Below are 56,913 nucleotides of genomic sequence, written 5' to 3' on the forward strand. Positions count from 1 at the left end.
TTCGGCGGCTCGCTCGGCGTCGTGATCGTCAGCGTCGGGCTGTCGTTCGGCGTGACGATCGCCCGCGTCGCCCGCGGCGAGATCCGCCGCATCGCCCGGAGCGACTACGTCACCGCGGCACGGGCCTCGGGCGTGGGCGGCGGCGGGGTCCTGTTCCGCCACCTGGTGCCGAACGCGGCCCCGCTGTTCACCGTGCAGCTCTCGCTCGCGATGGCCACCGCGGTCCTCGCCGAGGCCGGCCTGTCCTACCTGGGCTACGGCGCCGGATCCGGCACGGCGTCGTGGGGCAGCCTGCTGTCCGACCTGCAGACCTACATCGGCGTGCACCCGTGGAGCGCCACCTGGCCGGGGGCTGCGATCGCGCTGGTCGTCGCGGCGCTCTCGTTGCTCGGCGACGCGGTGCGCGACGCCACCGACCCGCGCCTGACCACGAACGACCGCGCAGCGGGCGACGGCCGCCGGCCGGACGGGGCCACGACCACCCCGGGGGTGACGGCATGACGGACCGCAGCCAAACCGACCGCCCCGACCGCACCGGCAGCGGCAGCAGCGCAGCCGGCCACACGTCCGCCGCAGCCGGCGGCCTCGAGGTGGTGGGGCTATCCGTCCGCATCACGGGGCGGACGATCCTCGACGACGTGACGTTCACCGTGCCTCCCGGCCAGCGCCTGGGCGTGATCGGCGCCTCTGGATCCGGCAAGTCCATGACCTCGCTCGCACTGATGGGCCTGGAGCCCGCCGGCGCGACCGTCACCGGCAGCATCCGCCTGGACGGCACCGAACTGGTCGGTCTCCCCGAGCGCGAGCGTGCGAAGCACCGCGGATCGGGCATCGGCATGGTGTTCCAGGAGCCCGGCACCGCCCTCGACCCGCTGCGCCGCGTCGGCGCGCAGATCGCGGAGCCCCTGCGGCTGCACCGCGGACTCGACCGTCGGGCGGCACGCGCCGCGGCGGCCACCCTGGCGGCGGACGTCGGGCTGCCGGACCCGGACTCGCTGCTGCGGCAGTACCCGCACCAGCTGTCCGGCGGGCAGCGACAGCGGATCTGCATCGCGATGGCGATGGCCGGGCAGCCCGCCTACCTGGTCGCCGACGAGCCGACCACGGCGCTCGACGTCACGACCGAGGCACGGATCCTCGAGCTCTTCGAAGGGCTGTCGGCCGGCATGGTCTTCGTCACGCACGACCTCGCCGTGCTCGCGCGGATCGCCGACACCGCCGTCGTGCTCGACGGTGGGCGGGTCGTCGAGCAGGGGACGGTCGCGCAGCTGCTCGCCGCGCCGCAGCACCCCGCCACCGTCGCGCTCGTCGATGCCGCGCGCGCCACCACCCGTCGTGCAGGGGGAGCCTGGTGACCGCCGTCCTCGACGGGGTCGGGCTGCACCGCACCTACCGACTCCCCCGCCGCGGGCCCTTCGAGCCCGGCCCGGTCCGCACCGCCGTCGACGGCGTCGACCTGACGGTCGCCCCCGGCCAGCGGCTCGGGATCGTCGGCGAATCCGGATCCGGCAAGTCCACCCTGGTGCGGCTGCTCGCCGGCCTGGAGGCGCCTTCCGCCGGTTCCGTGACCGCCTCCGGCCGTCCGGTGGTGGCGTCCGGGTCCGCAGCCGCGATGCGCTGGTTCCGTCGCGAGACCGGGGTGGTGTTCCAGGACCCGTACGCGTCGCTCGACCCGCGGATGCGCGTCGGCGCGATCGTCGCCGAACCGCTGCGGGCGCTCCGGATCGACGGGGACCACCGGGCGCTGGTGCGCGACGTGCTGGAGCGGGTCGACCTGCCCGCGGACGTCGTCGACCGGTACCCGCACGAGTTCTCCGGCGGGCAGCGGCAACGGATCGCGATCGCCCGGGCCGTGGTGCACGGACCGCGGATCCTGTTCGGGGACGAGCCGATGAGCGCCCTCGACGTGGTGGTCCGGGCGCGGGTGATCGACCTGTTCCGCTCGCTCGCCGACGACCTCGGGCTGACCCTGGTGCTGGTGTCGCACGACATCGGTGTGGTGCAGCGGCTGTGCGACACCGTGGCCGTGATGTCGGCGGGGCGCGTGGTGGAGCACGGGCCGGTGTCGTTGCTCGATGCGCCGGTGCACCCGGTGACGCGGGCGTTGGTTGCGGCGGCGCCGACGCTGCCGTAGGGGCGCGGGGTGGCGGGGCGGGGGGCTCCGACTCGGAACGACTACCTCGACGTCGCACGACATCGGGAGTGTCGTCCCGCGTCGTCCACAACAGTTGCACGCGCGCGCCTGCGACTTGATCGACGTCGTAGGACGACGATGGTGTCGTTCCGCATCGGCCCGCACAGGCGGTCAGGCGGTCAGGCGGTCAGGCGGTCCAGGCAGCCGGGTGCCGGCGCTGCCACCGCAGCCGACGCTCGAGCTGGGCCCCGATCGCGAGCAGGACGCGCTCGCCCCCGGGTCGCCCGATCAACTGGACGCCCATCGGCAGGCCGCCGCCGTCCGGGTGGTCCTCGGCGGTGACCCCGACGGGCAGGGTGATCGCCGGCAGCCCCGCCACGTTCGCCATTGACGTCCACGGCGAGTACGCGCACTGGCGGCGGAAGTCCTCGTCCGGGTCGTCGCCGTACCAGCCGATCGGCCGCGGGGTCAGGGCGAGCGTCGGCGTCAGGACGGCGTCGAACCGGTCGAACGCTCCGATGAGCGTCGCCGAGAAGGCGTCGAGGGTGGTCATCGCGTCGAGCACCTGCGTGCCGGTGAGCCGCTGGCCGCGTGACACGAGCCACGACACCAGCGGCGTGAGTGCGGACAGGTCGATGCCGGGGACCATCGGCAGCCGTGCCGCAGAGCTCTCCCACGCCACCCGGAACGCGTCGGCGTAGGGAACGCGGGGCATCGAGACGTCCTCGACGCCGTGTCCGACCTCGCCGAGCGCCCGCACCGTGGTCTCGACGGCGGCACGCGCCGCGGGGTCGACCACGACGTCGACGGTGTCGTCCCACGGGGAGCCGTCGAGCAGTCCGACGACGAACCGACCCTCGCCGCGGACGGCCGCCGCGGTGAACGGCCCCGCATCCACGTCCGGGGTGACCAGGGCGTACGGCGAGGGTTCCGGCAGCCCGGTCGGGGCCACGAGCGCATCGAGCAGCATGCCCGCGTCCGCGACGGACCGGGTCAGCGGCCCGGCGACGGACAGCCCGCCGACACCGGAGCGGCCGGGCATCGACGGCACGCGGCCGCGACTCGGCTTCAGGCCGACGAGTCCGGTCGCAGCGGCGGGGATCCGGACCGATCCCCCGCCGTCGGACCCGATCGCCGCGGGCAACAGACCGGCCGCGACGGCGACCGCAGCCCCGCTGGACGACCCACCCGGCGCGCGGGTCGTGTCGTACGGGTTCCGCGTCACGCCGAACCGGGTCTCCGACGACGAGGACATGCCGAACTCGGGCGACGCGGTCTTGCCGAGACTCACCGTGCCGGCGGCGTCGAGCGCTGCGACGAGCGGGTGGTCGGCTCCGGCAGGGCGCACCGGCAGGCTCGCGGTGCCGCTGCGCGTGGGGACCCCGGCGCGGTCGTAGAGGTCCTTGTCGGCGGACGGGAGGCCCCACAACGGTCTCGACGTCGGCACCAGGTGTCCGAGACGGTCGGCTCTCGTGCGCGCTGCGTCCGCCGTGACCGTCACGAACGCGCCGAGACCGGGGTCGAGCCGCTCGATGCGGGCGAGGTAGTGCTCGGTCACCTCGAGCGCGGTCGCCTCCCCCCGGCGGATCCAGTCCCAGAGTTCCTGCGCGGCGAGGTGGTGGAGTTCGAACACGGTTCCGAGCCTACGGGTGGCGCCGCCGGGTCAGCCGCCGCAGAAGGTGTTCCACGCCACGTGCATCGCCTTCCGCTGCAGGGAGTCGAGGCCCGGGGAGAGGCGGTCCCGTTCCGCGTCGATGAGGTGCGAGCAGTGCGTGACGGTCGGCGTGGACTGCACGGAGCCGAGTGCCGTGACCATCGCCGAGTCGATCTCGTCCAGTTGCGGGCGGATCGTGCTGAGGTCCGGCGCCGTCGTCGGTGCGGTCCAGGGGTTGTGCGTCCACTGGTTGAGGCGTCCGCGCTGCACGACCTTGCTGGCCGCGATCTGGGCGCGCAGCATCCGTGTGACGAACGCGGGGTCGATGCCGCGTTGGTCGGCGAGCGCGACCGCTGCGTCCACCACGGCCTGCTCGCGGGCCGGGTCGGCGACGGGCTTGCCGCTGAGCCACTTGGACTGCGCGACGGGGTCGGCGAGTTCGAGCCGCCGGCGCACCAGGTCTCCGACGGTGTCGAGCTGCGCGGCCGTGTGCGCGGCGGGCACAGGGTCGTGCGAGCGGATCATCGTGGAACCTGTCGATTCGGAGGAGCTGGGCGCTGGGTCGGCGTGGGCGGCCGGTGCCACCACGGCGCTGCACGACAGCAGTGCCGCGGCGGCGAGCAGGACGGAAAGAGTGCGGTGGCGGGTCGTGTTCACTGCGGGTGGTCCTTCCTGAACCGAGAACGGAGATGCTGGGTCATGCGTCGGAGGACGGGTACGACGACCTCGTCGTAGAACGGGTACACGTCGAGGTGGTCCTGGTCGTGGTCGCAGGAGCACTCGACTTCGACGGCCTCCTCGAAGTTCGGGAAGACGTACCGCACCCGGTGTGGCACGCTCATGCCGTCAGGGTGACGCCGGGGTCGCGTCCGGAGACCACGACCGCATCGATCTCGACGGTGCCGTCACCGGTGCCGGCAGTGCGCCCCTGGATCTGGTCGAACGCCCAGTTGTCGGGCAGCGGCTGCAGGGTGTTCCCGGTCCATCCGGTCGACATCCCGGCGACGTACGAGCAGTGGGCCAGACCGGCGTGGCTGACCGTCGCGCAGACCAGACGCGATCCGTAGACACCCGCCTTGTACTCGTCGCCGCGGTCGGCCAGCCCCTGGGCCACGCCGCGGAAGTACGGGATGAGGAGCGATGCCGCCTGGTCGGCGGTCGCGTCGAAGTCGGCGGCGAAGTAGATCGTGGTCTGCTTCGGCAGTCCCAGACGGCGCGCGGCGTCGTGGGCGCGGTGCGCGTCGGCGATGCCCTGCTGGCGGGTGAACCACGACGCCGCGAAGCCGCCCTCCTCGAAGATCGGCCACAGCCCGATGCCGGCGGACCGCATCGTGTCGAGCTCCGATCGGGTCAGCGCCTTGTCGAGTGCGCCGGGGGTCTGGTGGTTCGTCAGGTACCGACCGACGATCGTGACGCCGGCGTCGCGTACGGCAGCCGCCCGCGCTGCGTCGAGTCGCTTCGCGGTGTCGGCGCCGGTCGTCGGGCGGTCCGCGTCACCGCAGCTCGCGATCAGTGCGGCCCAGGTCCCGAAGTCGCAGACCCCGGTCCGCTCCGACCGGGGGAACGCCTGGAACTGCTGGAAAGCGCGCACCGCCGCGGCATCGGCGGCCGAGAACACGGCGTCGAGGACGACCCGCCGCCGGTTCAGGACGAGCAGTCCCGTGACCAGTTCCACCCACGGACCGGTCGCGCCCTGCCCGACGACACTCGCCTGGGCCGCTCGGAGCGCTCCGGCCGATGCCGGCCCCCAGCTGCCGTCGACCGTGGCGGCGCCGGAGGCGATCTGCACGGCGCGGACGGCGGCGCGACCCGTGCTCGCGTCGACGAGGCCGCTCGTGCTGCCGTAGGCACCTGCGTCGGTCTCGGCGTAGGTGCGGTTCAGGGACTGCTGGACCGCACGGACGGCCGGATCTCCCCCGGCAGCGAGCGCGATCGGGTCCACCGTCAGGAGCGCCCCGAAGAGCTGCGGAGACAGCGTCGGGCCGGCCGGCGCGGCACCGAGCCCGGTCCGGAGCGCCTGGACGGCCCGCAGGGTCTGGTCGTCCCACTTCCCGGTCAGCGCGACGGCGTCGAACCCCTTGCACAGCAACCCGGCCTGGGCGAGCCGACACCAGGTCGCTGCGTCCGCTCCGTGTTCGGCGCCGACGGCACCGTGCCGGTGCAGTCCCTGTCGCGTCGCCGCGCCGACCGCGGGGACGACCGGGGTGATGCCGAGCAGCGACTGCACGGCCTGGACGACCCCGTTGACCGTGCCCGCTCCGGTGACTCCGTCCTCGTCGACGTGCACCCAACCGTCCAGGTGCCCGAAGGTCGTGTTGAGCCACCGTTGCACGCCGAGCACACCCGTTGCGGCGTCGGGTCCCGGCTGCCCGGACGGGTCGGTGGCGGTCGGCGTCCCTGCCTCTGCAGGTGCTGCGAGCGTGGTGGCGAGGAGCGGACCGATGGCGGCGATGCCGAGGACCGCTGCCCGGCGCGAGATCTGCACGAGTGTTCCCTTCGAGGAGCCGACGAGGATGAGAGCACGGTGCCCGGCGAAGTTGCGGGTCGACCTGGATTCCTCAGACGATCGTCTGATAAACCCCTCAGTGGCGTCCTATGCTGGGTGTCGAGGCGCCCGCGGAGTCCGGCGCGGACGAACACGGGAGCACATGAACGAGCGAGACACGGCGATCCCCGTCACCCGGCAGGCAATCGTCGAGGCGGCTGGCGAGCAGTTCGGCAAGGACGGCTACGAGGGATCGTCCTTCAGTCGGATCGCCGAGGCGATGGGACGACCGAAGTCCGCGATCGGCTACCACCTGTTCCCGTCGAAGCTCGCGCTCGCCACGGCGGTCATCGAGCACCAGCAGCACCGGTGGAACCGCATCGACGACGCCATCCCGTTCCCGGCCGGCATCGACCACCTCGTCGCCCTGCTCCTGACCGCCGGGCTGGACGCACGGGCCTGCCCCGTGGCGCACGGTGCGATCCGGTTGCTCCGCGAGTTCGCCCAGAGCGGCGCCGCTCGCCCCCGGGGCTTCGACTGGGGGCAGATGGTGCTCCGGCACCTCCGGGCAGCGGCGGACGCGGGCGAGATCGATGCCGGACGCGTCTCGGCCGCGTCGGCGAGCATGGCGTTGAACGCCACCTTCGGTCTCGTCGACGGCACACGAACGGTGCCGGACGACCAGCTCGAGACCCAGCTGAAGGCACTGTGGGCACCGCTGCTGACGTCGTTCGGCCTGCGCGACGCCACGGAGCGCATCGCCGGCATCGGCCCGCAGGAGGTGCCGCCCGTCCACGACCGGGGCGCCGAGGAACCGCAGCAGCGTCCGGACCCGACGACGGTCCGCACCTGGGCAACGGCGAACGGGTACGAGGTCGCAGAACGCGGCCGGATCAGCCGCACGGTGCTCGACGCGTACACCGCGGCGAACTGACCGGATCCGGAGCCGGTCAGACGCCCAGGTGGGTGGCGAGCACGTCGCGGACACTCGTCCACTCGTGGGGCCCGTAGCGATCGTCGTTGACGTGGTGGAGCTCGGCCTCGCCGCTGAACATGCTCACGAAGTACTGCATGCCCTGCCACGCCGGGAACGGCTCGGCGTCGCCCTGCTTCGACAGGCGGCGGCCGACACCGGCCATCGCCGACAGGGTGCCGGTGGTGCCCGCCCACTGCAGCCGGAAGCGCTTGCCGGTCAGTCGTGACATCGTGTCGGCGATCGACCGTGCCGTGACGCGGTCACCGGCGACCTCGACCACGCGGGGTGCGTCCGCGTCGAGTGCGACGAGCGCCGTCACGCGCGCGACGTCGTCCTTCGTGGTGAAGTCGAGCACCTGGTCGGCCGACGACCAGTAGAGCACCCGCTGGCGGTCGAACAGGATCAGCGGCGCCTGGCCGGTCAGCATGTCCGTGAACGCGCCGTTCAGCACCGAGGTCGCACGGATCGGTGCGGCGTCGAGCGTGGCGGCGAACTCGCGCCGGAGCTCGAAGTTGCGGTTCGAGCCGGGGCTGATCGAGCGGTAGTCGGCGGCGTAGTCCGAGGGGATGAACCGCGGGACGCCGGCCTCGACGGCTGCGGTGAGCAGGGCGCGCTGGGCGTCGACGATCACGGCGCGGGTGCCGCTGACCGCGGAGACGACGACGTCGACCCCGGCGAGCGCCGCGACCAGGGCGGGTGCGTCCGTGTAGGCCGCGGTGACGACGTCGACGCGGTCCTCGTCGGCGAAACGACGGTGTGCTGTGCTCGGCGTCTCGGTGCTCGGGCGGGTGAGGACGCGGACGCGGGTGTCGTGCTGCAGGAGCTCGCGGACGATGCGTCCGCCGAGGTCTCCGGTGGCGCCGGCGACGAGGACGGTGGTGGTCATGGCGGCCACGGTACGGGTGCGAGGAGTGTGCGGGCACAGGTGCGCGGGCGCCGGTGCGGCGGCACCAATGAGACGGCAACGGTGCGGTGGCGACGGATCCGCTGGCCCTATCCTGCGGTGGTGGACACGACTCTCCCCTCCGGCACGACGAAGCGCCGGATCGAACTCCGACTCGCCCGCCCCCTGCTCACCTGGTTCGCCCGTCCGACCGTCACGATCGACGGGGTCGGCCACCCGGCGCAGTGGGGCACCGGCACGTGGGCGGTCGCCGACGACGGTGACACCGTGGTGGGCGTGTACCTGTACAACCGCGCGTGGCGCTTCGGTTCGGCCACGGCGACCGTCGGCGACGCCGAGGTGCTCGAGTACCGGGCGGGCGTGTTGCCGCTCGGCGCCGGCCGGCTCGCGGTTCCCCGCAGCTGACCCTCGCGCGCACGGTGCGGCTTCCGTGATCCGGTGCGTGCTTGCGCACACCGTGCCCACCTGCTGCACCGCACCGAGCGTGCACCCCCTCACCAACGCACGAAACGCGCACCGTGCGGCGACGGCGGGTCGGTCGCCCGCCGCGTGGGACGATGGGCGCATGACCGCCACGCTCGTCGCCAAGGGCCTGTCCGGCGGGTACGCCGCACGCACGCTGTTCGACTCCCTCGACCTCACGGTGGCACCGGGCGACGTGATCGGCGTCGTCGGCGTGAACGGCGCCGGCAAGTCCACCCTGCTCCGGCTGCTGGCCGGCGTCGACGAGCCCCTCGCCGGCACGGTGTCACTGGCACCGACCGACGCGTTCGTCGGGTGGCTCCCCCAGGAGCACGAGCGGATCGCAGGCGAGACCGTCGCCGCGTACATCGCCCGCCGGACCGGCTCGGCCGAAGCGACCGAGGCCATGGACGCCGCGGCCGCCGCACTCGGTGCCCCGGACTCCGGCGACGCCGCGGCCGATCGCTACTCGACGGCACTCGACCGGTGGCTCGCCGCCGGCGCCGCCGACCTGGACGACCGCATCCCCGCCGTGCTGGCCGACCTCGGGCTCGAGGTCGGCGCCGACGACGACGGCGTCGGACCGGACTCGCTCATGACCGCGTTGTCCGGCGGGCAGGCCGCTCGGGTCGGGCTCGCCGCACTCTTGCTCTCGCGGTTCGACATCGTCCTGCTCGACGAGCCCACCAACGACCTCGACCTGGACGGGCTGGACCGACTCGAGGGGTTCGTCCGGGGCCTGCGCGGCGGGGTCGTGCTCGTCAGCCACGACCGGGAGTTCCTCGCACGCTCGGTGACGAGCGTGCTCGAGCTCGACCTGGCGCAGTCGTCGAACCGGCTGTTCGGCGGCGGCTACGACTCGTTCCTCGAGGAGCGCGAGATCGCCCGTCAGCACAAGCGCGACGCGTACGACGACTACGCCTCCACCAAGGCCGACCTGGTCTCCCGTGCCCGGACGCAGCGCGAGTGGTCGAGCCAGGGCGTGCGCAACGCGATGAAGAAGGCTCCGGACAACGACAAGATCCGGCGCAAGGCCGCTTCGGAGTCGAGCGAGAAGCAGGCGCAGAAGGTCCGGCAGATGGAGTCCCGCATCGCGCGGCTCGACGAGGTCGAGGAGCCCCGCAAGGAGTGGCAGCTCGAGTTCACGATCGGCAGCGCGCCCCGGTCGTCGGCGGTCGTGGCCACCCTGTCCGACGCCACCTTCTCGCAGGGCGACTTCACGCTCGGCCCGGTGTCGCTGCAGGTCGACGGCGGTGACCGCATCGGCATCACCGGGCCGAACGGCGCCGGCAAGTCGACGCTGCTCCGGGCACTGCTCGGCAAGCAGGCGCCGACGACGGGCACGGCGTCGCTCGGGTCGAGCGTCGCCGTCGGTGAGGTCGACCAGGCCCGCGCGGCCTTCACCGGCGACCAGTCCCTCGCCGCGGCGTTCGAGGCGATCGTCCCCGAGTACACGACCGCCGACGTCCGGACGCTGCTCGCGAAGTTCGGGCTGAAGGCGGACCACGTCGGACGACCCGCGTCGGCGCTCTCCCCCGGCGAACGCACCCGAGCGGGCCTCGCGCTGCTGCAGGCCCGCGGGGTGAACGTGCTCGTGCTCGACGAGCCGACGAACCACCTCGACCTGGTGGCGATCGAGCAGTTGGAACAGGCGCTCGAGTCCTACGACGGGACCCTGTTGCTCGTCACGCACGACCGGCGCATGCTGGAGACCGTTCGCCTCGACCGGCAGTGGCACGTCGACGCCGGCCGGGTCACCGAGCGCTGACCGACACCGCGAGCACAGGGGGATGTCGATGCGACGCAGGGCCTGGATCGCCGTGGTCGGGGGTGCGGCGGCGCTCGCCGTGGCGGCAGCCGTCGTCGTGGGGGTGACCGCCGATCGTCCGGACGCCGACCCGACACGCGCTGCTCGGGCCGCTCCGACCGCGACGCCGACGCCGACCCCCACCCCGACGCTCGCGGCCGTCCCCCGGGCGCCGTCGGCCGCCACCCTCGCCGCACTGCCGTTGGCGTTCCACGACGGCGTCGTCCCCGAACTGCTCGACGGCGGGGACGTCCGCCCCACGGACACCTGGCAGATCGCCACCCCGCGGCACGACCTCGTGGCCCTGTACGCCAGCCCGTCGAGCCGTGCCCGCCCGGTGGCGACGCTGTCCCACCGGGTGTCGACGATCGACCTGCCCGCCGCCACCGCGGTCTGGGGCCGGTCGCCGGGCGTCGACGGCGGCATGCTCCTCGTGTCCACCCCGGCACGGAACCGCACGCCGGGTGACGGCGGCGATCCGGACGCGCCGAGCGCCACGTTCGCCTGGGCCCGGGCCGCGGACTTCACCGTCGCCGACACCGACCGGATGATCCGCGTCGACGTCGCCGCGAGCACGGTGTCGGTCGTCACCCGGAGCGGCCAGGTCACCGCGACCGAGGGGGCCCGGCTCGGCACTCCCGAGGACCCAACGCCATCGGACACCGCCACCTACGTCGAGGCGGCGTACGTCGACACCCGCGTGACCTACACGCAGGGCAACCCGATCATCCTGACCGGCGCGCACTCGTCGCGGATCCCGTCGTACGGCGGCAACGCGGCACTGACGGCGCTGCACTACTACCCCGACCCGACCGGCAGCTCGCACGGCTGCGTCCGGATCTCCGCGGAGATGACCCGCACCCTGGCCGCGCTGCCGGTCGGCACCCCCATCCGGTTCAGCTGAGGAGCGACGACGTGCCCGACCTGCAACTCGCCCTGAACGGCGACACCACCCACCCGGCGATGCCGCGCACACCGGACGAGATCGCCCGCGACGCGGCAGCCTGCGTGGCGGCGGGCGCGACGTTGCTCCACCTGCACGCGTTCGACGACGACGGCGTCGAGTCGCTCGCCGCCGGACCGGTCGGGCGGATGCTCCGTGCCGTGCGGGCCGCGTGCCCGGGGATCCCGCTCAACGTGACGACGTTCGCGGCGATCGTGCCCGACCCGCGCGAGCGTCTGGCGCTCGTGTCCTCGTGGACGGAACTGCCCGACCTGATCGCGGCGAACCAAGGCGAGGACGGGATCGACGAGGTCACCGCCGTGCTCGCTCGTCGCGGCGTCGGGGTCGAGGCGTGCGTGCTGAGCACCGACGACGCCGAGCGGTTCGTCCGGAAGGGCGGCCACGACCGGTTCGTCCGTCTCGTCGTCGAGCCACTCGTGGACGACGTCGACGACGCGCTCGCGCTCGATGCCGAGATGGAGTCGGTCATCGCCGCCGCCGGGGTCCGGCTCCCCCAGCTGCACCACGGCATCGGTGCGGCCTCGTGGCAGGTGAGCCGCCGGGCCCTCGCGCGTGGCCACGCGATCCGCACCGGGCTCGAGGACACGAGCGTGCTCGAGGACGGCACGACGGTGACGTCGAACGCGCAGCTCGCCGCCGCTGCAGCGCAACTGGTGTCCGAAGCCAGCCGCGCCGGCACCGGATCCGACTCGACTCCGGCAGCAGCTGGCTAGCGGCCGCCGAGCCCGAGCCGCTCGACGACCTCGGCACTCTCCTCCTCCGGAGTCCGGTCGGCCGCGATCGTCAGGTGCGCCTCGTCGTCCTGCGGCGGCTCGAGCGTCGCGAGCTGGGACTGCAACAGCGACGTCGGCATGAAGTGCCCGGACCGCTGCGACATGCGCTGTTCGATCAGCGCACCGTCACCGGCGACGTGCACGAACACCACCCCGGGGGCCCGCAGCACGTCGCGGTAGGACCGCTTCAGCGCCGAGCAGGTCACGACACCGTGTGTGCCGGCGTCGAGGTGCCCGCGGATCCAGCCGGCGACGACGTCGAGCCACGGCCAGCGGTCCTCGTCGGTCAGTGGCGTGCCGGCGTGCATCTTGTCGACGTTCGCCTGCGGGTGCATGGCGTCGCCCTCGGCGAACTCCCACCCGAGCTGCTCGGCGACCATCGCGGCGACGGTCGACTTGCCCGAACCGGAGACCCCCATGACCACCAGGACACGCGCATCCAGAGCGGAGTCGCCGCTCATCGGATGAACACCCCGGCCAGCAGCACGCCGAGCAGACCGAGCACCGAGATGAGGCACTCGAGCACCGTCCACGTCTTGAACGTCTGCCCCACGGTGGTGCCCAGGTAGCCCTTCACCAGCCAGAACCCGGCGTCGTTCACGTGCGACAGGAACACCGAGCCCGCACCGATCGCCAGCACGAGCAGCGACGTCACCGGCGTGGACAGGTCCGCGGCGATCGGGGCCATGATGCCCGCGGCGGTGACGGTGGCGACCGTGGCGGAACCGGTGGCGACGCGCACCAGGGCCGACACGACCCAGGCGACGAGCAGCACCGAGACGCCGGAGTCCTTCACGGCGTCGGCGATCACGCCGCCGATGCCCGTGTCGATGAGCACCTGCTTGAACCCACCGCCGGCACCGACGATGAGCAGGACCCCGGCGACCGGGGGCAGGGCGCTCTCGAGCGACTTCGCCACGGCGGAGCGGTCCATGCCGCCGCCGATCGCGAAGAAGACCATCGCGTAGATCGCAGCGATGCCGATCGCGATCATCGGCGACCCGAGGAAGTCGAGCAGGCTCACCCACGAGCCGGCCGCGTCCGGCATCGTCGCCTCGCGGATGGCCTGGGCGAGCATGAGGACGACGGGCAGCAGGATGCCGACGAGCGCGACGGTGAAGGACGGGCTGCGGGGCTCGCTGATGACGCGCGTGAAGTCGCTCTTCCCGTTGGGGAGGGACGCGGTGTCCTGCGTGGCGGAGCCGCGCCGTGCCTCCCGTCCGCCCGAAGCGGGGTCCTGCGGACCGGACGCCGACCCGGAGTCCGACCCACGCGACCCGAACAGGTCGGGGGCGGGGATGTCGACCCAGCGGGCGGCGAACTGCGCGAAGACCGGACCGGCCAGGATGACGACCGGGATCGCCAGCACGATGCCGAAGGCGAGCGTGGTGCCGAGGTTCGCGCCGACGGTCGAGATGGCGACGAGCGGGCCGGGGTGTGGCGGGACGAAGGCGTGCATCGTCGACAGGCCGACCAGGGCGGGCACGGCGATCTTCATGATCGGCACGGAACTGCGCTTGGCGACGAGCACGATGATCGGGATGAGGAGCACGAGGCCGACCTCGAAGAACATCGGCAGACCGATCAGTGCCCCGATCAGGGCCATCGTCCACGGCAGTGCCGCCTTCGACGACCTGCGGACGAGGGTGTCCACCACGCGGTCGGCGGCACCCGAGTCGACGAGCATCTTGCCGAACATCGAGCCGAGACCGACCAGGATGCCGACGCTCGTCATCGTCGCGCCGAAGCCGTTGCCGAAGCTCACGACCGCCTTGTCCGGCGCGAGCCCCGCACCGATCCCGACGCCGAGGGCACCGATCACGAGCGCGATGAACGGGTGGACCTTGAGCCAGGTGATGAGCGCGATGATCACGACGATGCCGACCAGGGCCGCGATGATCAGCTGCGGGATCGGACCGGACGGGTCGACTGTCTCGGTGCCACTGCCCTCGGCCGCGAGGACCGCGACGGGGTGGGCGAGCGCGTGGACTGGAGCGTGAGGCATCGGTGCCCCTTCCTGGAGCCGCTGCCGCGCGGCTCCGTCGCCTTGGTGTCGAGGACGGCTGGCGCTGCACGAGCCGATCCTCAATAATCTGATTAATCAGACTATACGACGATCTGCCGCGCGCCATCCGCTCTCCGTCGCAGTCTGCCGTTTCGATGGGACCGACGTCACGCCGACTGCGCGACCCGTACTGCATGGAGGAACGATGCCCCCGGCCCGAGGACTCCACGCCCACGTGCTCGACACCCTCGGGCAGCGCATCGTCGACGGCGCGATCGACCCCGGCACGGTCGTCCGACCGGAGGCCGTGGCCCAGGAGTTCGGTGTGTCCCGGTCGGTCGTGCGCGAGGCGCTCCGCGTGCTGCAGTCCCTCGGACTCGTCGAACCCCGGCAGCGCGTCGGCACGCAGGTGCTCGGGATCGGGTCGTGGGAACTGCTCGCGCCGACCGTCATCCGGTGGCGCGGCGCGTCGCCCGCCTACTTCGTGCAGCAGCGAGAACTGCTCGAACTGCGGCTCGGTGTGGAGCCCGTCGCGGCATCGCTGACCGCCGGCGGATCCGGCGCCGCAGCGGTCGCGCTGGCCGCCGGCGACATGCTCGACGCCTGCGGGCGCGAGGACAGCCGCGCCTACCTCGAGGCCGACGTCCGGTTCCACCGCGCCCTGCTCGCCGGGTCCGGCAACGCCGTGTTCGCGCACTTCGCCGGCACCGTCGAGGCGCTGCTGCGCACCCGCACCTCGGAGTCGCGGGACACGATCACGCGTTGGACGCGCGAGGCGGCGCTCCGGCACGAGGCCGTCGGGCGCGCGCTGGTGGCGGGTGACGGGGCCGCCGCGGCGGCCGCGACCACGGCGCTCGTGCGGATCACGCACGACGAGTTCACCGCCGAGGCGCCGCGCGGTTGACCGGGGCCGGGCCCGGGGCTGGGCCGGGTCCGGCCCGCTGCCGGGCCCGGCCCGCTGCCCGGGCGACACGCCGCAGGCGGTTCGCCCGGGTCGCACGACACGCCGCTGGCGGGTCGCCGCGGTTCCACGACACGGTGTCGGCGCGCGTCGAGGTGCCGAGATCTCGGAACCTCACGCGCCTGAGACGCGACCCACCGACGGACGGGAGGCCCGGGGACACGCCGCCACGGGCCTCCCGTCCGACCCGAGCCGGCCTGACGACACGCCACGCGTCGTCCGTCCAGGTCGCGTGACACGCTGTGCACCGCTGCCGCGGTGCGCAGATCTCGGAACCTCGGCGGCGCACGCCGGGCGCGCCGAACGCCGCTACTTGCGCGCGAAGAGCCGGGGGCCGCGCAACCGCAGCCGCATCGTCACCGTGCCGAGCCACCGGTCGTACTTGTAGCCGACCTTGCCCATCCGGCCGACCTCCTCGAAGCCGAGCCGCTCGTGCAGGCGGATCGAGGCCTCGGCCTGGCGGTCGGCGATGACCGCGACGACCTCACGGACCCCGGCGGCGCGGCACTCGTCGAGCAGCGCCTCCATGAGCGCACGCCCAAGCCCCTTGCCGCCGGACGCGGCACCGAGGTAGATCGAGTCCTCGACCACGCGGTTCGACCGGTCACGCGGGTTCCAGGCGTCCACCAGGGCGTAGCCGAGGATCTGCCCAGCCGGGTTCTCGGCCACCAGGAAGGGCAGCTGGCGTTTCCGGATGTCGTCGTAGCGCTGCTTCCACCGGGCGAAGGTGAACGCCGACGGGTCGAAGGTCACCGACGAGTTGCGGACGTAGTGCGTGTGGATCTCACGCACGTCGGGCAGGTCACTCGCCTCGGCCGCACGGATCCGGTACTCGAACGCGGTCTCGCTCGCCGGACGGGCACGCAGGTGTCGCGGCAGGATCCGCCGTCGCTGGTATTCCTCCTCGAGCACGGACCCGAGCCTACTGAGCGGGCAGCGACCAGTCGACCGGCGCCGCACCCTGTTCCTGCAGCAGGGCGTTGACCTGCGAGAACGGACGGCTGCCGAAGAACCCCCGCGACGCGCTCAACGGGCTCGGATGGGCCGACGCCACCACCGGGGTGTCGCCGAGCAGCGGCCGGACCGACGCGGCCTGCGCGCCCCAGAGCACGGCGACGAGCGGGGTCGCCCGGGCGACGAGCGCGCGGACGGCCTGGTCGGTGACGGCCTCCCACCCCTTGCCGCGGTGGCTGCCAGCGTCACCCGCACGCACCGTGAGCACCCGGTTGAGCAGCAGGACGCCCTGGTCCGACCAGGCGCGGAGGTCACCGTGCGCGGGCGGGGTCACGCCGACGTCGGCGGCGAGCTCCTTGTAGATGTTCGCCAGGCTGCGTGGCACCGGACGGACCGCGGGGTCGACGGCGAACGACAGCCCGATCGGGTTGCCCGGTGTCGGGTACGGGTCCTGGCCGACGACGAGCACCTTCACGGCGTCGAAGGGTGTGGTGAACGCCCGCAGCACGTCCGCGCCGGCAGGCAGGTACGGGCGTCCGGACGCGGTCTCGTCGCGGAGCCAGGCACCCATGCGATGCACGTCGGCTTCCACGGGGGCGAGCGCCGTCGCCCAGCCGGGGTCGACCAGGTCGGCGAGCGGCCGCGGCTCGACCACGGCTACGCGCCCATCGTGGCGACGGACACCGACTCCTCGCCGGCCATGACCCGCCAGACGCTGCCGGTGCCGCGGACCTCGAGCGCGCCCTCGCCGACGACCAGGGCGGTGTCCTCGTCGATCGCCAGACCGGCGGTGACGAACTCGGCCTCGGCGCTCGCGATCAGTCGCGCGAGGGTGCCGGCCTGGACCGCGTGGACGTCGATGGTCAGGTCGACCAGACCGAGGCCCTCGCGGAGTTCGACCTCGTCGAGCCCTTCGGAGGCTGCTTCGGGGCAGATCTCGACGCCGCCGATGCGCCAGCCGCCCACGAGCGCGCGGTCAGCGGCGATCATCGCGCCGGCCGAGTAGCCCAGGTAGGGCAGGCCGTCGGCGACGAGCAGCCGGAGCTGGTCGACGAGCGGTGCGATGGCTCCGAGGTAGTCGGGGGTGACCCCGCCGCCGACGACGAGTGCGTCGACGTCACTCAGGACGGTGGTGTCGAACACCTGACCGGCCGCGACCTCGGTGACGACGACCTCGGCCGCGCGGGCGCCACCGAGCACCTCGGCGATGTCGGCGGTCGACGACGGACTGCCGCCGTCGGGGCCGGCCACGGAGAGCAGGGCGATGCGCGGGACCGTGCGGCCGACGGCGGCCGAGCGTGCGGTCGCCTCGGCGAGGAACGGGGCAGCGGCGTCCGAGGCGGCGAAGGGTCCGCCGCCGACGAGGTGGATGCTCACGACTCGGCCGTCACCGGTGCGAGGGCGCTCCAGGGGAACGTGATCCAGCCGTCGACCCGGCGCCACACGTGGTCGGGTTCGAGGACGGTGCCGGGCTTCGAGTACAGGCAAGCGCTGCGCACGTCGGCACCGGCGCCCGCGATGATGTCCACCACGAGGCGCAGGGTCCGGCCGGAGTCGGACACGTCGTCGACGACGAGGACGCGCTTGCCGGCCAGGCTCGGGGCGTCGAGCGCGGGTGCGAGCACGACGGGCTCGTCGAGGCGCTGCTCGACGTCGGTGTAGAACTCGACGTTGATCGAGCCGCACTCCTTGGTGCCGAGCGCGTAGGCCACGGCACCGGCGATGATCAGCCCACCGCGGGCGACGGCGACGACGACCTCGGGTTCGAAGCCGGAGGACAGCACGTCCTTCGCGAGTAGGCGAGCGGCGTCACCGAACTCCAGCCATCCGAGCACCTCGGGCCCGCTCGTCACGGTCACGGTCGACTGAGCCGGGGCCGTGGGCTCGGGTTCGCTGCTGATCGGCATCCGACCACGGTACCGGCAGGGACCCCGCGCCCGCGACCCGTGGCCACCGCCCGGGCGGTGCGCACGGGCGGCGCGTGGGATCAGCGCGGCGTGAGCGTCCCGCGAGCGAGCTTGTGCTGCGCCGACTGCGCGACCGGCCGGATCGTGATCAGGTCGAGGTTCACGTGCGCCGGCAGCTCCACCGCGTGCACGATCGCCTCGGCGACGTCGTCGGCCACGAGCGGCCCCGGCACGTCGTCGTAGACCGCTGCAGCCTTCTGCTCGTCGCCGCGGAACCGCGTGAGCGCGAACTCGTCGGTCTTCACCAGGCCGGGAGCGACCTCCACGACGCGGATCGGTTCGCCGTTCAGCTCGAGCCGGAGTGCGCCGACCAGGGCGTGCTCGGCGAACTTCGCGGCGTTGTAGCCGCCACCGTTCTCGTACGCCACGAAGCCGGCCGTGCTCGTGACGGTGACGATGTCCGCTCCCCCGCCCTGTCGGGCACGGTCCCGCAGGTGCGGCAGCAGCGCCGCGACGACCCGCTTCGTGCCGATCACGTTCACCTCGAACATGGCGCGCCAGTCGTCGACGTCCGAGTCCTCGACACTCGCCGAGCCGAACGCGCCGCCGGCGTTGTTCACGAGCACGTCCGCGCCGCCGAGCTCCGCGACACGGGCGGCGAGCGCCTCGACGTCGGCGGCGCTCGTGATGTCCGCGACCAGGATGTCCGCCCCGGTCTCCGCGGCGAGCGCCTCGAGCTTCGACGCGCGGCGGGCGACGGCGAGCACGTCCCAACCCCGCGACCGGAACAGCCGGACGGTGGCCGCCCCGATGCCCGAGCTCGCTCCGGTGACGACTGCGCGCCGTGCTGCCATGTGATCTGCCTCCTGCGTCGGTGACCAGGGCGCGTGACGGCCCGGCCCGACCACCGTACCGAGCGGGACCGTTCCCGCACCGCGCCGAGCCGTCCAGGTCACGATCCGGTAACGTGACCGACGATGACGACGGATGCCGCCCCTCCCGCCCCCTCGGCCCCGGCGACGCAGCTCGAACCCGGCCGGGCCCCGCGCCGTATCCCGATGTGGGACACGGCGCGCTTCGTCGCGGTGACCCTCGTCGTGATCGGCCACGCGATCCAGCGGCAGACGCCGGCGAGCGAACACGCCCTGGCGCTGTACACGTTCATCTACGCGTTCCACATGCCCGCGTTCGGCGTGATCAGCGGGTACTTCTCGTCGGCGGACACCCCGACGGCGAAGCGGATGCGCCGCACGATCACGGACATCGTCGTGCCGTACATCATCATGCAGACGATCTGGACCGTGGTGCAGGGCATCGTCGAGGGCGGCAAGGACTTCAACCCGACGCAGCCGACCTGGACCCTGTGGTTCCTGCTGGCCCTGGGCATCTTCAAGCTGATCCTCCCCTACCTGGCACAACTGCGGTGGCCGCTGTTCTGGGCCGTGGTGTTCAGCATCGGCGTCGGCTACTTCGACAACGTCGACTCCACGCTGTCGCTCTCGCGCGCGATCAGCCTGCTGCCGTTCTTCCTGCTCGGGTGGCAGGTCAAGCAGTGGGGGCTCTTCGACCGTTGGTACGAGGCCTCGCGCCGCACGGTGGTCCGGGTCCGCGTCACCGCCGCCGTGGTGTTCGCCGCATGGGCCGTGTCGTGCGCCGTCTGGATCCCGCAGTTCAAGGAGTTCGACCTGCACCACTGGTTCTTCTACGACGACTCGTACTCGGGTCTCGGCGAGGACGCCTGGTGGGCCGGTGCCGTCCGCTTCGGCCTGATGCTCCTCGCGACGCTGCTGACCGCGTCGTTCCTCGTGCTCATCCCCCGGAGGAACATCTGGCTCACGCAGTTCGGTGCGGCGACGATGTACGTGTACCTGCTGCACACGTTCGTGCTGTACCCGATCCGCGAGTCCGGCGTGCTGGCCGGCCCGCACTCCGCGTGGCCGTTCGTGCTGCTGATGGTCGTGATCGCCTGTGCGGTCAGCCTCTTCCTCGCCCAGCCGTTCGTCCGGCGCGGCATGCGCTGGTTGCTGGAACCGAAGGTCGACTGGCTGTTCCGTCGCGATCCGGCGTAGCGGTGCCCCCGCGCCCTCCCTCGCACCGTGCGAGGCCCGCCCGCGAACGGTGCGAGGTTCCGTCCGTGGTGCAGGGTGCGCAGGCGCGCACCGAGTATGGAACCTCGCACCACAGGTGACCTCGCACGGTGCGACCCGCGTCGCGCTCCGCGGACGGGAGGCCCGTGACGCGTCGGGCGCGCGCGTTACGTCCCGAGGCGGGTGCGGTGGTGCGGGCCCGGTCACCTGCGTACCGTGACATCCGACGCACAGCCGCATCCCCACCGGGCACGGCCGACCAGCCGCTGGCGCGTCTGCTCGGGACCGGCCGGCGTGGCCCCCTCGAGCTCACCCGAACTCATCACCCAGCCGCACCGGACAGGAGCACCAAGATGACCGAGCACGACGCCGCGCAGTGGCAGTTCGAGACCACGCAGGTCCACGCCGGCGCGCAGCCGGACCCGACCACGGGCGCCCGCGCCACGCCGATCTACAAGACGACCTCGTACGTGTTCGCGAACTCGGACGAGGCCCGTGACCTGTTCGCCCTGGCCAAGCCGGGCAACATCTACTCGCGGATCATGAACCCGACGAACGACGTCGTGGAGCAGCGCATCGCAGCGCTCGAGGGCGGCAGCGGCGCACTCCTCGTCGCCTCCGGCCAGGCGGCGGAGACGTACGCCGTGCTGAACATCGCGGGCGCGGGCGACCACATCGTCTCGTCGTCGTCGATCTACGGCGGCACGTACAACCTGTTCAAGTACACGCTGGCGAAGCTCGGCATCGAGACGACGTTCGTCGAGGACCAGGACGACCTCGAGGAGTGGCGCCGCGCGGTCCGCCCGAACACGAAGCTGTTCTTCGCCGAGACCATCGGCAACCCGAGGATCAACGTGCTCGACATCACCGGCGTGAGCGACGTCGCGCACGAGTCCGGGGTCCCGCTGATCGTCGACAACACGATCGCGACCCCGTACCTGATCCGTCCGTTCGAGCACGGCGCCGACATCGTGGTGCACTCGGCGACGAAGTTCCTCGGCGGGCACGGCACGGTCATCGGCGGCATCATCGTCGACGGCGGGAAGTTCGCCTGGTCGCAGCACCCGGACAAGTTCCCGGAGTTCAACACGCCCGACCCGTCGTACCACGGTGCGGTCTTCGCCGAGGCCGTCGGCAACGAGCTCGCCTACATCGTGAAGGCGCGGGTGCAGCTGCTCCGCGACCTCGGGGCGTCGAACTCGGCGGACACCGCGTTCACGCTGCTGCAGGGCATCGAGACCCTGTCGCTCCGCATCGAGCGACACGTGTCGAACGCGCAGGAGATCGCCGAGTGGCTCGACCAGCACCCCGACGTCGCCACCGTCGCCTACGCCGGGCTGCCGACGTCGCCCTGGTACGCCGCGGCGAACCGGTACGCGCCGAAGGGCGTCGGCGCGGTGCTGTCGTTCGAGCTCAAGGGCGGGGTGCCCGCGGGCAAGGCGTTCGTCGACGGCCTGCAGCTGTTCTCGCACCTGGCGAACATCGGTGACGTGCGCTCGCTCGTGATCCACCCGGCGTCGACCACGCACTCACAGCTCACGCCCGAGCAGCAGCTCACCACCGGGGTCACGCCGGGTCTGGTGCGGCTGTCGGTCGGCATCGAGAACATCGCGGACCTGAAGGCCGACCTCGAGGCCGGGCTCGCCGCGGCCCGTGCGGTCTCGCAGGAGGGGCAGCGCGCCTAGCCTTTCCTCGCCCGCGGCACCGACGCGGAACGACAAGGTCGACGTCGCACGACGTCGACCTTGTCGTCTCCCCGCCCGTGCAACAGTTGCCGACGCGGTGGTGCGACTTCCTCGATGTCGTAGGACGTCGACGTTGTCGCACCCGCCCACGCACCCGCCCAGGCGCCGACCCGCAGACGCCCGGCCAGGACGACGCGAGCGCGGCCCGGGACCCGGCCACGGGGCGGGCGTGACGTAACACGGCGGCGGTGACCCGCGCCTCCCGGCAGACTGGACGCACCATGGACTGGCAGACGACCCCCGAGGACTCCGTGCCGTCCACCCTGGTGCCCGGTGCCGAACTCGGCACACTCGGCAAGCCGCCCGTCACGGGCGCCTGGCGCCCCGGCGACCACCCGGGTGCGCGCCACTTCGCGTCCCTCGGCGAGCAGTGGGTGCGCGGCGGCCGTCTGCCGGCCGTCCGCGTCGCCTACGAGTCGTGGGGAACCCTCAACGCGGCGCGGGACAACGCGGTCCTGCTCTTCCACGCGCTGACCGGAGACTCGCACGTCGCCGGTGCACCGGGCCCCGGCCACCGCACCGCCGGCTGGTGGAACGACGTCGTCGGACCGGGCCTGGCGATCGACACCGACCGGTGGTTCGTGATCGCGCCGAACATGCTCGGCGGGTGCCAGGGCACGACCGGGCCGTCCTCGGTGGCACCCTCCGGGGTCGAGTGGGGCTCGCGGTTCCCGTTCGTCACCGTGCGCGACCAGGTCGAGGTGCAGCGACAGCTCGCCGACCGGCTCGGCATCGACGTGTTCGCGGCCGTCGTCGGCGGGTCGATGGGCGGGATGCACGCACTGGAGTTCGCGGTCTCGCACCCGGCGCGGGTGCAGCGACTCGCGGTCCTGGCGTCGACGGCACAGACCACGGCGGACCAGATCGCGGCGAACTCGCTCCAGCGCTCGGCGATCCAGATGGACCCGGCGTTCGCGGGCGGCGACTACTACGAGGCCCACGTCGGCGAGGGACCGCACCGCGGGCTGGCGCTGGCTCGGCGGATGGCGCTGATGACCTACCGGGCGTCCGACGAGCTGAACGGCCGGTTCGCCCGGTCGTGGCAGAGCGACGTCTCACCGCTCGGCGACGACGGGCGGTTCTCGGTGGAGAGCTACCTCGACTTCCACGGCAACAAGTTCACCCGGCGCTTCGACGCGTCGACGTACGTCACGCTCACGCACGCGATGGACTCGCACGACGTCGGCGCCGGGCGGGGTGGTGTCGCTGCTGCGCTCGAACTCGTGACTGCCCGCACGCTCGTCGTCGGGATCTCGAGCGACCGGCTGTTCCCGATCGAGGACCAGCACCGGATCGCCGCCGGCGTCCCCGACACGCTCGACGGCGACACGGCCGCGGTGATCGAGAGCGAGTTCGGGCACGACGGGTTCCTCATCGAGCACGAGCAGGTCGGCGCGCACCTGCGGCGGCTGCTCGACGGCTGAGCGCGGCACGGCACGTGCGGCGCGGCACGTGCGGCGCGGCGCGCCGAACACCCCACAACGGGTGTCGCCCGTGGTTTGATGGCCTGGAGCCGGACTGAACGAGGCTCGGTTTCCCGCACGACCCGCACGACCCGCACGACCCGGCACGACGCGCCGGACCCGCACGACCCGGCACGACCCGTCACACCAGATCGTCACCAACCAGGACATCGATGGAATTCATCGCACAGGAACGCGACCGCTTGCTGCGGGCGACCACCCGTGTCGTGGGCATCGTCTGCGCGCTCATCAGCGTCGTCGGCGTGGTCTGCGCCGCCGCGGTCCCCGCCCTGCCGCTCGTCGGCGCGCTGCTGTGCATCGCCGCGATGGTGGCCTCGCTCGTGTTCTTCGGCCGCAGCGGCTCGGTGTGGTGGACGGCCGCGATCCTGACCACCGGCCTCGGCTCGCTGGCGCTCCTCTTCTTCGGGGTCGACGAGTCGGTGCGTCCGCTCGTCGCCGCCGCCGTGATGCCGCTCGCCGGCGGGTCGCTCTCCGCACCACTGATGGCGCAGCGTGGTCAGCCGTTCGGCCTCGGACTCACGATCGGCACCGGTGCGATCGTGGCCGTCGCGATGGTGTGGGCGACCGGCACCGTGCTGTCGACGCCCGTCAGCGGTGCCCTGCTCGGCTGGGTCCTCATCGCGGTCGTCGCCGTCTGGATCTCGCGGAGCATCCCCCGTGTCGCACGACGGATCTACAGCATCGGTACCGCGCACCGCGCCGAGCGGCAGGCCAGCGAGACCGAGGCGCAGCGACGCCAGGGTGCGCGGCTGCTGCACGACACGGTCCTCGCGACGCTCACGCTCCTCGCCCACTCCGGCGTCGGGGTCTCCGAGCAGGCCATGCGCGAGCAGGCCGCCGAGGACGCCCGGCTCCTGCGCCACCTGCGACTCGGCGCGACCCCGCAGCCGTCGCAGTCCGGCGACTACTCACTCACCCGCGAAGAGGAGTCCCCCCTCGGCCAGACCCTCGAGTCGGTGAAGCAGCGCTTCGGGCGGATGGGCCTCGAGGTCAGCTGGCACGGCACCGGACAGGTGCTGCTGCCGTCGCACGTGCTCGACGCGTTCCTGCTCGCGCTCGGCGAGTGCCTCGAGAACGTCCGTCGGCACGCGGGTGTCGGCGAGGCGCACGTGACGATCGTCCACGACAACGACATGGTGCGCGCCATGGTCACCGACTCCGGCGTCGGCTTCGACCTCACCACCGTCAGCGCCGAGCGACTCGGCTTCAAGGAGAGCGTCGTGAGCCGCCTGCGCGAGGTCGGCGGCGACGCCAAGCTCTTCTCCGCGCCGGGCTCCGGCACCACCGTCGTCCTGGAGGCACCGCGATGAGCAGGGTCCCCGAGGACACCATCAGCCGTGGCCTGCCCGGTGAGTCCACCGGTCAGCAGCCGCCACGCACCCGCCGCGAAGCCCGCGACCGGTACCGCACCAGCGAGCGCCGTCAGGCTCGTGGGCTCCCCTCGACCTCCACCGGTGCACGGTCGCTGCGCCAGGCCGCCAAGCCCGGCGCCTCGCTCGGAGCCGGGTACCTCGGCCTCGGCGCCGCGGTGCTCACCGCGATCGAAGCGGTGTCCGGCATCGTCTACTTCCTGGTCCGCTGGTCCGAGTTCTCCGACCCGTGGCTGCCCGCCGCCGCATGGGCGCTCTACCTCGTCGCAGCGGTCGGAGTCGGCCTGAGCGTGCTGACCTACGGCGAGCGGCTGACGGGGCTGGCCTTCGGGCTGATCTGCGTCGTGCTGGCGTGCGTGGTGACCCTCGACTTCATCGGCATCTGGCCCGAGCACGACATCGCGCACACCGCGTCGGCGTCCATCGCCGCCGGCTTCGCCCTGCTGCCGATGGCGACCCTCCGGCCGGCCCGCGAGGTCGCCGCGGCCATCGCGGTCCTCGGGCTCGCGTTCATCGGCATGAGCGTGGCCTCGACCCCGATCACGAACGCCACCCTGCCCGCGATCGTGTCCCTGCTCGCCCTGGTCGTGGTGCCCCCGTCCATCGCCCTGTACGTCGTGCACCGCTTCCGGCAGCTCGTGCAACGCGAGCTCGACCGGGTCCTCGTGCAGAGCAACGTGCAGGCTCCCCAGTTCGCGGTCGGCATGCTCGCATCCGACGAACTCGCCCGCCTCGACCTGGCCGCCGAGAAGCTGCTCGACGCCGTGGCGAACGGCACCGATCCCCTGCCGCTGTCCGACGCTTCGAGCTCCGTCGCCGCCTCGCTCGCCACCGAGCTCCGACTGCACCTCATCGAGGGCCGCCGCGAGACCTGGCTGTACCACGCGATCACGGAGTCCGACCACCTCGGCCGCTCGGTGAGCGTTGCCGATCCGGGTGCGCTGGCCGGCCACCTCAGCCCCGCGCAGCGTGACGGCCTGCTGCAGGCCCTGTGGCAGATGGTCGGCGACGGCCGCACCGCCACCCCGGGTCTGCCGGTCGTCTCGGTCACGCTCGGCCCGGTCGGGTCCGACGGCCACCCCGTCACCGACGAGCGGATGGACGTGCCGGTCGTCATCGAGTCCCGCGGCGTCCAGCGCCGACGCCTCGGCCCCACCGCATGGAGCGCCCTGCAGCGCATCGGTCCGTACACCGAGACGGTCCGCGACGGCGCGCTCCACATCGTCGCCCACTGCGTCGTGGACCGACATCCGTCGATGTAGCTGCCGGACACCCGGACAGCCTGCACGTGCCATGTGCCCCTCCCTCCTAGGATCGGGCACGAACTGCCCCCGAGAAAGGACGCCCGCATGGCGACTCCAGAGGAACCCATCCGACTCGCACTCGTCGACGACCACAGGATGCTCCTCGGTGCGCTCACGGAGTGGATCCGGAGCGCCGCCGACGACATCACGTTGGTGGCCGCCGTCACGACCTGGCCCGAGCTCCTGACGAGCCCGGCGTTCCCGGTGGACGTGGTGCTGCTCGACCTGGACCTCAAGGACTCCATCCCGGTGTCGCTGAAGATCTCGACGCTCAAGACCGCCGGTGTGAAGACCGTCGTGATGAGCACCTACTCGGAGCCGAACGTCGTGCGCGAGGCCCTCGCCGCCGGTGCGCTCGGCTACCTGGTCAAGAGCGAGGACGCCGACATGATCGTCGAGGCGATCCGCTCAGCACAGCGCGGCGAGCAGTACGTCTCCGCCGAGCTCGACCTGGCCATCAACAGCGGCGACGTCGGTGGTGTCCCGAAGCTCAGCGCCCAGGAGCGTCGTGTCATGGCGCTCTACGGCGGCGGCGAGCCGGTGAAGAGCGTCGCGTACCAGCTCGGCATCTCGGAGGAGACCGCCAAGAGCTACCTCAAGCGCATCCGCGAGAAGTACCGCGTCGCGGGCTTCGACGTGGGCACGAAGGTGGCGCTCCGGAAGCGTGCGATCACCGACGGCATCATCGTGCAGGACGGCGGCCCGCAGGGCCTGTAGTGCGGCACGGCGCACGCGCCCGCTTCGCTGAGTGAGCAGAAGACGTCGGGTTCCATCACGTGACTCGACGTCTTCTGCTCACTCGGCGCGGTCTGCCGCACCCCACATCGGCCGGGAGGCCCGGGGCGGCGTCGCCACGGGCCTCCCGTCCGGTGGGTGGGCGCGCCCACCGCGCGCGGTCAGTGGATGGGGACGGGCGCGGTGATCGGGCCGGTACTGGGCGACGGGGAGCGCAGCGCGGCACGGCGCGTGGTGCGCCGCTCGACCGAGTAGCTGACCATCGTGACGACGACGCCGAGCAGTGCCAGGCCGATGCCGAGCCAGCCGGGGGCGAGGAACCCGAAGCCCGCCGCGATGACGGCACCGCCGAGCGCGGCACCGATCGAGTTGCCGATGTTGAACGCCGAGTGGTTGAGCGCCGCGGCGATCGTGCGGGCGTCACCGGCGACGTCCATCAGGCGGGACTGCACCGCCGGCGGGATCGCCGACGACGTCGCACCGAGCAGGAACGCACCGAGGAGCATGCCCCAGAGCCACTGCGCGGTCAGCACCGTGATGAGCAGGGCGCCGATGAGCGAGAACATGCCGAAGTAGATCGTGCGCTTCACGCTGTGGTCGGCGAGGTGTCCGCCCAGGATGCCGCCGACGACCATGCCGATGCCGACGACCACCAGGACGATCGGCACGAACGACTCCGGCATCCCGGTGACGTTCTGCACGAGCGGTGAGATGTACGAGTACACGGCGAAGAACCCACCGAAGCCGACGGCGCCGAGGCCCATCACGATCCAGACCTGCGGCACGCGGAAGGCGCGGAGTTCCCTGCCGATCGTCGCGTGTTCGTCACGGGCGCTCTTCGGCACGAAGGCCGCGACGGCGAGGAACGTCAGTGCGAACAGGGCGGCCACGACGCCGTAGGCGATCCGCCACCCGGCGAGCTGGCCGACCCAGGTGATGGCGGGGACACCGACGACGTTCGCGACGGACAGGCCGAGCAACACCATCGCGATGCCCTTGCCGCGCTTGCCCGGGCCCATCATGTCGCCGGCGACGATCGAGGCGATGCCGAAGTAGGCCCCGTGCGGCAGACCGGCCACGAAGCGGGCGACGAGCACCAGGCCGAAGGACGGCAGGAGCGCGCTCGCGATCGTCGCGAGGACGAACCCGACGAGCAGCACGAGGATGAGGCCCTTGCGCGGGAACCTCGCGGACATCGCCGCGATGGTGGGGGCGCCGACGACGACCCCGAGTGCGTAGGCGCTGACGAGCCAGCCCGCGTGCGCGATGCCGGCGTCCGGGTCGAGGCCGTACTGCTGCGGCAGCAGTGCCTGCGCGATGTTCGGCAGCAGGCCCATCGCGACGAACTCGGTCGACCCGATGGCGAAGCCGCCGAGGGCGAGCGAGATGAGCGCGGCGGCGCGACGCGCAGGCGTGAGCTGTGACATGGGGCCTGTTCTCGGACGGCGTCCTGCGGAGCGTCGTCGGATCGGGGTGTCGAATGGACGGTGCCGCCTGGGCGACGGTGGTGACCGAGGCGTCCCGCGGTCGACGCAGCACGCGTGCCGAGCGGCAGCGCGGCCACGCCCGATCGGGGTGCCGGTCCGGGTTCAGCAGCGAACGGACGGTCCGGGTGGCGACGACCATCCGGTCAGAGCAGTGTAGACCGCTCCAACGGCCGAACGGAAGTCGCCTCACGCGGATTGCCGGGAGCGGGACCGGTCGCGGTCAGGCCGCCCGACGCTCCGTCCGCGCGCCACGCGTGGATGCGAGAGCGAGTTCGGGCAGCTCGTCGCGGTGCGTCCAACCGATACCGCACTCGGCGCACGTAGCCCAGGCGTTCTCGCCTTGTTCGTCCGTGTCGATGACGACCGTTCGCAGGTCGCAGTCGGGGCACCAGTCGTCGTGGGTCATCACGCGCTCCTCGTCGTCTCGGGGCCACCCGAAGTGGCTCGATACGGGCCATGAGACACCCGACCACCGACATCGACGGGAGGGCATCGGCGTGTCGCGCGGGCCCCCGTTGTTCAATGACCACGTGACCCTCACCACGACCGTGCTCGCCTCCTGCGCCGCCGGTGCGCCCGCGAACTGCGAGGACGCCACCGACCCGATGGGCATGGTCATCGTGCTCATCGCCGTGCTCGCCGGCATCGCGCTGCTCACCGTGCTCGTGGTGCTCGGGCCCGATCCCCGCCGGCGCACCCGCGCACGGCGGCGCGACAAGCGCTGAGCGCTGAGCGCTGAGCGCAGCGTCCGCAGCGTCCGCAGCGTGCCAGGCCGGTCAGCGCGCTGGCGTCAGTCGCCGAGCGCCGCTTCGAGCCGCTCGAGCTTGCCGTCGATCTCGCCGGTGTGGCCGGGGCGGATGTCGGCCTTGAGCACGAGCGACACCCGCGTGCCGTACGCCCCGACGGCCTCGGTGGCGCGCTTGACGACGTCCATGACCTCGTCCCACTCCCCCTCGAGCTCGGTGAACATCGACGACGTCCGGTTCGGCAGCCCGCTCTCGCGCACCACCCGCACGGCCGCGGCGACGGCGTCGTGCACGGAGCCGTCCGCCTGCTCGGAGGGACCACCGGACGGAGCAACGGAGAAGGCGACGATCATGCGTCCATCCTGCCCGCGCTCCGCCCCATCCGCACCAGCTCGACCACGGTCCACGCCAGGATCGCCACCTCGAGCACGTTCCGCACCGTCAGCACGACGAGCATCCACGGCTGCAGCGTGAGCACCTGGTCGTAGTACCCCGGGTAGATCAGCTGGGTCAGCACGGCGGTGGGGAGCGCAGCGAGCGCGATCGGCACGAACCGACGTGCACTCGGTGTCCCCGCGGCCAGCCCCCACACGATCGGCACGGCGAGCCAGCCGATGTACTGCGGCGACCCGACCTTGTTCGTGGCGATGAGCGCCGCGACGAACAGCAGCGCGAGCACCGGCGCGAGCTCGGCACGACGGGCACCGCGGCGTGCGGCCCACAGGGCGAGGACGACCCCGGCGACGACCACGACGGCCATCAGCGGCGTCGAGACCGCGGCCGCGGCGTCCGTGCCGGCACCGGAGACCTCGAACGTCAGGATCTGCTGGTTGTAGAACACGGCCGCACCAGGGGCCCCGAACGCCGCTGCCCACATGAACGGCGTCGCGAGCGGCGACTCGATCTGCAGCGCCCGTCCGGTCTGCTCCCCGATGAACGACAGCAGGTACGGCGCTCCGCCCCAGAGCACGTCGACGAGCACGATGAGCGCGGTGAGCACGAGCGCGCCCGACAGCACGCCGCGGCGGTGGCCCTTCCGCAGGAGCAGCAGCACGGCGACGAGCGCGGCCGGCCAGACCTTCGTCCACGCCCCGGCGGTGAACAGCGCCGAGGCGACGGCCGGACTTGACGCCACGAAGGCCACCCCGACCAGCGCGAACACCGTCGCGACGGTGTCGATGCGGCCGAGCGCGATCGGCCCGAGCGCGAGCAGGAAGGCGAGCCACCACCACACGACCCGCACGCCACGCGCCGACGAGCCGCCGGCACGCCCCGCCGCGCCGAGCACGCCGCTCGCCCGGAACCGACACAGGAACGCGCACGCCACGGCGTCGAGCAGCACCATCAGCAGCAGCCACCCGGAGCCGATCGACGCGATCCCACCGAGTGCGGCGGCGGCCATCGGCACGATCGCCAAGATCGGGTAGACCCACTCGCCGTCGATCCCGACCCAGAAGTCCGCGCTCCGCCCGGTCTCGATCCACCGGCTGTAGGTGATCGTCACGTCGCCGAGGGGCAGGTTCGCCGAGACGGCCGTCAGCCACCACAGCGCCGCGTGCACGGCGGCGAACGCCAGGACGAACCCGACGCGTTCGATCCACGGGTTCCCGGTCCTGCGCACCGGACGAGCGTACCGGCAGCGAGCGCCCCCGAACCGGCAGCGAGCCCACCCGAACCGACCCGAGTCCCAGGCTCCCCCAACCATGACGTGTCACCGTCTTGACCGTGACCACCGAAACCCCGCGCGGGCGCCGCAAGGCCGTCATCTGGATCTCCGTCATCGCCGCCGTCGTCGTGCTCGGCGTCGTCGGGGCGATCGTCGCGACGAACGTCTACACGAGCAACGAGAACGCGAAGGCCTCAGCGGCACCGTCCGTGGCCGCCAGCCGACAGGCGTCCACCCTCGACGACTCCGACCTGTCCGGCGACTGGACGGTCGGCGGCGACTCCGAGGCGGGCTACCGCCTGCAAGAGGTCCTCAACGGCTCCGACGTCACCGTCACCGGCCGCACCGACAGCGTCTCCGGCAGCGCCACCGTCGACGGCTCGAGCATCACGAAGGCGACGATCACGGTGCAGGTCGCCGACATCGCCACCGACTCCGACCAGCGCGACTCCTACTTCCGCGACTCGGCGATGGACACCTCCGCCTTCCCCGAGGCCACGTTCGAACTCACCGAGCCGATCGCCGACGCGGTCCCGAGCGGCTCGGACACGACGAAGGTCACCGCTGCCGGCAAGCTGACGCTGCACGGGGTCACGAAGGACGTCACCGCCGACCTGCAGGTCGGCCTGAACGGCGACGGCGTCGACATCTCCGGCTCGATCCCGGTCACGTTCTCGGACTACGGCGTGCAGGCGCCGAGCCTCGGCTTCGTGAAGGTCGACGACTCCGGCACGGTCGAGTTCCTGGTGCACGCGACCCCCGCGAGCTGACGTCCGCGACGCGCGTCACGCCCGTGACGTGCGCACCGGCGGACGGGAGGCCCGTGGCTGCCCCGCCACGGGCCTCCCGCCCGTCCCCCGCCTGCGTCTGCAACAGGCGACACGACCGATGTCGCACGACGTCGACCTCGTCGTCGCCCCGCGCGCAACAATGCGCTTGGGCAAGGAACGGCGAACTCGATGTCGTACGACATCGACGCTGTCGTCACTCCGCGGGTGCAACAACCAGCGCACGCACGGGACGACTTCCTCGTCGTCGTACGACAACGAGGAAGTCGTCACCGCGCGGCAGCAACAGGCGACATCACTGATGTCGTACGACCTCGAGGATGGCGCACCGACCGCTACCCGCGCGCGTCGCCGTCCACGACGAGGTCCCGCACGACCCCGGGCAGCTCGGCGATCAGCCCGGTCATCGGGAACGGCCCGCCGCCGGACGCCCGCCGAGCCGCCACCCCGTGCACCACCGCGGCCGACGCGGCCAGGTGCGCCAGGTCCGACGGCGTGAGCGACGAGCCAGCAGACGAAACGGCACCCTGCCGCGCCGCCACGAGCGCGCCGAGCACCCCGCCCAGCACGTCCCCGGCACCGGCCGCCGCGAGCCACGGTGTCGCCGACGATGCCACCAGGCGGACCGACCCGTCCGGCGTGACCACGTGGGTGCGCTCACCCTTGAGCAGCACGACGCTGCCGGTCTGCTCGGCGGCGCGGAGGGCTGCAGCGGCCGGGTCCTGCTCGATCGACTCGCGGGAGACCCCGAGCAACGACGCGAGCTCGCCGGCGTGCGGTGTCAGCACGGCGAGCGGCCCGAGGTCGACGAGCGGGATCGCACCGGCGTCGACCACGACGGGGACGCCGTCGTCCGAGGCGTGCCGGAAGCCGGACGCCGTCATCTCGTCCAGGTCGGCGAGCGAGGGGGCCGAGATGCCCGAACCGACGAGCCACGCCTGCACGCGACCGCCCCCGGCGACGCACTCGGGGCGACGGGCAAGGACATGGTCCGACGCCCGCGACGGTCCGACGTAGCGGACCATGCCGACGCCGGTGTGGACGGCGGCGTCGACTCCCAGCACCGCGGCACCCGGGTACTGGTCGGAGCCGGTCGCGACCCCGAGGACCCCGCGGCGGTACTTGCTGGACTCCCCCGTCGGCGCGGTGACCCACGCGGCGGCATCGGACGGCTGGACGGGCAGGAAGTCGTTCACCGGGCCCACGTTACGGTGGAGCGCATGAGCCTGTTCCTGCCTGGTCGCGTGGTGGTCTTCGACTACGGCGAGGTGATCAGCCGGACGCCGCATGCCTCTCGCGCTGCACTCGTCGAGTTGACCGGGGTGCCTGCCGACGAGCTGTTCCCCGTCTACCAGGAGCTCCGGCACGACCTGGACCGCGGGGACCTGTCCGTCGTGGCGTACTGGCGGGCGATCGGTGAGCGGGTCGGGCGCACCTGGAGCATCACGGAGATCCACCGGTTCTGGGCGATCGACTTCACCGGCTGGTTCGAGGTGGAGCCGGAGACCCTGGCGATCGTCGAGGAGCTGCACGACGCGGGGACCCGGGTGGCGCTGCTGTCCAACGCGGGCTTCGACTTCGGCGACCCGTACCGCCGCTCGCCGATGGGGTCGTTGTTCGAGACGGTCGTGGTGAGTGCCGAGGAGCACGTCCTGAAGCCCGCAGCATCCATCTACCGCGACACGTGCGCGCGTCTGGGAATCGAGCCGGAGCAGATGGTGTTCGTGGACAACAGGGCCGAGAACGCCACCGGTGCGGAAGCGATCGGGGCGGTCGGCCACCACTACACGTCGTCGGCGTCACTGCGGTCGTTCCTGACGGAACTGGCCGAGCAGCCGGCGCCCGTCATCTGAGGAGTCCCGCGTGACGCACGCCCTGTTCGAGCCGATCACCATCCGCGACCTGACCGTCCGCAACCGCATCTGGGTCTCGCCGATGTGCCAGTACTCGGCCGAAGAGCAGGACGGCGTCCCGACGCCGTGGCACCTCGTGCACCTGGGCGGCTTCGCCAAGGGCGGCGCCGGCGCGGTCGTCGTCGAGGCCACCGGTGTCGTGCCGGAGGGCCGGATCAGCCCGCAGGACCTCGGCCTCTGGAACGACCAGCAGCGCGACGCCTTCAAGCCGATCGTCGACTTCATCCACACGCAGGGCGCCGCCGCCGGTGTCCAGCTCGCACACGCCGGCCGCAAGGCGTCGACGTTCCGTCCGTGGGAGCCCGAGCACGGTTCGGTCCCCGCCGACCAGGGTGGCTGGTCGACCGTCGCCCCGTCTGCCGAGGCCTTCGACGGGTACGCCGTCCCGCGCGAGCTCGAGACCGAGGACATCCGGGTCGTGGCGCTCGCGTTCGCGCAGTCCGCTCGTCGTGCGGTCGAGGCCGGGTTCGACCTGGTCGAGATCCACGCCGCCCACGGGTACCTGCTCCACCAGTTCCTCTCGCCGCTCAGCAACCACCGCACCGACCAGTACGGCGGATCGCTCGAGAACCGTGCTCGGGCACTGCTCGAGGTCGTCGACGCCGTCCGTGCCGAGGTCGGCGAGGGCCTCCCGATCGTCGTGCGGTTCTCGGCGACCGACTGGGTGGACGGCGGGCTCACGCTCGACGAGACCACGCAGGTCGCCCGGTGGGCTGCGGAGCACGGCGCGGACCTGGCCGACGTCTCGACCGGCGGCAACGTCGCGAGTGCGCCGATCCCGGTCGGCCCCGGCTACCAGGTGCCGCACGCCGCGGCGATCAAGCGCGACGCCGGCATCGGCACCATCGCGGTCGGCATGATCTCCGAGGGGTTCCAGGCCGAGCAGATCGTCGCGACCGGGCAGGCCGACGTGGTGATGGTGGGCCGCGAGTTCCTGCGCGACCCGGGCTTCCCGCTGCGCGTGGCCGTCGAGCTCGGCGTGACGGTCGACTACGAGCCGCAGCAGTACCACCGTGCCCGCGTCACCGCGTAGACGCGCCACGATTCTGTACGGATTCACGGTCGGCCCCACGGGCAGGCAGTACGATTGGCAGCACTGTGGACGATCCCCCGAATAGTTCTTCGCCTCACTCATCCGCCGCTCACTCGGTGAGCTGCACGTCATCCCTGTGCGCGATCGGGGGTGAATCATGAGTCCGATCGACATCGTCATGCTCGTCGGCGGCATCCTGCTGACACTCGGCACCGGCGTCTTCGTCGCGTCCGAGTTCGCGCTGGTCAACCTCGACCGAGCAGACGTCGAGGCCCGACGCGACCGCGGTGAACCCGGCCTCGCCCCCGTCATCGGGGCGTTGAAGGTCACCTCGACGCACCTGTCCAGCGCGCAGCTCGGCATCACGCTGACCACGCTGCTCACCGGGTACCTGCTCGAGCCGTCGATCGCGAAGCTGCTCGAAGCCCCCTTCCTGGCGATGAACCTGCCAGAGGGCATCGTCGAGACCGTCGGCTCGATCATCGCGCTCGTCATCGCGACGCTGCTGTCGATGATCCTCGGTGAGCTCGTGCCGAAGAACTTCGCGCTGGCGCTGCCGCTGCAGACCGCGAAGCTCGTGGTGCCGCTGCAGATCGCGTTCACCACGGTGTTCAAGCCGGCCGTCGCCGTGCTGAACGGCACCGCGAACGCCGTGCTGCGGTCGATGGGCATCGAGCCGCAGGAAGAACTCTCCGGTGCACGCAGCGCCGAGGAGCTCACCTCGCTGCTGCGTCGTTCGGCGTCCGAGGGCTCGCTCGAACAGGACACCGCGACGCTGCTCCAGCGGACGATCTCGTTCTCCGAGCTGAGCGCCAGCGACGTGATGACCCCGCGGCCGCGGCTCTCCACGATCCGCGTGTCGGAGTCGGCGGAGGACGTCATCTCCCTCGCCCGCAAGACCGGCTTCAGCCGCTTCCCCGTCATCGAAGAGGACGCAGACGACGTCGTCGGCATCGTGCACGTCAAGCAAGCCGTCGCCGTCCCGCGCGAGAAGCGCCCGGAGGTCCCCGTCGGTGCACTCATGACCGACGCGGAACGCGTCCCCGAGACGATGCCCGGTGACACCCTGCTCGCCGAGGTCCGCGGCCGCGGCTACCAGATGGTCATCGTGGTCGACGAGTACGGCGGGACCGCCGGGGTCGTCACCCTCGAGGACCTGATCGAGGAGATCGTCGGCGAGGTCTCCGACGAGCACGACCGAGCCCGCATCGACGTGGTCCGCTCCCGCGACTGGCTGACCTTCCCGGGTCTGCTGCGTCCCGACGAGCTCGAGGACCGCGCCGGCGTGAAGGTGCCCGAGGACGGCCCGTACGAGACCGTCGGCGGCTTCCTCATGTCGACGCTCGGGCGGCTGCCCGTGGTCGGCGACGAGGTCCCGCTCGACGGCGGCGTCTTCCGCGTCGAACGTCTGGACGGCCGCCGGATCGACCGCATCCGCTGGACCCCGACGCCCCCGCCGACCGACACCGCGGCGACCGCCATCATCATCCCGGCCACGAAGGCCACCACCAAGACCGCGAAGCGGTCCGAAACGAAGGAGAGCACCCGATGAGCTCCGACTGGTGGGGGATCTTCTGGCTCGTCGTGCTGCTGCTCGGCAACGCGTACTTCGTCGCCGCCGAGTTCGCCGTCATCTCCGCCCGCCGTTCGCAGATCGAGCCGCGCGCGGAAGAGGGCTCCAAGGCCGCGCAGATGACCCTGTGGGCGATGGAACACGCCACCCGTATGCTCGCGACCACGCAGCTCGGCATCACCGTCTGCTCGCTGCTCATCCTGAACGTCTCCGAGCCGGCGATCCACCACCTGCTCGAGGTCCCGCTGCACCTGACGGGCTGGAGCGCCGAGGTCATCGGCACCGTGGCGTTCGTGTTCACCCTGCTGCTCGTGTCGTTCCTGCACGTGGTGTTCGGCGAGATGGTCCCGAAGAACATCTCGTTCTCGATGCCGGACCGCGCTGCGCTGCTGCTCGTCCCGACGCTCTGGTACATCGGCCACGGCCTGCACTGGGTCATCGTCGGGCTGAACGAGGTCGCGAACGGGGTCTTGCGGCTGTTCCGCGTCGAACCCAAGGACGAGGCGGTCAGCGCCTACACCGTCGAAGAGGTGCAGACCATCGTGGAGCAGTCCCGCCGCGAGGGCACCCTGACCGACGACGGCAAGCTCGCCCTGGCGTTCGAGTTCACCGAGAAGAAGGTCCGCGACGTCGCCGTGCCGATGGCGGAGCTCGTCACCCTGCCCGAGGACGCCACCCCCGCCGACGTCGAGCGTGCCGTCGCCCAGCGCGGGTTCTCGCGGTACGTGCTCGTCGGCGAGGACGGCTCCCCCACGGGCTACGTGCACGTGAAGGACGTCATCGACCTGCGGCCGGACGAGTTCGACGACCCGGTGCCGCCGAAGCGCATCCGGCAGCTCATCTCGCTGTACACGGAGATGGACCTCGAGGACGCCCTCGCCACCATGCGGGCAGCAGGGCGCCACGTCGCGCGGGCGTTCGACGCCGATGGTCGGACACTCGGCGTGCTGTTCCTCGAGGACATCCTCGAAGAGCTCGTCGGCGAGGTCGAGGACGCGACCCGGCGCCGGTAGACGCACCAGCAGACGGACGGGAGGCACGTGGCGGCCCCGCCACGTGCCTCCCGTCCGTCTCGCGGTCGCGTTCACCCCCGCGAAAGCGACGGCGGAGCCGGCGCGCGCTACCAGCTGACGGGGAGCGGCTTGCCCTCTTCGTAGCCGGCGGCGGACTGGATGCCGACCAACGCGCGCTCGGAGAACTCGGCGAGCGAGGACGCACCGGCGTAGGTGGCGGAGCTGCGGACGCCCGTGGTGATCATGTCGAGCAGGTCCTCGACGCTCGGGCGCTCCGGGTCGAGGTAGATCGTCGACGACGAGATCCCCTCGGCGAACAGCGCCTTGCGGGCACGCTCGTACGGGTCGAGCCGTTCGAAGCGCTCGCGGACGGCCTTGGCGGACGCCATGCCCCAGCTCTCCTTGAAGGCCTTGCCGGCGGCGTCACGGCGCAGGACGCCGGGAGCCTCGAGCGTGCCGGCGAACCACGAGCCGATCATGACGGCCGAGGCACCGGCCGCCAGGGCGAGGGCGACGTCGCGCGGGTACCGGACCCCGCCGTCGGCCCAGACGTGGGCGCCGAGGGACCGGGCGGCGGCGGCGGTCTCGAGGACCGCGGAGAACTGCGGCCGACCGACCGCGGTCATCATGCGCGTCGTGCACATGGCACCGGGTCCGACACCGACCTTGATGATGTCCGCACCCGCGTCGACGAGGTGGGCCACGGCGTCGGCGGTGACGACGTTGCCGGCGACGAGCGGGATGCCGAGGCGCAGGGCGGCGACCGTGCGGAGGGCGCGGAGCATGCCCTCCTGGTGCCCGTGGGCGGTGTCGAGGACCAGCACGTCGACGCCGGCGGCGGCCAGGGCCTGCGCCTTGGACGCGACGTCGCCGTTGATGCCGATCGCGGCGGCGACCCGGAGGCGACCGGAGGCGTCGACGGCCGGGGTGTAGATGTCGGAGCGGATGGCGCTCGTCTGACTCGTGGTGCCGACGACCTTGCCGTGCCGCATGACGGGCGCGAAGTCGACCTCGGCACCGCTCAGCACGTCGTACACGTGTCGGGGTGTTCCGGCGTCCTCGGCGTCGATCGCGGTCGACGCGCCGTGCAGCAGGTCGCCCAGCGTGGCGTCGGGGCCGGCGTCTCCCAGGCGTGTCGCGGGGACACAGCCGAGGTACTCGCCGTCGGCGTCGCGGACGACCACCCCGCGGCCGGCGACGGGCAGCAGCTGCTCGAGGGCCTCGGCGACGGTGGTGGACGAGCCCATGTCGTAGGCGGTGTCGTAGTCGACCGGCTGGTCCTTCACCCAGCGGATCGCGGCGTCGAGGTCCTGCAGGTGCATGTCCTGCGGCAGGACGCCGAGACCACCACGTCGGGCCAGTGTCGCGGCGAGCCGGGGGCCGGTGACCGAGTTCATGTTCGCGCTGACGATCGGGATCGTCGCACCACTGCCGTCGTTCGCGGCGAGGTCCACGTCGAACCGGCTCGTCACGCCGGAACGGCTGGGGACGAGGAAGACGTCGGAGTAGGTCAGGTCGTGTGTCGGCCGCGTCTCGTAGAACCTCATGCGCCCCACTGTACGGCTCCGCCGGGAGCCCCGGCCGGGGCCCGACTCGCGCCGGGGCTGACACGGAACGGACATGTCCGAGCGGCTAGGCTTGGCACCTGTGCGGGGCAGGGTTGCGCCGCACGACACACACGAGCATCTATCGACGGAGAGTGGGCGATCGGCTGTGTCGAGCCATCTGACCGGAACGGACGAGACCGCGGGCGAATTCGGGGCGAACGAGTGGCTCGTCGACGAGCTCTACGAGCAGTTCGTCGCGGACAAGGAGTCGGTCGACAAGTCCTGGTGGCCGGTCCTCGAGAGCTACCACCGCACGCAGGTCGGCGGCGCTCCGGCTGCTGACACCTCCGGCGGGGCTCCTGCCGCTCCGGCTGCCGCTGCACCGGCTGCTCCGGCATCCGGCGCTCCGGCTCCCGCACCGGCCGGTGGTCCGATCCAAGCGAAGACGACCTCGCGCCAGCCGTCACCGCCGCCGATCCCCGCCGAGGCGAACGACGCCGCCGACGACCACGAGGAGACCCACGAGGACGTCGCCACCCCGCTCCGGGGCATGGCGAAGACCCTGGCGTCGAACATGGACGCCTCGCTGACCGTCCCGACCGCGACCAGCGTGCGGACGATCCCGGCGAAGCTGATGATCGACAACCGCATCGTCATCAACAACCACCTGCGCCGTGCCCGCGGCGGCAAGATCTCCTTCACGCACCTGATCGGGTGGGCGATGGTGCAGGCCCTGAAGGACTTCCCGAGCCAGAACGTGTTCTACGAGGAGCGCGACGGCAAGCCGTTCGTCGTCGCCCCGGCGCACGTGGGCCTCGGCATCGCGATCGACGTCCCGAAGAAGGACGGCACCCGCTCCCTGCTCGTGCCGAGCATCAAGCGCGCGGAGACCCTGACGTTCGGCCAGTTCCTGTCGGCGTACGAGGACCTGGTGAAGCGGGCCCGCGACAACAAGCTGACCCCGGCGGACTTCCAGGGCACCACGATCTCGCTCACGAACCCGGGCGGCATCGGCACCGTGCACTCGGTCCCCCGCCTGACGAAGGGGCAGGGCGCCATCATCGGCGCCGGCGCCCTCGAGTACCCGGCGCAGTTCCAGGGCTCGGCGTCGAAGACCCTGGTCGAGCTCGGCATCGGCAAGACGATCACCCTGACGAGCACCTACGACCACCGCGTCATCCAGGGCGCCGGTTCGGGCGAGTACCTCAAGCACGTGCACGAGCGCCTCATCGGGGAGCACGGCTTCTACGACGGCATCTTCGCGGCGCTCCGGATCCCCTACAAGCCGATCCAGTGGGCGAACGACATCAACGTCGACCTGGCGCACCGGGTGAACAAGACCGCTCGCGTGCAGGAGCTCATCAACAGCTACCGCGTCCGCGGGCACCTGATGGCCGACATCGACCCGCTCGAGTACCGCCAGCGCACCCACCCCGACCTCGAGATCGAGCGCCACGGGCTGACCTTCTGGGACCTCGACCGCGAGTTCGTCACCGGCGGTCTCGCCGGCACGACGAGCGCTCCGTTGCGCGACGTCCTGGGCATCCTGCGCGACGCCTACTGCCGGACGGTCGGCATCGAGTACATGCACATCCAGGACCCGGAGCAGCGTCGCTGGATCCAGGAGCGCATCGAGGTGCCCTACTCGAAGCCGTCGAAGGACGAGCAGCTCCGGGTCCTCGGCAAGCTCAACGAGGCCGAGGCGTTCGAGACCTTCCTGCAGACCAAGTACGTCGGGCAGAAGCGCTTCTCACTCGAGGGCGGCGAGTCCACCATCGCCTTCCTCGACACCCTCATCCAGCACGCCGCCGGCGTCGGCCTGGCCGAGGTCGCGATCGGCATGGCCCACCGCGGCCGCCTCAACGTGCTCACGAACATCGCCGGCAAGACCTACGGCCAGATCTTCCGCGAGTTCGAGGGGTCGTCGCTGCCGGGTTCGGTGTCCGGTCAGGGCTCCGGCGACGTGAAGTACCACGTCGGCACCGAGGGGCTGTTCCGCACCTCGGACGGGTCGAGCATCCCCGTGACGATCGCGGCGAACCCGTCCCACCTCGAGGCCGTCGACGGCGTGCTCGAGGGCATCGTCCGCGCCAAGCAGGACAAGCAGGGCCCCGGATCGACGAACGTGCTGCCGGTGCTCGTGCACGGCGACGCGGCGATGGCGGGCCAGGGCGTGGTCGTCGAGACGCTGCAGATGTCGCAGCTGCGCGGCTACCGCACCGGTGGCACCGTGCACCTGGTGATCAACAACCAGGTCGGGTTCACCACCCCGCCCGAGTCGGCACGCAGCTCGGTGTACTCCACCGACGTCGCGAAGACGATCCAGGCGCCGATCTTCCACGTGAACGGTGACGACCCCGAGGCCGTCTCGCGCGTCGCGGACCTGGCGTTCGCGTACCGTGAGGCGTTCCACCGCGACGTCGTGATCGACCTCATCTGCTACCGCCGCCGCGGGCACAACGAGGGCGACGACCCCTCGATGACCCAGCCGCTCATGTACAACCTGATCGAGGCCAAGCGCTCGGTCCGCACGCTGTACACCGAGGCCCTCGTCGGCCGCGGCGACATCACGCAGGAAGAGTACGACGAAGCGCACCGCGACTTCCAGGACCGCCTGGAGCGTGCCTTCGCCGAGACGCACGAGGCGCAGACCGGCACCATCCCGGTGATCCAGGTCGACGACGACGGCGCCGTCCAGGGGCTGGAACGCCCGGCCGCGCAGCAGGACGACTCCGAGGTCGAGGTCCGCGAGACCGCGGTCTCCGAGGAGCTCGTCCGCTCCATCGGCGACGCCCACAGCAACCCGCCCGCCGGGTTCTCGATCCACCCGAAGCTGCAGCAGCTGCTGTCGAAGCGCACCGACATGACGCGCAACGGCGGTGTGGACTGGGCGATGGCCGAGCTCATGGCGATCGGCTCGCTGCTGGTGGAGGGCAAGCCCGTCCGGTTCGCCGGTCAGGACGCCCGACGCGGCACCTTCGTCCAGCGCCAGGCGGTGTTCCACGACCGGTCGAACGGTCAGGAGTGGCTGCCGCTGTCGAACCTGACCGAGGACCAGGCCCGGTTCACGATCTACGACTCACTGCTCAGCGAGTACGCGGCGATGGCGTTCGAGTACGGGTACTCGGTCGAGCGCCCCGAGGCCCTCGTGCTCTGGGAGGCGCAGTTCGGCGACTTCGCGAACGGCGCCCAGACCGTCATCGACGAGTTCATCTCGTCCGCCGAGCAGAAGTGGGGGCAGCGCTCCGGCCTCGTCCTCCTGCTGCCGCACGGCTACGAGGGCCAGGGACCGGACCACTCGTCCGCCCGCATCGAGCGCTACCTGCAGCTGTGCGCCGAGGACAACATGGTGGTCGCCCGCCCGTCCACCCCGGCGTCGTACTTCCACCTGCTGCGCCGCCAGGCGTGGGAGCGGCCGCAGAAGCCGTTGATCGTGTTCTCGCCGAAGGCCATGCTCCGCCTGCGCCAGGCGACGAGTGCGGTCGAGGCCTTCACGACCGGCACTTTCGAGGCGGTCATCGACGACGACCGTCTGCGCTCATCCGCCCCCTCCGACAGGGCAGCGGTGCGTCGCGTGGTCCTGCACTCCGGCAAGGTGCACCACGACCTGCGCGCCGAGCTCGACAAGCGCGGCGCCACCGACGTCGCCCTCGTCCGGCTCGAGCAGCTCGCCCCGCTCCCCCTCGAGCGCATCCTCGAGGTACTGGCCGGCTACCCGGACGCCGACGTCGTCTGGGCCCAGGAAGAGCCGGAGAACCAGGGCGCCTGGCCGTTCGTGTGCATGAACCTGTCGCCGCACCTCGACGGCCGGCCGCTGTCGGTGTCCGCCCGCGCCGCGAGTGCTGCACCCGCCACCGGGTCCTCGAAGCGTTCCGCACAAGAGGCCACCGAGGTCATCGAGAAGGCCCTCGGCTAGACCCTCGAGACGCCGGGGTGCGCTACGCGATCTTCGTGTAGCGCACCCCGGCGTCGTGGTACCCGCGCTTCTGGTAGAACCGGTGCGCGCTGTCCGTGGCGGCCGCGCTGACGGCGCTCAGGCGACGCGCGCCCTGGTCCACCGCCCACGTCTCGAAGGTGCCGATCAGCGCCGAACCGGTGCCGAGCCTCCTGGCCGTGTCGTCGACCACCAGCAGCAGGAGCTGCGCCGTCGGCTCGTCGCTCGCGTACGCCCAGGTGACCTGCGCGCCCGCGACCGCCACGGGGCGTCCGTCGTCACCGCGGACCACCCACGTGCGGTGCCCGGCCTCGGGCGTGAGCCGTTCGAGGCGGGCGCGCATGGCGGCGTCGTCGACCTCGTGACCGAGCAGGCGGACGAGGGCGGCGACGTCGGCGACGTCCGTGTCCGACCAGGTGGTGATCGACTCGACGAGGAGGGTCATGCTGGCGACCCTACCCGGGCGCCGCACCGTGTTGCGACGGGGTTTCCTGTCAACTGATATTCATATATGCTGCTGTCATATCACCCGCCGGGTGATTCCGACCGACAGGACAGCCATGCACATCACCTCCCGCCACGGCCGCACCGCCGCCTGGATCGCCTTCCCCCTCGCCGTCGTCGCGAGCGGCGCACTCATCGCCACCGCTTCGTACGCCGCGTTCTCGAGCAGCACCGACAACGCCGGGAACAGTTGGCGCACCGGCGCCGTCGCACTCACCGACGACGACGAGGGCGTCGCCATGTTCGACGTCGACGACCTGGTTCCCGGATCGTCGGGGACGAACTGCATCACCGTCACCGCCGAGACCACGAACGCGTCGACGGTGAAGGTGTACACCGACGAACAGGCCGACGTCGACTCGCTCGGGCAGTACCTCGACATGCAGGTCGAGCGAGGTTCGCTCGGTACCGCCGGCGACTGCAGCACCTTCACCCCTTCGTCGACCGTGCACGACGGAACCCTCGCCGGTCTGATCGCGGCGGACTCGTTCGGCACCGGACTCGACGCGTGGAAGCCCGCAACGGGCACGGCGAGCACGACCTACCGGTTCAGCTACGACCTGTCACAGGACGCACCGAACACCGTGCAGGCCTCGGAGGCCGCCACCACGTTCGTCTGGGAAGCGCAGACCGACTGACCTCCCCGTCCCACCCGGACCGAGCACCACGACGACCCCGACCGACAACGAGGAGCAGCTGATGCGAACCATCGTCACGCACCACACCGTCCGGTGTGCGGGCGACGTTCCCCGGTTGCTCCTCGCGGTCGGGGCGCGCACGGTGCTCTGGTCCGTGCTGCTGCTCGCACTCTGGTCGTCGCTCCCGACACTGCTCGGCTGGCACGTCACGACGGTCGTCTCCGATTCGATGGCCCCCGGCATCCGCACGGGGGACGTCGTCGCGGCCATGCCGGTCGGCACCGAGGCGCTCGAACCCGGACGCGTCCTGCTCGTCGACGACCCGGACCACGACGACCGTCTCCGCCTCCACCGGCTGGAGCGCATCGAGCAGGACGGTGGGCTCCGACTCCGAGGGGATGCGAACCAGACCGCCGACCGGAGCGCCGTCGCGCCCGAGGCTGTCCTCGGCGTCGGCGTCCTGCGGTTCCCGGGCGTCGGCCTCCCTGGGATCTGGCTCCGCGACGGGGCGTGGTCCGCACTGCTGCTCACCGCCGTGGTCGCCGCGCTGCTCGTCACGGCGACCCGCGCAGACCGGCGTGTCGTCGCGGGCCAGCCGTGCGAGCGATGTGGTGCACCGCGATGGGACCGCACGAGCCCCGCGATCTCCCCCGGCACGACACGACTCGCGACCGATGGCGCGTCAGCCTGGGCGCTGCCGACCGTCGCCGCCGTCGCGGTGACGACCATCGCGCTGACCGTGACCGCCGGCGCCGGCTTCAGCGGTGCCACCGCGACCGCGTCATCGCTCCGGACGCAGTCGTTCCCGTGTTTTGCCCGTCCGCTCGACGGCCCCGTCCTCGCATGGGACTTCGACGAGAAGGGCGGAGCCCACGTCCGCGACACCAGTGGGCACGGCGCCGACGGCTCGAGCCGCCTCGGCCCCGTCCGCAACGACGACCCGTGCTCGGGGAACCCCTCGATGCGCTTCGAGACGAACGACAGCCGGGTCGCGACGACCACCGCCGTCGCGGCGCCCCAGGTCTTCTCGATCGAGGCATGGTTCCGCACCGACCGCGCCGGTGGCCGGATCCTCGGCTTCAGCTCGAGCCAGGACTCGGCGTCGCCGAACAAGGACCGGCACCTCTACATCAGCTCAGCGGGTCGACTCATGTACGGCGTGCAAGGGACCGGCGGCGGTTTCCGATTCACGACCGGATCGGCCACGCGGGTCGACGACGGGCAGTGGCACCACGCCGTGGGGACGTTCCGGCAGGGACGAGCCGAGTTGTGGCTCGACGGCGCACTGGCCGGTACCCGGACCGACATCGTCGGCGCGAACCAGTACAACGGGTACTGGCGGGTCGGTCGCGAGTCACTCGATCCGTGGAGCGGGCAGCCTTCCGACTACACGTTCCGCGGGGACGTCGACACGGTCCGGGTCTACGACCGGGTCCTCGACGGAGCGTCGATCGCTGCGCACCACGCAGCGGGGCGCTGACCCGATCAGTGGGTGGACTGCTCCAGCCGGATGCGCGCGAGGATCTCGCCACGCAGTTCGTCCGGGGCGGTCTCCTTGCACGCGCGGCGCACGGTCTCGATCAGGACGACGCCGACGCGGTGCTCGGTCGTGCAGTCCTCGCAGTCGTCCATGTGTTCACGGATGTCCGCCGCGTCCTCGCGGCAGAGCTCCCCGTGCAGGAACTCCTCGAGCTCGGCCTTCGCCTTGGAGCAGTCGCAGCCGCTCATCGTGCTTCCTTCCCATCGACGCGACCCTCGGTCGCGACAGCCTTCCGGCCTCGTCCGCGCATCGTCGCCGTCGACGCTGCGTCCGGGACGATGCCGGTCTCTCGGGCGTGGTCCGCCAGGAGCCCCCGCAGGAGCCGGCGACCACGGTGCAGACGGCTCATGACCGTCCCCACGGGGGTCTTCATGATGTCGGCGATCTCCTGGTACGAGAAGCCTTCGACATCGGCGAAGTACACGGCCATCCGGAAGTCCTCGGGGATGGCCTGCAGGGCGTCCTTGACGGCGGACGACGGCAGGTGGTCGATCGCGTCGGCCTCGGCGGACCGTGCGGAGATCGACTGCGTGACGCTCTCGGCGCCGCCCAGCTGCCAGTCCTCGAGCTCGTCGATGGTGCCCTGGTACGGGTTCCGCTGGTTCTTGCGGTACGTGTTGATGAACGTGTTCGTCAGGATCCGGTACAGCCAGGCCTTCAGGTTCGTGCCCTGCTTGAACTGACGGAACGCGGCGAACGCCTTGACGAAGGTCTCCTGCACCAGGTCCGATGCGTCGGCAGGGTTGCGGGTCATCCGCATCGCCGCGCCGTACAGCTGGTCCATGAAGGGCAGCGCCTGGGTCTCGAACAGTGCCCGGAGCTCGTCGGCCGACACGGTCTTCGCGTCGACGAACGACGCGTCGTCGAGCGACGCCGCCTCTTCCGCGACAGCGTCGAGCTGCTCCTCGGTCTCCTCGACCAGGTCGTGCGGTGCTGCGTGCGGCTCGTCGGTCGTCATCGCGGGCCAGTCTAGAGCGAGCGACGTGGACACGCCGGGCAGGCGCGTCCGCGAGGGTGCGAGTGCTGTCGCCAAGGGTCCTCCCGATCGTTTCAGTAGTCTTGTGAACCGATGGACGACACGACGCATTCCCAGAGCGGGGCACCGAGCACCGCGGCTCCGGCCCCCTGGACCGCCCCGCTCGCGCGCGGTCCCCTGCGCGGCGACGTCGCGCTGCCCGGCTCGAAGTCACTGACGAACCGCGAACTCGTGCTCGCCGCCCTCGCCGACGGGCCCTCCGTCATCCGACTGCCGCTGCACTCCCGCGACTCGGCCCTCATGATCGCGGGGCTCCGGCAGCTCGGGGTCGGGATCGACGAGGTCGACCCAGCACCGGGCGAGCAGCCGAACCCCTACGGACCCGACCTCCGGATCACCCCGGCCCCGATGCACGGCGACGTCCGCGTCGACTGCGGGCTCGCCGGCACCGTGATGCGGTTCCTGCCGCCCCTCGCCGCCCTGGCCGTCGGCCCCGTCGTGATCGACGGCGACCCCTACGCCCGCAAGCGCCCGATGGACGCGATCATCCAGGCGCTCGTCGACCTCGGCGTCGACGTCACGGACAACGGTGACGGCTCGATGCCGTTCGCGTTCACCGGCACCGGTTCGGTCCGGGGCGGTGCGCTGTCGATCGATGCCTCGGCGTCGTCGCAGTTCGTCTCCGGGCTGCTGCTGTCCGCGCCCCGGTTCGACGAGGGCCTGCACCTCACCCACGTCGGGGAGCGCTTGCCGAGCCTGCCGCACATCGAGATGACCGTCGCGGCGCTCCGTGCCCGCGGCGTGGTCGTCGACGAACCGGCGGTCGGCGAGTGGGTCGTCCACCCCGGACCGATCGGCGCGCGCGACGTCACCATCGAACCCGACCTGTCGAACGCCGCACCGTTCGCGGTGGCCGCGCTCGTCGCGGGCGGCACGGTCCGCATCCGCACCTGGCCCCGCGCGACCACGCAGGTCGGCGCCGACCTCGAGACGCTCCTGCCCCTGTGGGGCGCGAGCGTGGCCCGTGACGGCGACGACCTCGTCATCGACGGCGGCGTCGGGATCCGGGGTGGGGCCTCCTTGCCGGGTCTGGACCTGGACCTGAGCCGCGGCGGCGAACTCGCACCGGCGCTCGTCGCGCTGGCCGCGCTGGCGGCCGGGCCGACCGAGATCACCGGGATCGGCCACCTGCGTGGGCACGAGACGGACCGCCTCGCCGCGCTCGCGGCGGACGTGAACCGGTCGGGAGGCTCGGTGCACGAACTCGACGACGGCCTGCGGATCGAGCCTGCCGTGCTCCACGGCGGCGACTGGGCCGCGTACGACGACCACCGGATGGCGACGGCTGGCGCCATCGTGGGCCTCGTCGTCGACGGCGTCGCCGTCGACGACATCGGGTGCACGGCGAAGACGCTGCCGCAGTTCCCGTCGTTGTGGGCGGACCTGGTCGCTTCATCGGTGAGCGGGGGCTGACGCATGAGCTGGTGGGACGACGTCGACGGTGACGACTCCGACGCGGACGAGCCGTACGGACAGTACGACGAGTCGAGCGTGCGGGTGCGTCCGAACCCGAAGGGCAACCGGCCCCGCACGAAGACCCGGCCGACGTACGACGACGCCCCGGTGGGGTGGGTGACGAACGTCGACCGCGGGCGGTTCGGGGTGCTGGTGGGGTCCGGCTCCGATTCCGATTCCGGCTCCGGCTCCGGCTCCGGCGACGAGCACGTGATCACGGCGACGAAGGCCCGCGAGCTCGGCAAGAAGTCCGTCGTGACCGGCGACCACGTGTCGCTCGCCGGCGACGTCTCCGGCGACGACGGCACGCTCGCGCGCATCGTGAAGGTCGCCGAGCGCACCACGCTGCTGCGCCGCAGTGCCGACGACTCCGACGAGGTCGAGCGCGTCATCGTCGCGAACGCCGACCAGATGCTGATCGTCGTGGCGGCCGCCGACCCCGAGCCCCGTACCCGGCTCATCGACCGGTACCTGGTGGCCGCGTTCGACGCCGGGCTGGACCCGATCCTCTGCATCACGAAGACCGACCTCGCCGACCCCGCGCCGTTCCTGGCGCACTTCGCCTGCCTCGACCTGCGGATCGTGACGAGCCGGTCCGACGACGTCCCGTTCGAGGCGCTGCACGAGCTGCTCGACGACAAGGTCACCGTGACCGTGGGGCACTCCGGCGTCGGCAAGTCGACCCTGGTGAACGCCCTGACCGGGTCGACGCGGGCGATCGGCGTCGTGAACTCGGTGACCGGGCGTGGGCGGCACACCTCGTCGTCGTCGATCGCGCTGCGGGTCCGTGACGGCGGTTGGATCATCGACACCCCGGGCGTGCGGTCGTTCGGCCTCGGACACGTCGACCCCGCGAACGTCTTCCGCGCGTTCGCCTCGCACGCGATCCCCGTCCAGCCCGCGCGGGACGGCATCCCGTTGGCGCAGGCGCACGACTGGGAGATCGTCGACCGGGTGCAGGACGGAGAGCTCGGGGCGACCGGCGTCGAGCGGCTCGACTCGTTCCGTGCGCTCCTGACGGGCATGGGCGCCTCCGACCCGGGTTCGGAGTAGCCCGCGCGGGCGTCCCGTCCCGCCCGCGTCCCCGCCCCCTCGAGCCCCGTCCCCTCGAGGTTCCGAAATCTGCGCATCTCGGCGGCACTTCGGCCCGGTCGTGGAACCTCGGCGTGCAGTCCGCGGCGTGTTGTGGAACCTCGGTGGCAGGTGCTCGGGCGCGTCACCCCGAGTGCCGAGCCTCTTCCGATCGGCCCCCTCGCGCAGTCGCGCCGCCTCCCAGGTTCCGAAATCTGCGCATCTCGGCGGCACTTCGGCCCGGTTGTGGAACCTCGGCGTGCAGCGGGCGGCGTGTTGTGGAACCTCGGCGGCAGGTGCTCGGGCGCGTCACCCCGATTGCCGACCCCCTCCCGACCCCGCGCCCCGCGTCGACACGTGTGCAGCAGTGTTGTACAGTGAACCCTCGTGTCTGAAGTTGCAAAGTACAACTTTGCGCCGACCCCCGCCGTCGACGCCCCGTCCCCGAGCACGACAACGACGTCGCACGCGCACCACTCCCCCACTCACAAGTCCTCACGGTTGCCGAAACCGCCCCGCACCGACAGCGTCCTGCGCCCCGCCGGCCTGGGACGGGTGCTCCTGACCTTCGCCACGCACATCCTCGTGCCGCTGTTCCTCGCCGCCGGGATGGGCCTCGCCTACCTCGGAGCCTTCCACGCCCCTGCACCGAAGGAACTGCCGGTCGGCATCGTCGGCCAGTCCGCCGCCACCCAGGTGTTCGCCCAGACCGTCACCGACCAGTCCGACGGAGCCCTCGTCGCTCACGTCGTCGCCTCCACGAAGGACGCCGAGCGGCAGATCCGCGACCGTGACCTGGCCGCCGTGTACGCCCCGACGAGCACAGGCGCGACGCTCTACGTCTCGACCGCGGCCTCGGAGACCACCGCGAGCGCCGCGCAGAAGGTCTTCCTGCCGATCGCGTACGAGCAGCACGTGCCCTTCCGGGTCGTCGACGTCGTCCCCACCGGCGAGCAGGACAGCACCGGCCAGGGACTGTTCTTCCTGCTCGTCGCCCTGAGCGTCGGCGGCTACGCATCGGCGATCGCCGTGGCGTCCGTCGCGACGAAGCTCCGCTCGGTGTGGACCGCGATCGTCGGCCTCGCCACCGCGGGAGTCGTCGCCGGCATCGGGGTCATCGTCGCCGGACCGATCTACGGCGTCATCACGACGCACCACTGGCAGGTGTTCCTGTTCGCCTGGCTGTACGACGCGATCATCGTGGCGATCGGCGTCGGCCTGCACCCGATCCTCGGGCGGTGGACCACGCCGGTGCTCACGATGCTGTTCGTGATGCTGAACTTCACGTCGTCCGGCGGGATCTTCCAGGCCTCGTTCGTGCCCGGCTTCTTCTCGGCGCTCCACTCGTTCTGGAGCGGTGCCGCCTGGCTGCAGGCCGCACAGGACCTGCAGTACTTCCCGGACGCGTCGCTGGGGCGGTCGTCACTCGTCCTCGCGCTCTGGCTCGCCGCGGCGGTCCTGCTCTGCGTCGTGGTGCACGGGTTGGTCGCCCGCCGCACCCGCATCGCCCGCGAGCGCGAGGTCACCCGGCTCGAAGAGGAAGAGGTCGTCGCCGCGTAGCCCCGCTACGCTCGACCCGTGGACCTCAGCGCCGACCTGGACTTCGCCCGCTCGCTCGCCGACATCGCCGACACGATCAGCCTCGAGCGGTTCCGGGCCGCCGACCTGCACGTGTCGAAGAAGGCCGACAGCACGCACGTCACCGACGCCGACCAGGCCGTCGAGCACGCCCTGCGCGAGCGGATCGCGACCGAACGACCCGACGATGCGTTCCTCGGCGAGGAGACCACGGCCGACACCGGCGCCGAGGCCACCAGTGAGGGTCACCGCCAGTGGGTCATCGACCCGATCGACGGCACCGCGAACTACCTGCGCGGCGTGCCGGTGTGGGCGACCCTCATCGCCCTGGCGGTCGACGGGCGTCCGGTGCTCGGCGTCGTGAGCGCCCCCGCGCTCGGCAAGCGCTGGTGGGCGGCCGAAGGGCTCGGCGCGCACTCGTTCGACGGCGAGCTCCGGGTCTCCGGTGTCACCGACCTGGCCGACGCGAGCCTGAGCTACAACAGCCTCCAGCAGTGGGACGACGACGACCGGCTCGACTCGCTCGTCGACCTGTCCCGCAAGGTCTGGCGCACCCGGGCCTACGGCGACATGTGGTCCTACATGCTGGTGGCCGAGGGCGTCCTCGACATCGCGGGCGAGCCGGACCTGAAGCCGTGGGACATCGCCGCTCTCGTGCCCATCGTGGAAGAGGCAGGCGGGCGTTTCAGCTCACTCGACGGCGACCCCGGGGCGTGGCACGGCAGCGCACTCGCGACGAACGGCCTGGTGCACGAGGCCGTCGTCGAGGTCATCCGCCGCTAGCGCCGTCAGGCAGCGGTCGCAGCCTCACGCCGGGCAGCGCGCCGCCTCACCACCAGGTCCCCGACGGCGAGCACCAGCGCCAACGCCATCAGCGACACCGTGAACGTCGTGCCGCTCCGGAACGCGTCGTGGTACGCATCGAGCCGACTCACGCCGCCGGAGCCGGCGCCGGAGCCGCCAGAAGCCGCTCCCCGCACGATCCCGTAGAAGATGCTCGTCGCCACCGCGGTGCCGATCGCCGTCCCGACGCGCTGCCCGAGCTGCTGCATGGACCCGGCGACGCCGGACTGCTCGACGGGGATCTCGGCCAGGGTGAGCGTCTGGTTGGGCGACACCACGAACCCGCCGCCGAGCCCACCGACCAGGAACGCACCGGCCATCGCCCACGGCGTGACCTCCGGCGGGGTCAGCACCGCGGCGAGCATGAGCAGCACGAAGCCGACGACGACCATGAACAGGCCGAAGACCACCAGGGCGCGCCCGACCCGGTCGACGATCCGCCCGCCGACGTACGACCCGACGGCGCTGGTGGCCGCGAACGGGATGCTCACCATGCCGGCGAACAGCGGGGAGAGCCCGAGGCCCTCCTGCAGGAAGAGCGTGACCATCAGGAAGGACGCCGGGATCGCCGCGAAGTAGACGGCCACGATCGACAACCCGTTGCGGTAGGACGAAAGCCGGAACAGCTCGAAGTGCACCACCGGCGACTTGCCCTGCCGCTTGTACCGGACCTCCCACAGCACGAAGAGTCCGAGGAACACCGCGAAGCCGACGAGCCACAGCCACCGGGCACCGGAGTCCCCCGCGCCCGTGGTGAGCACGAACGGCAGCATCAGCGTGATGATCGCGGCGCCGAGCAGCAGGATGCCGACGATGTCGAGCTCCCGGTCCTTCGCCTGCCCCTGGGCGCCCTTCGGCAGCAGCTTCACCGCGAAGAACAGGGCGACGAGCCCGAGCGGGACGTTCATCCAGAACAGCAGCCGCCAACCGTTCTCCTCGCCGCCGAGCGCGATGAGCCCGCCGCCGATGGTCGGGCCGAGGGCGGTGGAGATGCCGATCATGGCGCCGAACAAGCCGAAGGCCCGTCCTCGTTCCGGTCCGCGGAACAACTGCTGCACCAAGCCGATCACCTGCGGCATCTGCGTCCCGGCGGCGAAGCCCTGCAGGATGCGCGTGACCATGAGCACCTCGATGGTCGGGGCGACAGCGCACAACAGGCTCGATCCGGTGAACGCAACGAGCCCGACGATGAACAGGGCACGTCGGCTCTTCAGGTCACCGAGCCGACCGGCGGGCACGAGCGCGAGTCCGAATGCCAGGGCGTACCCCGCGACGATGAACTGGAGCGACGAACTCGTGGCGTCGAGGGACCGCTCGATGGACGGCAGCCCGACGTTCACCTTCGACAGGTCGAGGATGGTCAGGGCCGCCACGGCCACGCAGACCGCGAAGGCCCGCCAACGCGTGCGGTCGTCGAGGCGGGCATCGGTCGGATCAGCGCTGGACATCACCGTCATTCGTACACCGACCGGGCACCGGAGCCAGCGGCCTCGGCTGTACCCCGGTTCTTTACCACGATGGAGCAGACCGTGATCGGGCCCCCTCTCCGTGGCCCCCCGTACTGGGGGCACGGTGGGCGGATACGGGGTGCGCACCGCGGCTCAGATCGGCAGGACCTGAGTTATCGTGCATCAAGCGGTTGGTCACGTGACGGCCTGGATTCCCTAGATCCGGGTGCAGAACAGACCGACCGTGTTCGTCCGAAGACCCTAACCCGAGGGGTGATACAGACGATGACATCATCGTTCCCGAGCGGAACCGAGTGCACCCTCACTCGTCGACCGCGTTCAAACCACGACAGTTCCGGCGCGCGCACCGTCGCCGCCTTCCGTCCGCACTCCGACACGGCAACCCACCGTGCAGCAGTCCGGTCCGCCTCACGGCGCCCCGTCGCAGCGTTCGCAGCGCTCACCGACGACCTCTCCGCAGCATCCGCTTCCGGGCCCGGAGGCCGGTGAGTCATGGCACTCACCGGTCGACGTCTCGAGGTCGACCGGATCGCGACCCTCGCTGTACTCCCTCGGGAGTCCGCGATGGTCGTGGTCGGCGACCCTGGTTCTGGACGCAGCAGCGTCCTCGACGCGGTCTCGAACCGCGTTTCCCTCCCCGTCGTGCGGGTCGGTGTCAACGGGAGTGAATCCCGTTGGCCGCTGGCCGGCGTGACCTCCCTGTTCACCGCGCTCGACGACCCCCGTGCGACGGCCCACATCGCCCATCTCCTGCAGACGGGTGAGACGGCGGTCCCCGTGGCCGCCGGACTGGCGGCGGCGCACGACTTCCTCGACGCCGTGCACGCACTCACCCTGCCGCCGACGCTCGTGCTGATCGACGACCTCGACCGCATGGACGCCGAGAGTCAGGAGCTCATCGCGTTCCTCGCCGGCCGACTCGCAGGCACTGCTCTGCGCGTCGTGGCGACGGTCCGTTCGGTGCCGTCGGACGGTCCGCTCGCGGCCCTGCCGATGCTCCGCATCGAACCGTTGCCGTCCGACGAGGCGCTCCTCCTCGCCCGTTCGATGGCTCCGGAAGAGGCGAACGACGGCGTCCTCGCCGTCCTCGCCGCGGAGACCGGGGGCAACCCCGGCGCGCTCCGCGAACAGCTCGCGGTGCTCAGCCGCGAGCAGCTCACCGGTGCGGAGCCGATCGTGCTCCCGCTCCGACCCACCCCGACGACCGAGGCCCTCGCGGCCGTCGCACTCGGGTCCGCCGCGGGACGAGATCTGGACGTCCTCGCGAAACTCGCCCTGGTGCCGGTCGCGAAGACCACGGCATGGGACCGCGACGAGTTGGACGACCTGGTCGGAGCAGGCCTCACCACCGTGCGGGGCCAGAGCGTGACGGTCCGCGACCCGCTGGTCCGGTCCGCGCTGTACTGGCGGATGCCTGCCCGTGACCGCCGCGCGGCGCACGCCGCGCTGGCCACGGCGAGCGCCGAGTCCGACCCGCGGGCCGCCGCGTGGCACCGGAGCTTCGTCGACGACGTCCCCGACGTGGTCGCGCTGCTCGCCGCAGCACGGTCGTACGTGCTGGACGGCAACGTGCTCGCCGCGATCGCCCTCACCGAGCGTGCCCTGCACGTCGGGGGCGGCACCGAGGACGAGCTCGTCGCGTTGCTCGGGGTCGCCGAGGCCCTGCTCGGCAAGCGGATGCTCGGCTTCGCCGCGCGCTACCTCGCTGCGCTCCGGCCGTTCCGGACGACGGCGCACGAGGTCCGTCGGCTGCGCCTGCAGTACTCGGCGCAGTACCTCAGCGGCGACGCCGTGCACGCCGACGAGCTCCTCGTGTCGGTGGACGCGACGGACCCGGCCGACGTGGACGCGGTCGCCGGCCTGATGGCCATGGTGGCGTGCTTCCGTGCCGAGGCGTGGGAGCTCGACCAGGCGAAGGACCTGCTGCACCGGGTCGGGGCCCTCGAGGCGTCGGCGTCTCCGCACACCGTGGAGATCACGACGACCGCGCAGGAGCTCATCGCTGCGATCGACGGCACCCTGCCGGCGGACACCGACCTGCACGACGGGCTCGCGACGTCGGTGCTGCTGGCGATGTCCGACCCCGCCCTGCTGCTCCTCGCGCACGCGCTGAGCATCGCCGAGCGGTACCGGAGCGCGCGTCGGGTGTTCGCCCTCGTGCTCGCCCGGGGCCCGCAGACGGCCCCGGTGTGGACCGAGGCGGCCCGCTACCTGACCGCCGAGAACGAGGTGCGCTCCGGGAACTTCCGGCAGGCGCTCCGCGCGATCGACGTGTGGGAGGCCGGTTCGTCGGTGGTCGAGCGGCTCCGTGAGCCGTCGCGGGCCATCGCGATCGCCTGGCGGCACTTCGCCGAGGGGCGGTCGGCCGAGGCGCTGGCCGTCGTGGACCGGTGCCTCGAGCACCGGTCGACGAGCCGCCTGTGGGGTGCGACGGCGAAGCTGCACGCGCTCCGCGGTCGGGTCCTGCTCCTCGACGGACGACTGGACGAGGCAGCCGCCGCACTCGAAGCGGCGGACGCCATCGGACGGTCCCTGCGGAACCCCGCGGTGCTCCGGCACCTCGGCGACCTGGTCGAGGCGTACGCACGCCTCGGTCGGATCGACGACGCCCGCACCATCACCGCGCGGCTCGCGGCAGACCACCACGCGCGGCCCGGTCGGTGGGGTGCGCTCGTGCTGGCGAGGAGCCTCGCGCTCGTCGCCGACGACACCACCCGTGACACCGCCCGTCGCCGCGCGTTGGAGCTGTTCCAGCCGCACGACTCGCAGTTCGAGCGGGCACGGACCTTCGCGGCCCTCGCGATGGTCGGCAACCCCGCCGAGCGTCCGCGTCTCGGTGCGGCTGCCGCCGCGGCGTACGAGGCGGCCGGCATGCGCCGTCCCCTCGTGACCCCCGCACCGGCTGCGGTCATGCCGCAGTTCGGCACGGGTACGTCGCTCAGGTCCGCACCGGTGCTGTCCGCGTCGATGCCGGGCACGCCCCGGAGCGCTCCGGACGCCTCCGCCGTGCTCACGTCGCTGACGGCCGAGGAACGTGCCGTCGTGCAGAAGGTGACGGAGGGCTACCGCAACCGCGAGATCGCGTCGTCGCTGTTCATGTCGCAGCGCACGGTGGAGCTGCGGCTCACGCAGATCTACCGGAAGGTGGGTGCGCGGTCGCGCTCCCACCTGGTCGCGCTGCTCACGTAGTCGAAGCGAGCACAAGGCGGACGGGAGGCCCGGTACCAGCTGGTACCGGGCCTCCCGTCCGCCTTTTCCCTGTCCAGAACGCGGCGCGCGTTGCGGGAGTCCGCACGCGTCCGCACCGCGGTGTCCCCAGGACGCGGGGAACCGCAAGAGCAGTCGACGACTGTTGCCGTGGCGGCGTCGCCGGGTGAGGCTTCTCATGCACCGACCGCCGTGCCCCTCCCGAGGGGCCGGACCGCGGTACCCCGTCCGGTACCCGAGCCTCGTGGCCCACCCACTCCGACGTCCGTCCTCGCCTGATCCGAGGACGGGCGCCGGTCCGGGCGGCGAGGTCCCGGACGCGCGGCAGACCCGACGGCGGTCGGTGCCGAACCCTGCTCCAACCACCCCTGTTCCACCCACCCCCGGTTCCACCCACCGTTCCCCCGAAGGGACAGCCGATGTGCGGCATCATCGCGGCGCGCGTGTCTGACGACGCGACGCCCTACCTGCTCGACGGACTCGAGCGACTCGAGTACCGCGGCTACGACTCCGCCGGCATCGCCGTCCGGACCGCCGCCGGACACACCGAGACGATCCGCTCGGTGTCACGGGTCGGTGACCTGCGCACCCTCGTCGCTGCCCGGTCCGGCGACGCCCTGACCGGGGTCGGCATCGGCCACACCCGGTGGGCCACGCACGGCGCCGTGCGCGAGGCGAACGCCCACCCGCACGCCGACTGCTCCCGGCGCGTCAGCATCGTGCACAACGGCATCATCGAGAACGCCGACCGCCTGCGCGAGATGCTCACGGCGCAGGGCCACCGGTTCCGCTCCGAGGTCGACTCCGAGGTCGTCGCCCACCTCGTCGAGCGCGCCCTGGCCGTCGACCCCGACCTGATGCTCGCCGTGCAGATCGCGACCGCGCAGCTCGAGGGATCGTGGGCGATCGTCGTCCTCGACGCTCGCGACGGCCGGATGGTCGTGGCCGCGGACCGTTCCCCGCTCGTCGTCGCCCGGTCCGCCCGCGGCGACTTCGTGGCGAGCGACATCGGTGCGATCGCCGAGTGGTGCGAGACCTTCGTGGCGCTCCGCGACGGCGACGTCGTCGAGCTCGGCGAAGCCTGGACCTGGTCGTCGAACGGCATCACCGTGCCGGTGCCCTTCCCCACCCCGTCGCCGTTCGCCCAGGCCGCGCTCGACC

Annotated in this window: 52 protein-coding genes (2 of these 52 cut by a window edge); 30 read left to right on the forward strand and 22 right to left on the reverse strand. The window is 71.9% G+C overall.

Features of this window, described 5'->3' with window-relative positions:
* The 3 genes in view from ITJ59_RS12880 to ITJ59_RS12890 are tightly spaced (each overlapping or abutting the next) and all read left to right on the forward strand, a layout consistent with a single transcriptional unit that may run on beyond the window.
* Positions 1 to 501, forward strand: the 3' portion of a protein-coding gene (locus tag ITJ59_RS12880; RefSeq protein ID WP_194651580.1) for an ABC transporter permease. The gene continues 387 nt to the left of window position 1, outside the view; only the last 501 of its 888 coding nucleotides appear in the window; its start codon lies off the left edge, out of view; its stop codon occupies positions 499 to 501.
* The gene (locus ITJ59_RS12885; protein ID WP_228511471.1) at positions 498 to 1,355 is read left to right on the forward strand and encodes an ABC transporter ATP-binding protein; all 858 of its coding nucleotides are present in this window, start codon (positions 498 to 500) and stop codon (positions 1,353 to 1,355) included. The genes ITJ59_RS12880 and ITJ59_RS12885 overlap by 4 nt, the downstream gene beginning before the upstream one ends.
* The gene (locus tag ITJ59_RS12890; RefSeq protein WP_228511532.1) at positions 1,349 to 2,134 is read left to right on the forward strand and encodes an ABC transporter ATP-binding protein; all 786 of its coding nucleotides are present in this window, start codon (positions 1,349 to 1,351) and stop codon (positions 2,132 to 2,134) included. Before ITJ59_RS12885 ends, ITJ59_RS12890 begins: the two co-directional genes overlap by 7 nt.
* 187 nt (positions 2,135 to 2,321) lie before the next feature.
* On the opposite strand, the gene ITJ59_RS12895 is transcribed toward ITJ59_RS12890, so the two are convergent.
* The 4 genes from ITJ59_RS12895 to ITJ59_RS12910 are packed head-to-tail and all read right to left on the reverse strand — an operon-like array spanning position 2,322 to position 6,273.
* Positions 2,322 to 3,767 (reverse strand): amidase, encoded by a 1,446-nt coding sequence (locus ITJ59_RS12895; protein ID WP_194651584.1) that lies wholly within the window; start codon positions 3,765 to 3,767, stop codon positions 2,322 to 2,324.
* Between the two features lie 30 nt (positions 3,768 to 3,797).
* Complete coding sequence (aroQ, locus tag ITJ59_RS12900; RefSeq protein ID WP_194651586.1) at positions 3,798 to 4,445, reverse strand: gamma subclass chorismate mutase AroQ; 648 nt, start codon at positions 4,443 to 4,445, stop codon at positions 3,798 to 3,800.
* Positions 4,442 to 4,630, reverse strand: coding sequence for a hypothetical protein (locus tag ITJ59_RS12905; RefSeq protein ID WP_194651588.1), 189 nt, complete (start codon positions 4,628 to 4,630; stop codon positions 4,442 to 4,444). The genes aroQ and ITJ59_RS12905 overlap by 4 nt, the downstream gene beginning before the upstream one ends.
* Complete coding sequence (locus tag ITJ59_RS12910; protein ID WP_194651590.1) at positions 4,627 to 6,273, reverse strand: glycoside hydrolase domain-containing protein; 1,647 nt, start codon at positions 6,271 to 6,273, stop codon at positions 4,627 to 4,629. The genes ITJ59_RS12905 and ITJ59_RS12910 overlap by 4 nt, the downstream gene beginning before the upstream one ends.
* A gap of 163 nt (positions 6,274 to 6,436) precedes the next feature.
* Here ITJ59_RS12910 and ITJ59_RS12915 point away from each other — a divergent pair, with 163 nt between their 5' ends.
* The gene (locus ITJ59_RS12915; RefSeq protein ID WP_194651592.1) at positions 6,437 to 7,207 is read left to right on the forward strand and encodes an Lsr2 dimerization domain-containing protein; all 771 of its coding nucleotides are present in this window, start codon (positions 6,437 to 6,439) and stop codon (positions 7,205 to 7,207) included.
* A gap of 16 nt (positions 7,208 to 7,223) precedes the next feature.
* On the opposite strand, the gene ITJ59_RS12920 is transcribed toward ITJ59_RS12915, so the two are convergent.
* The gene (locus tag ITJ59_RS12920) at positions 7,224 to 8,135 is read right to left on the reverse strand and encodes an NmrA family NAD(P)-binding protein (RefSeq protein WP_194651594.1); all 912 of its coding nucleotides are present in this window, start codon (positions 8,133 to 8,135) and stop codon (positions 7,224 to 7,226) included.
* 120 nt (positions 8,136 to 8,255) lie between these two features.
* Between ITJ59_RS12920 and ITJ59_RS12925 the strand changes: the two genes are divergently transcribed.
* From ITJ59_RS12925 to ITJ59_RS12940, 4 genes are all read left to right on the forward strand, one after another.
* Positions 8,256 to 8,558, forward strand: coding sequence for a hypothetical protein (locus tag ITJ59_RS12925; RefSeq protein ID WP_194651596.1), 303 nt, complete (start codon positions 8,256 to 8,258; stop codon positions 8,556 to 8,558).
* Between the two features lie 160 nt (positions 8,559 to 8,718).
* Positions 8,719 to 10,383, forward strand: coding sequence for an ABC-F family ATP-binding cassette domain-containing protein (locus ITJ59_RS12930; protein WP_194651598.1), 1,665 nt, complete (start codon positions 8,719 to 8,721; stop codon positions 10,381 to 10,383).
* A 28-nt stretch (positions 10,384 to 10,411) separates the two neighbouring features.
* Complete coding sequence (locus ITJ59_RS12935) at positions 10,412 to 11,326, forward strand: L,D-transpeptidase (protein ID WP_194651600.1); 915 nt, start codon at positions 10,412 to 10,414, stop codon at positions 11,324 to 11,326.
* An 11-nt stretch (positions 11,327 to 11,337) separates the two neighbouring features.
* A complete protein-coding gene (locus tag ITJ59_RS12940) occupies positions 11,338 to 12,099 on the forward strand; it encodes a 3-keto-5-aminohexanoate cleavage protein (protein WP_194651602.1) in 762 nt (253 codons plus the stop codon).
* Here ITJ59_RS12940 and ITJ59_RS12945 read toward each other — a convergent pair.
* Together ITJ59_RS12945 and ITJ59_RS12950 are read right to left on the reverse strand one after the other, a co-directional pair.
* Positions 12,096 to 12,620: a gluconokinase gene (locus ITJ59_RS12945; protein ID WP_194651604.1), complete on the reverse strand. Its 525-nt coding sequence runs from the start codon at positions 12,618 to 12,620 to the stop codon at positions 12,096 to 12,098. The genes ITJ59_RS12940 and ITJ59_RS12945 overlap by 4 nt on opposite strands.
* Positions 12,617 to 14,164 carry a GntP family permease gene (locus tag ITJ59_RS12950; RefSeq protein ID WP_228511472.1) on the reverse strand — a complete coding sequence of 516 codons (1,548 nt, stop codon included), beginning with the start codon at positions 14,162 to 14,164 and terminating at the stop codon, positions 12,617 to 12,619. Before ITJ59_RS12950 ends, ITJ59_RS12945 begins: the two co-directional genes overlap by 4 nt.
* 205 nt (positions 14,165 to 14,369) lie before the next feature.
* Here ITJ59_RS12950 and ITJ59_RS12955 point away from each other — a divergent pair, with 205 nt between their 5' ends.
* A complete protein-coding gene (locus ITJ59_RS12955) occupies positions 14,370 to 15,068 on the forward strand; it encodes a FadR/GntR family transcriptional regulator (RefSeq protein ID WP_194651606.1) in 699 nt (232 codons plus the stop codon).
* A gap of 366 nt (positions 15,069 to 15,434) precedes the next feature.
* On the opposite strand, the gene ITJ59_RS12960 is transcribed toward ITJ59_RS12955, so the two are convergent.
* The 5 genes from ITJ59_RS12960 to ITJ59_RS12980 form a co-directional block, all read right to left on the reverse strand.
* Entirely contained in the window at positions 15,435 to 16,037 is a 603-nt protein-coding gene (locus ITJ59_RS12960) for a GNAT family N-acetyltransferase (RefSeq protein WP_194651607.1), read from the reverse strand.
* A 10-nt stretch (positions 16,038 to 16,047) separates the two neighbouring features.
* Positions 16,048 to 16,734, reverse strand: a complete 687-nt coding sequence (locus ITJ59_RS12965; protein ID WP_194651609.1) for a uracil-DNA glycosylase — start codon at positions 16,732 to 16,734, stop codon at positions 16,048 to 16,050.
* Between the two features lie 2 nt (positions 16,735 to 16,736).
* Complete coding sequence (locus ITJ59_RS12970; protein WP_194651611.1) at positions 16,737 to 17,456, reverse strand: Type 1 glutamine amidotransferase-like domain-containing protein; 720 nt, start codon at positions 17,454 to 17,456, stop codon at positions 16,737 to 16,739.
* Positions 17,453 to 17,986, reverse strand: a complete 534-nt coding sequence (locus ITJ59_RS12975) for a phosphoribosyltransferase (protein WP_228511473.1) — start codon at positions 17,984 to 17,986, stop codon at positions 17,453 to 17,455. Before ITJ59_RS12975 ends, ITJ59_RS12970 begins: the two co-directional genes overlap by 4 nt.
* An 80-nt stretch (positions 17,987 to 18,066) precedes the next feature.
* Positions 18,067 to 18,840, reverse strand: a complete 774-nt coding sequence (locus ITJ59_RS12980) for an SDR family oxidoreductase (protein WP_194651613.1) — start codon at positions 18,838 to 18,840, stop codon at positions 18,067 to 18,069.
* 123 nt (positions 18,841 to 18,963) lie between these two features.
* On the opposite strand from ITJ59_RS12980, the gene ITJ59_RS12985 reads away from it, so the two are divergent.
* From ITJ59_RS12985 to ITJ59_RS13010, 6 genes are all read left to right on the forward strand, one after another.
* On the forward strand, positions 18,964 to 20,055 hold the full coding sequence (locus ITJ59_RS12985; RefSeq protein WP_194651615.1) for an acyltransferase family protein: 1,092 nt from the start codon (positions 18,964 to 18,966) through the stop codon (positions 20,053 to 20,055).
* Between the two features lie 371 nt (positions 20,056 to 20,426).
* Complete coding sequence (locus ITJ59_RS12990; RefSeq protein WP_194651617.1) at positions 20,427 to 21,758, forward strand: bifunctional o-acetylhomoserine/o-acetylserine sulfhydrylase; 1,332 nt, start codon at positions 20,427 to 20,429, stop codon at positions 21,756 to 21,758.
* Between the two features lie 281 nt (positions 21,759 to 22,039).
* A complete protein-coding gene (metX, locus tag ITJ59_RS12995; RefSeq protein ID WP_194651619.1) occupies positions 22,040 to 23,242 on the forward strand; it encodes a homoserine O-acetyltransferase MetX in 1,203 nt (400 codons plus the stop codon).
* A 212-nt stretch (positions 23,243 to 23,454) separates the two neighbouring features.
* Positions 23,455 to 24,612 carry a sensor histidine kinase gene (locus tag ITJ59_RS13000; protein ID WP_194651621.1) on the forward strand — a complete coding sequence of 386 codons (1,158 nt, stop codon included), beginning with the start codon at positions 23,455 to 23,457 and terminating at the stop codon, positions 24,610 to 24,612.
* Complete coding sequence (locus ITJ59_RS13005) at positions 24,609 to 25,934, forward strand: hypothetical protein (RefSeq protein ID WP_194651623.1); 1,326 nt, start codon at positions 24,609 to 24,611, stop codon at positions 25,932 to 25,934. Before ITJ59_RS13000 ends, ITJ59_RS13005 begins: the two co-directional genes overlap by 4 nt.
* Before the next feature lie 87 nt (positions 25,935 to 26,021).
* On the forward strand, positions 26,022 to 26,693 hold the full coding sequence (locus ITJ59_RS13010; protein ID WP_194651625.1) for a response regulator: 672 nt from the start codon (positions 26,022 to 26,024) through the stop codon (positions 26,691 to 26,693).
* 179 nt (positions 26,694 to 26,872) lie between these two features.
* On the opposite strand, the gene ITJ59_RS13015 is transcribed toward ITJ59_RS13010, so the two are convergent.
* On the reverse strand, positions 26,873 to 28,138 hold the full coding sequence (locus ITJ59_RS13015) for an MFS transporter (RefSeq protein ID WP_194651627.1): 1,266 nt from the start codon (positions 28,136 to 28,138) through the stop codon (positions 26,873 to 26,875).
* A gap of 280 nt (positions 28,139 to 28,418) precedes the next feature.
* The gene (locus ITJ59_RS13020; protein ID WP_194651629.1) at positions 28,419 to 28,604 is read right to left on the reverse strand and encodes a hypothetical protein; all 186 of its coding nucleotides are present in this window, start codon (positions 28,602 to 28,604) and stop codon (positions 28,419 to 28,421) included.
* A 124-nt stretch (positions 28,605 to 28,728) separates the two neighbouring features.
* Between ITJ59_RS13020 and ITJ59_RS13025 the strand changes: the two genes are divergently transcribed.
* The gene (locus tag ITJ59_RS13025) at positions 28,729 to 28,923 is read left to right on the forward strand and encodes a hypothetical protein (RefSeq protein WP_194651631.1); all 195 of its coding nucleotides are present in this window, start codon (positions 28,729 to 28,731) and stop codon (positions 28,921 to 28,923) included.
* 65 nt (positions 28,924 to 28,988) lie between these two features.
* Here ITJ59_RS13025 and ITJ59_RS13030 read toward each other — a convergent pair whose 3' ends face one another.
* The gene (locus ITJ59_RS13030; protein WP_194651634.1) at positions 28,989 to 29,297 is read right to left on the reverse strand and encodes a thiamine-binding protein; all 309 of its coding nucleotides are present in this window, start codon (positions 29,295 to 29,297) and stop codon (positions 28,989 to 28,991) included.
* Positions 29,294 to 30,565: a glycosyltransferase 87 family protein gene (locus ITJ59_RS13035; RefSeq protein ID WP_194651635.1), complete on the reverse strand. Its 1,272-nt coding sequence runs from the start codon at positions 30,563 to 30,565 to the stop codon at positions 29,294 to 29,296. Before ITJ59_RS13035 ends, ITJ59_RS13030 begins: the two co-directional genes overlap by 4 nt.
* A gap of 104 nt (positions 30,566 to 30,669) precedes the next feature.
* Between ITJ59_RS13035 and ITJ59_RS13040 the strand changes: the two genes are divergently transcribed.
* Positions 30,670 to 31,380, forward strand: coding sequence for a YceI family protein (locus tag ITJ59_RS13040; protein ID WP_323749495.1), 711 nt, complete (start codon positions 30,670 to 30,672; stop codon positions 31,378 to 31,380).
* Between the two features lie 353 nt (positions 31,381 to 31,733).
* Here the strand turns inward: ITJ59_RS13040 and ITJ59_RS13045 are convergent, their stop codons facing one another.
* Complete coding sequence (locus tag ITJ59_RS13045) at positions 31,734 to 32,594, reverse strand: ADP/ATP-dependent (S)-NAD(P)H-hydrate dehydratase (protein WP_323749496.1); 861 nt, start codon at positions 32,592 to 32,594, stop codon at positions 31,734 to 31,736.
* Between the two features lie 24 nt (positions 32,595 to 32,618).
* On the opposite strand from ITJ59_RS13045, the gene ITJ59_RS13050 reads away from it, so the two are divergent.
* The 4 genes from ITJ59_RS13050 (at position 32,619) to ITJ59_RS13065 (ending at position 36,930) form a co-directional block, all read left to right on the forward strand.
* Positions 32,619 to 33,251: an HAD family hydrolase gene (locus ITJ59_RS13050; RefSeq protein ID WP_194651639.1), complete on the forward strand. Its 633-nt coding sequence runs from the start codon at positions 32,619 to 32,621 to the stop codon at positions 33,249 to 33,251.
* A gap of 10 nt (positions 33,252 to 33,261) precedes the next feature.
* The gene (locus ITJ59_RS13055) at positions 33,262 to 34,344 is read left to right on the forward strand and encodes an NADH:flavin oxidoreductase/NADH oxidase (RefSeq protein WP_194651641.1); all 1,083 of its coding nucleotides are present in this window, start codon (positions 33,262 to 33,264) and stop codon (positions 34,342 to 34,344) included.
* Between the two features lie 157 nt (positions 34,345 to 34,501).
* A complete protein-coding gene (locus ITJ59_RS13060; RefSeq protein ID WP_194651643.1) occupies positions 34,502 to 35,896 on the forward strand; it encodes a hemolysin family protein in 1,395 nt (464 codons plus the stop codon).
* Positions 35,893 to 36,930, forward strand: a complete 1,038-nt coding sequence (locus ITJ59_RS13065) for a hemolysin family protein (protein WP_194651644.1) — start codon at positions 35,893 to 35,895, stop codon at positions 36,928 to 36,930. The genes ITJ59_RS13060 and ITJ59_RS13065 overlap by 4 nt, the downstream gene beginning before the upstream one ends.
* A 107-nt stretch (positions 36,931 to 37,037) precedes the next feature.
* Here ITJ59_RS13065 and ITJ59_RS13070 read toward each other — a convergent pair whose 3' ends face one another.
* The gene (locus ITJ59_RS13070) at positions 37,038 to 38,477 is read right to left on the reverse strand and encodes a GuaB1 family IMP dehydrogenase-related protein (RefSeq protein WP_194651646.1); all 1,440 of its coding nucleotides are present in this window, start codon (positions 38,475 to 38,477) and stop codon (positions 37,038 to 37,040) included.
* A gap of 166 nt (positions 38,478 to 38,643) precedes the next feature.
* On the opposite strand from ITJ59_RS13070, the gene ITJ59_RS13075 reads away from it, so the two are divergent.
* On the forward strand, positions 38,644 to 42,393 hold the full coding sequence (locus ITJ59_RS13075; RefSeq protein WP_194651649.1) for a multifunctional oxoglutarate decarboxylase/oxoglutarate dehydrogenase thiamine pyrophosphate-binding subunit/dihydrolipoyllysine-residue succinyltransferase subunit: 3,750 nt from the start codon (positions 38,644 to 38,646) through the stop codon (positions 42,391 to 42,393).
* A gap of 22 nt (positions 42,394 to 42,415) precedes the next feature.
* On the opposite strand, the gene ITJ59_RS13080 is transcribed toward ITJ59_RS13075, so the two are convergent.
* A complete protein-coding gene (locus ITJ59_RS13080; protein WP_194651651.1) occupies positions 42,416 to 42,856 on the reverse strand; it encodes a GNAT family N-acetyltransferase in 441 nt (146 codons plus the stop codon).
* Between the two features lie 115 nt (positions 42,857 to 42,971).
* Between ITJ59_RS13080 and ITJ59_RS13085 the strand changes: the two genes are divergently transcribed.
* Entirely contained in the window at positions 42,972 to 43,553 is a 582-nt protein-coding gene (locus tag ITJ59_RS13085) for a hypothetical protein (RefSeq protein WP_194651652.1), read from the forward strand.
* 61 nt (positions 43,554 to 43,614) lie between these two features.
* On the forward strand, positions 43,615 to 45,033 hold the full coding sequence (locus ITJ59_RS13090) for a LamG-like jellyroll fold domain-containing protein (protein ID WP_194651654.1): 1,419 nt from the start codon (positions 43,615 to 43,617) through the stop codon (positions 45,031 to 45,033).
* A 5-nt stretch (positions 45,034 to 45,038) separates the two neighbouring features.
* On the opposite strand, the gene ITJ59_RS13095 is transcribed toward ITJ59_RS13090, so the two are convergent.
* Together ITJ59_RS13095 and ITJ59_RS13100 are read right to left on the reverse strand one after the other, a co-directional pair.
* On the reverse strand, positions 45,039 to 45,281 hold the full coding sequence (locus ITJ59_RS13095) for a zf-HC2 domain-containing protein (protein WP_194651656.1): 243 nt from the start codon (positions 45,279 to 45,281) through the stop codon (positions 45,039 to 45,041).
* A complete protein-coding gene (locus ITJ59_RS13100; protein ID WP_194651657.1) occupies positions 45,278 to 46,051 on the reverse strand; it encodes a sigma-70 family RNA polymerase sigma factor in 774 nt (257 codons plus the stop codon). The genes ITJ59_RS13095 and ITJ59_RS13100 overlap by 4 nt, the downstream gene beginning before the upstream one ends.
* Positions 46,052 to 46,162: 111 nt before the next feature.
* Here ITJ59_RS13100 and aroA point away from each other — a divergent pair, with 111 nt between their 5' ends.
* The 4 genes from aroA to ITJ59_RS13120 all read left to right on the forward strand — a co-directional run bounded on the left by aroA (position 46,163) and on the right by ITJ59_RS13120 (position 51,016).
* Positions 46,163 to 47,542, forward strand: a complete 1,380-nt coding sequence (gene aroA / locus ITJ59_RS13105) for a 3-phosphoshikimate 1-carboxyvinyltransferase (protein ID WP_194651659.1) — start codon at positions 46,163 to 46,165, stop codon at positions 47,540 to 47,542.
* 3 nt (positions 47,543 to 47,545) lie between these two features.
* Positions 47,546 to 48,637: a ribosome small subunit-dependent GTPase A gene (gene rsgA / locus ITJ59_RS13110; RefSeq protein ID WP_194651661.1), complete on the forward strand. Its 1,092-nt coding sequence runs from the start codon at positions 47,546 to 47,548 to the stop codon at positions 48,635 to 48,637.
* A gap of 405 nt (positions 48,638 to 49,042) precedes the next feature.
* Positions 49,043 to 50,215, forward strand: coding sequence for a hypothetical protein (locus ITJ59_RS13115; RefSeq protein WP_194651663.1), 1,173 nt, complete (start codon positions 49,043 to 49,045; stop codon positions 50,213 to 50,215).
* Positions 50,216 to 50,233: 18 nt separating this feature from the next.
* On the forward strand, positions 50,234 to 51,016 hold the full coding sequence (locus tag ITJ59_RS13120; protein WP_194651665.1) for an inositol monophosphatase family protein: 783 nt from the start codon (positions 50,234 to 50,236) through the stop codon (positions 51,014 to 51,016).
* Between the two features lie 5 nt (positions 51,017 to 51,021).
* Here the strand turns inward: ITJ59_RS13120 and ITJ59_RS13125 are convergent, their stop codons facing one another.
* Entirely contained in the window at positions 51,022 to 52,524 is a 1,503-nt protein-coding gene (locus ITJ59_RS13125; protein ID WP_194651667.1) for an MFS transporter, read from the reverse strand.
* A 513-nt stretch (positions 52,525 to 53,037) separates the two neighbouring features.
* Between ITJ59_RS13125 and ITJ59_RS13130 the strand changes: the two genes are divergently transcribed.
* Both ITJ59_RS13130 and glmS read left to right on the forward strand, forming a co-directional pair.
* Positions 53,038 to 55,734 (forward strand): helix-turn-helix transcriptional regulator, encoded by a 2,697-nt coding sequence (locus ITJ59_RS13130; protein ID WP_194651669.1) that lies wholly within the window; start codon positions 53,038 to 53,040, stop codon positions 55,732 to 55,734.
* A gap of 437 nt (positions 55,735 to 56,171) precedes the next feature.
* Positions 56,172 to 56,913: the start of a glutamine--fructose-6-phosphate transaminase (isomerizing) gene (glmS, locus tag ITJ59_RS13135; protein WP_194651671.1), read on the forward strand. Its footprint extends 1,073 nt past the window's final position; only the first 742 of its 1,815 coding nucleotides appear in the window; its start codon is at positions 56,172 to 56,174; its stop codon lies off the right edge, out of view.

This window comes from Curtobacterium sp. VKM Ac-1393 (genome assembly GCF_015350995.1).
GTDB lineage: Bacteria > Actinomycetota > Actinomycetes > Actinomycetales > Microbacteriaceae > Curtobacterium.

Coding starts and splice junctions, on each gene's coding strand:
- ITJ59_RS12885 (WP_228511471.1), top strand. CDS start 498: ATGACGGACCGCAGCCAAACCGACCGCCCCGACCGCACCGGCAGCGGC.
- ITJ59_RS12905 (WP_194651588.1), bottom strand. CDS start 4,630: ATGAGCGTGCCACACCGGGTGCGGTACGTCTTCCCGAACTTCGAGGAG.
- ITJ59_RS12915 (WP_194651592.1), top strand. CDS start 6,437: ATGAACGAGCGAGACACGGCGATCCCCGTCACCCGGCAGGCAATCGTC.
- ITJ59_RS12920 (WP_194651594.1), bottom strand. CDS start 8,135: ATGACCACCACCGTCCTCGTCGCCGGCGCCACCGGAGACCTCGGCGGA.
- ITJ59_RS12930 (WP_194651598.1), top strand. CDS start 8,719: ATGACCGCCACGCTCGTCGCCAAGGGCCTGTCCGGCGGGTACGCCGCA.
- ITJ59_RS12935 (WP_194651600.1), top strand. CDS start 10,412: ATGCGACGCAGGGCCTGGATCGCCGTGGTCGGGGGTGCGGCGGCGCTC.
- ITJ59_RS12945 (WP_194651604.1), bottom strand. CDS start 12,620: ATGAGCGGCGACTCCGCTCTGGATGCGCGTGTCCTGGTGGTCATGGGG.
- ITJ59_RS12950 (WP_228511472.1), bottom strand. CDS start 14,164: ATGCCTCACGCTCCAGTCCACGCGCTCGCCCACCCCGTCGCGGTCCTC.
- ITJ59_RS12955 (WP_194651606.1), top strand. CDS start 14,370: ATGCCCCCGGCCCGAGGACTCCACGCCCACGTGCTCGACACCCTCGGG.
- ITJ59_RS12975 (WP_228511473.1), bottom strand. CDS start 17,986: ATGCCGATCAGCAGCGAACCCGAGCCCACGGCCCCGGCTCAGTCGACC.
- ITJ59_RS12980 (WP_194651613.1), bottom strand. CDS start 18,840: ATGGCAGCACGGCGCGCAGTCGTCACCGGAGCGAGCTCGGGCATCGGG.
- ITJ59_RS12985 (WP_194651615.1), top strand. CDS start 18,964: ATGACGACGGATGCCGCCCCTCCCGCCCCCTCGGCCCCGGCGACGCAG.
- ITJ59_RS12990 (WP_194651617.1), top strand. CDS start 20,427: ATGACCGAGCACGACGCCGCGCAGTGGCAGTTCGAGACCACGCAGGTC.
- metX (WP_194651619.1), top strand. CDS start 22,040: ATGGACTGGCAGACGACCCCCGAGGACTCCGTGCCGTCCACCCTGGTG.
- ITJ59_RS13000 (WP_194651621.1), top strand. CDS start 23,455: ATGGAATTCATCGCACAGGAACGCGACCGCTTGCTGCGGGCGACCACC.
- ITJ59_RS13005 (WP_194651623.1), top strand. CDS start 24,609: ATGAGCAGGGTCCCCGAGGACACCATCAGCCGTGGCCTGCCCGGTGAG.
- ITJ59_RS13010 (WP_194651625.1), top strand. CDS start 26,022: ATGGCGACTCCAGAGGAACCCATCCGACTCGCACTCGTCGACGACCAC.
- ITJ59_RS13015 (WP_194651627.1), bottom strand. CDS start 28,138: ATGTCACAGCTCACGCCTGCGCGTCGCGCCGCCGCGCTCATCTCGCTC.
- ITJ59_RS13020 (WP_194651629.1), bottom strand. CDS start 28,604: ATGACCCACGACGACTGGTGCCCCGACTGCGACCTGCGAACGGTCGTC.
- ITJ59_RS13030 (WP_194651634.1), bottom strand. CDS start 29,297: ATGATCGTCGCCTTCTCCGTTGCTCCGTCCGGTGGTCCCTCCGAGCAG.
- ITJ59_RS13050 (WP_194651639.1), top strand. CDS start 32,619: ATGAGCCTGTTCCTGCCTGGTCGCGTGGTGGTCTTCGACTACGGCGAG.
- ITJ59_RS13060 (WP_194651643.1), top strand. CDS start 34,502: ATGAGTCCGATCGACATCGTCATGCTCGTCGGCGGCATCCTGCTGACA.
- ITJ59_RS13065 (WP_194651644.1), top strand. CDS start 35,893: ATGAGCTCCGACTGGTGGGGGATCTTCTGGCTCGTCGTGCTGCTGCTC.
- ITJ59_RS13070 (WP_194651646.1), bottom strand. CDS start 38,477: ATGAGGTTCTACGAGACGCGGCCGACACACGACCTGACCTACTCCGAC.
- ITJ59_RS13080 (WP_194651651.1), bottom strand. CDS start 42,856: ATGACCCTCCTCGTCGAGTCGATCACCACCTGGTCGGACACGGACGTC.
- ITJ59_RS13085 (WP_194651652.1), top strand. CDS start 42,972: ATGCACATCACCTCCCGCCACGGCCGCACCGCCGCCTGGATCGCCTTC.
- ITJ59_RS13090 (WP_194651654.1), top strand. CDS start 43,615: ATGCGAACCATCGTCACGCACCACACCGTCCGGTGTGCGGGCGACGTT.
- ITJ59_RS13095 (WP_194651656.1), bottom strand. CDS start 45,281: ATGAGCGGCTGCGACTGCTCCAAGGCGAAGGCCGAGCTCGAGGAGTTC.
- ITJ59_RS13100 (WP_194651657.1), bottom strand. CDS start 46,051: ATGACGACCGACGAGCCGCACGCAGCACCGCACGACCTGGTCGAGGAG.
- aroA (WP_194651659.1), top strand. CDS start 46,163: ATGGACGACACGACGCATTCCCAGAGCGGGGCACCGAGCACCGCGGCT.
- rsgA (WP_194651661.1), top strand. CDS start 47,546: ATGAGCTGGTGGGACGACGTCGACGGTGACGACTCCGACGCGGACGAG.
- ITJ59_RS13125 (WP_194651667.1), bottom strand. CDS start 52,524: ATGTCCAGCGCTGATCCGACCGATGCCCGCCTCGACGACCGCACGCGT.
- ITJ59_RS13130 (WP_194651669.1), top strand. CDS start 53,038: ATGGCACTCACCGGTCGACGTCTCGAGGTCGACCGGATCGCGACCCTC.